This window comes from Pseudomonas sp. BF-R-01 (genome assembly GCF_019946615.1).
GTDB classification, from domain to species: domain Bacteria; phylum Pseudomonadota; class Gammaproteobacteria; order Pseudomonadales; family Pseudomonadaceae; genus Aquipseudomonas; species Aquipseudomonas migulae.
In genome coordinates this window covers 1-57,442 of record NZ_JAGYFX010000017.1, presented here as the reverse complement: position 1 = coordinate 57,442, position 57,442 = coordinate 1, and the positions used below count along the sequence as shown (strand labels likewise).

Here is a 57,442-nt window from a genome sequence, read left to right as displayed (position 1 = left end):
ATTACCTCTCGTGCCGATCTTGTGCAGAAGCTTTCCGCTACCTCGCCGCGCCTGCTCTGTGCGCTGTTGCACAAGTTTGAGCCAGATCTGAGCGTGCCGTCGCCGCCTATGCATGGGCGCTTCTATGTATTCGTGGATGAATGCCACCGCACCCAAGGCGGTGACATGAACAAGCAAATGAAGCAGTGGCTGGCCAATGCCCTGTTTATTGGCTTTACCGGTACACCGCTGCTGCGCAAGGACAAACAGACTACGCGCGATGTGTTCGGCACCTACATCCACACCTACAAATTCCACGAAGCCGTGGCGGATAAGGTGGTGCTGGACCTCAAGTACGAAGCGCGCGACGTACCGCAGCGGTTGACCTCGCAAAAGGCCATCGATGCCTGGTTCGAGCAGAAAACCAAAACATTGAACAACTACCAGAAGTCGATCTTGCGCAAGCGCTGGGCGACTATGGAAGCGCTTATGAGCGCCGGTGAGCGCAAGCAGCGCATCATCGCCAGTATCATTGAGGACTTCAGCCTGAAGCCACGGCTGAACAACGACCGGGGTACCGCCATTCTGGTGGCAGCCAGCATCTACGATGCCTGTCATTACTTCCGTTTGTTTGAGACCACCTCGTTCGGCCCTTACTGCGGCATCATCACGTCCTACGAGCCGAACCACAACTCGATCTCCCGCGAGCCGGCACAAAGCGATGAGCGTTACAAGTTCGATACCTACACGCAGTACGTGCTGAAGCCGGGCCAGACCACCACTGCTTATGAAGAAGAGACCAAACGTCGCTTCATTGAAGAACCGGCCAACCTGAAGCTACTCATCGTGGTCAGCAAACTGCTGACTGGCTTCGATGCGCCCAGTTGCTCCTACATCTACCTGGATAACGAGCTGCGGGACCATAACCTGTTCCAGGCTATTTGCCGCACCAACCGGCTCGACGGTGATGACAAGGACTTTGGCTATATCGTCGACTTCAAAGAGCTGTTCGGCGACGTGCAAGACGCCATTTCGGTGTACACCTCTGACGAGCTGGATGTCGACGCAGGCAGCGGGGGCAGCAACAACGTTGAGCTGAAGAATTGGCTGGTCGAGGGCAAGAAGCAGCTGGACGCTGCCCGTGAGGCATTGAGTTATTTGTGCGCCCCCGTGGTTCCGCCGCGTGAGGTTGAACAGTTTATCCACTACTTCTGTGGTGCCGCCGCTAACGCCAATGCGCTGGATGAGACCGAAGCACTGCGGGTGTCCTTCTATAAGATGGTGGCTTCATTTGTGCGGGCGTTTGCCGACTTGGCGCAGAACCTGACCGAAGCCGGTTACACGGCTACTGAAGCCGGCAGGCTGCAGACTGAAGTGCAGTTCTATGCTGACCTGCGTGAGGCGATAAAGAAACATTCCGGCGAAGAGTTGGATATCAAGCCATTCGAATCGGACATGCGGCATCTGCTCAATACCTATATTCAGGCAGACCCTGCCGACCCGATGAGCACGGTCGATAATTTCTCGCTGGTTGAGCTGATCGTTCAGACTGGCGTTCACGATGCCATCGCCAAAAAGCTCAACGCCAAGGGCACGCTTTCCAAGGGTGCGATTGCCGAAGGCATTATCAACAACGTGCGCAAGACCATTATTCGTGAGCAATTGACGGATCCGAAGTTCTACGAGGGTATGTCGCAGTTGCTTGAGGATCTGATCAAACAGAGTCGTGAAGATGCTGCCGCTTACGAGGAGTTTTTGCGCAAGGCTGAGGCGCTGGTCAAGCAGCTGGCACAGAAGGGACCAGGAAGCTCTCCAGCTGCACTTAACGGCCACCGGGAAGCCACTGTACTGTTCAACAACCTCGACAGCATTGCAACGACCACCTTCCAGTGCCCGAAAGACGAAGGGGCAAAAGTGAAACTGGCTCTGGATCTTGATTTAGCCATGCGCGGTTCGGCACCGGCATCCTGGCGAGGAGACCCTGCACGGGAAGCGCAGGTTCTTAATGCGCTGTTCCCTCTGATGGGACGTGACCGTGTAGCGACTTCGGCAATATTCGAAATTATCAAGAACCAACCGGGCTATTGATGAACGAGATTATTGAGCTGGGCGATATTTCAATTTCAGTGACCAGGAAAGACATCAAGAATGTCCACCTGAGCGTCCACCCGCCGGAGGGGCGGGTAACGTTAGTCGCCCCAACAAACACACGGCTTGAGGTTGCTCGGGCATATGCTATTTCCAGGCTGGGCTGGATTCGCGAGCAGCAGAGCAAACTGGAAACGCAGGCACGTGAGGCACCACGTCAGTTTGTGGAAAGAGAAAGCCACTATGTTTGGGGGCGACGTTACCTGATGGTGGTTAACCACCGGGACGCCAAGCCATCGGTGGTGCTCGACCACAAACGCATCACCTTAACTGTTCGCCCTGGCAGCGATGCGCATAAGCGCGCCGAAGTTATACATGAATGGCAGAAGCTGCAACTGCACGCCGTGGTGCCAGTGTTGATCAGGAAGTGGGAGCGCAAGCTGAAGGTTAAGGTGGCTGGTTATTACCTGCAGCGAATGAAAACAAAATGGGGTAGCTGTAACCATCAAGCAGGGAACATTCGACTGAACACCGAGTTGGTGAAGAAGCCGAAAGACCTGCTTGAGTACGTGATCGTCCACGAGATGGTTCACCTGCTTGAGCCCACCCACAATGAGCGCTTTATCTCCATCCTCGGGGAGCATTTCCCAACCTGGCGCGAGGCTCGCGCCGAGCTGAATGAGTTGCCGCTGGCTGCTGAGGTTTGGAAAGAGTGAGGCTGTACTAGCCCGATTGTAAGTGCGACTGGTGGGCTAGGCTTGGACTCGTCGAGTATCACATCAGCAGCTCTCGGGCTCTCCCTAATCGCTTCCAAAGCAATATCGCTGTGAGTCGGTAGTAATACCGGGTGGCGTCGGTATTGTGTTTCAGGTGCTGAGTGAGAAACCAGCGCAAATGCTTGAGCTGCCAGGTCCAAGGATTATCTCGCTGCCATCGCTGTTGAATGGCAGCTTGCATGATTCGGGCTTGCCGTAGGTGTCGTTGCTGGGTGGCCTTCGAGCCAGTCAGTACGCCGCTCAGGAACAGCGCCATATCGAAGGGCTTGGTCACGTTCGACCTCCAATGTAGGCCGAAACCACATCGATCCGGTTATGCCCAAGCTCAAGGCTGATCTGTTGGCGCGCCAGTCGATCAAGATCGCGGTCAATGCGATAGCAGTGGCCACGATTGACCGGGGCGGCATGGCCCGTGAGCTGCTCGTAACGCTCGCAAGCGTAGGCCGCTCGCAGTTCATGAAAACCCTTCAGTCCGTGTTCATGCAGCGTTTCGCGGGCAGGGAGCACGGTCTGTTGCAGGAATACGGCGTAGCTCTCGTCTCGGGCCAGCAAGTTGCGGCTGCCGGTCGGCGAGGCATGACGAGCAAACTGCAGCGCCGCTTTCACCTCTTCATTGGACACGATCCATCGCGGTGCGGAAGCGCCTGAGCGGCCGCCTTTGGTGCCGTCTTGGATATTGATGCGGCCTAAGTGTTCGGCTTCGCGGTACAAGCGTGGCAGGTCAGCCAAAATCGCTTCGCGCAGGCGCATGCCGGTTACTCGGGCCAATAGGATAATCGCGGCCACCCGCTCATGTTTCCGTTCGCCAAGCGCCTCGAGTACTCGCCGCACCTGTTGATGGTCTTGGCCATCCGGCGCGCGGGTGCGTACGCTCGAGCGCTGCTGGCCTAACGCTTGACTCGGACTGGCGATCCTCACGTCCTGATCACCGCGCAGCGCGGCGAGGGTGCGGTTGACACTGCTCAGACGGTTCTGCGCGGTGGCGATGCAGAGTTCGCCTTGCTGGATCTGCTGGCGCAGATACGCAGCGTAGTCTTGCAGCGTCCGGTGATCGATCCGGCGCGCATCGTTGTAACCGGGGCCGTCATCTGACCGACACCAACGCACAAACGCTTGCCAGCGATCGCTATGCGCTCTGACTGTTGCGAAGTGGCCACCGGCAAACAGATCCCTGAGCGCTTGTGGGCCGGCGTAGCTCATCTGGCGGCCATAGCCAAAGTTGCGACCATCACGCCGACCGACCAGTGCCATCGTCATCACCGTTTCCGTTTGTTTGCAGAAAGAGCAGCAGGGCTTTCCAGTGGGGGCTGAGCCTGTCCACCTGCTGCCAGTGTGTCGGGCGGATCAGGAGGGCGTTCTCCTGGCGTTCCAGCAGTGCCCCTTCCTCACGCAGTTGCTCGATCAGCAGGGCGATGTCGGCGGGGGCAATAGGTGGTGTGGCGACAGCGGCGACAGTGGCGACAACCCGCGTCATTCCTGGCCTGGCGCGTGGCGACAAGGTGGCGACAGAAGCGGCGACACTCCGTGTTTCTGATTGCGAGTGATGTTGCGCCTGGTAGCAGCGCACCGCGTCATTGAGGCGAAACATGGCGGACCTCGAAAGTTTTGGCATCGCGACTGTTCAGCCAGTTATGCGTGATCAGCTCGACGAGCAGTGTTGCGGTGTGATGGCTGCTCTTGCGTGCAAAACGAGGGCCGTTGCGATTGAGATCGCGGATAGTGAATTGGGTCCAACCTTTTTGCGTCAACCAGCGCAGCAGTCGATCCGCTTCCTCACGTAAAGTGTTGATTGGCTCTTGTTCGGTCAGGCGTTGGATCTCCGCCAGGTAGTAATCCATCAGCGTTGAGGCGCGTTGAATATGGGCCTCACTCACTACGCTCGCATCTTCAATTACCGCGAGTACACCGGCGATGCGCAGCACATTGGCCGCCGCTTTTCCTGCGACGGATTGGACGCCCGCCAGCTCACCGAATTCGCCGGACTGGCATTCGATGGTGTCGTGAATATCAATCCAGGCAGTGCGAGCGCTGGGCGTCAGTTCCAGCCTAGCGAGGTGAAGTGAACCGTCTTTGTGTAGCGACAATGGCTTATCCAGCAGGGCGGTGATGCGCATTTGGTAGCGCTGGACCTTGGCATCTCGTGTCAAGTCGACTGCCTTGTACAAACGCCGACCGACCAGGCGTTCGGGCCAGCTGATTAGGCAGCGGCCCAAGATGCCTTGGCCATTGATCGCCGGGTCTTTGAGTAGCTGGTTGGCCAAATAAGGCTGTAGCATCAAATGCAGGCTGAGGCGGCGATCATAGGCTCGCAGGCTTTCCCCGGCCATGGAGCGAGCCCGGTCGATCGGACTGCCATCCCACAGACTAGACAAGGTGGTAATCGCCTTGAGCAGATTCTCTTTGCTCATGGTGCTGCCACCCAAGAACTGGCCACCTTCATCATTGAACAAGCCCATGCTGGGCAAACCATGGCACAGGCTTTTGATCAGGGCCTCAATGGTGGGTTCGGCAATGATCAGCCTCGGCGGGACTGGCTCAGATAGTTCGCTGCCTTCCGGATCCGCATGTTTCTTTGAGGTTTTTGGTTTGGCCATGGTGCTGGTAGCGGCGCGATATGCTTTGAGCTTTTCCGCATACATGGTCCACTGCTGTCGTTCCCAGTCGCGTGCCGTCTTCAGTGCCAGATGATCCACCGCGCTTTTGCGATCACCCGAAGACGCCACCGTCAGCAGGTAAAGGGACAGCGGATAAGTTCGGCCGTCGAGTTGGATATTGGCATGACCCTGGCTTACCAGAGCAGCGCTTGCCAGCACCGATTGTGCAGCCATGGCGCGGGGCACGCCGATCACCTCGGCCAAGCGTTCGACCGCGGGGCCCAACAGATCCCCGAGTGCTTCGACCGGGTAGGGCAGTGGCGCTTGCTGGTATTCCAGCAAGGGTTGTGGGGGCTCGAACGCTTCGCACAGTTGCATCGCTATTCTCCTGAGATGATCAACTTTGTCCTCACTCATCCCGCCACGGTTGTTGAGTGTTATCAGGGATCAAGGCCCCTGCGACCTGTGAGGTTTGTCCACTAACGCGGGACTGACGGCTCCTTACGGCCGGGAGCTTGGGCATCTCATGATCTGGCCTCCTGAACACTTCCGTAGAAGTGGGCGGGTGGAGGCTGCACTGGCTGACGAGACCGGCACCGCGAGATCCTGAGTCAGGTGAAGGCAGTGATGCGATGACCGGGGCATGCCTGACTGTCAGCCAGGTGCAGTCCATTCCTTGGTCTGCGGCACCATCATCTGCAGCGCTGTTGCTGGTGATAGCGGCGTTTGTCACGCCGATTGTCACGAGGGGAATTGCCGCAAAGCCATGTGCGATGAGGGCTGCAGCAGTGGTAGGAGCGCCCGTCTCTTTTCTGGAAAAAGAGACGGGCGAACGGTTGGCGCAAAACGTTGGCCGAGCAGGTTCGTTGCTGCAGGGCTAAAGGGTTAGCGGGCAGCCGCACTAGGCGGATTGTTTAGAGGGCGTCCATCATTCTGGCGAATGACCGTGCGAGCCTCCGGGCGCGAATCGCACTTTGGGATGAACCACCGGGTTAGCGGCATGACCTTGAAGGCTCTGGTCATCTGGGTTGCTGCCTAAGGCAGCGCTTTGAACCTTCGTTCTACCGGTCACCGCGGCACGGGTCAATTGGTAAGGGGCACATGGAAATGCGCCAGATTCCTCCTCTGGCGTGCTTTGGAGGTCGGTGGCTGTCAGTGGCAAAGTGGCCGTTTGTCGCTTTTCTAGTGTTAGCCCGTGAGCATGGGGATGCGAAGCCTCCCCATGCTCACGGGCTTAGCCGGAGAAGCTATAATCGAGGCGAATTGGCGACTGTCGCCATCCGCTCATACGACAAGGATGTAGATGGCACGCGGTCTGTCGCCAGTGTCGCCGTTGTCGCCGTCCTATCGGATGGGTACTACGTTCCGATCCCTAGCCACATTCATCGCGCTGGCCGAGAGATTGCCGGTCGACGCCTTCAGAATGTAATCGCTCCACCAAGCCATCATCGGCCGCCGTCGCTCGATGTAGTCGGCTCGGTTGTAGGCACTGCGCACCTCATCCTTGTCGACGTGCGCCAACGCCACTTCGATGAGTTCCGGGTCCCACCCATGTTCATTCAATATGGTGCTGGCCATCGAGCGCATGCCGTGGCTGACCAAGCGGTCCTGGAAACCCATGCGTTTCAACGCCATGTTGGCGGTCTGGCTATTGGCATGAGTACGAGGGTTTCGGTCTGCCGGGAAGACGTATTCCCGATGACCACTGTGGGACTTCAGTATCTCCAGCAATGACATGGCTTGATCGCTCAACGGGATGCTGTGCGGGCGGCGCTTCTTCATCCGCTCCGGCGGGATGGTCCAGACACGCCTTTCAAAATCGATGTCTGCCCAACGAGTAGTCGCCGCCTCGGCTGGGCGAGTCATGGTGTGCAACTGCCATTCGATTAGACAGCGGGTAGTGCGCTTGATACTGGCGTTCGCTATTTCCAGCATTAGTTCAGGAAGCTCCTCGGGTGGTAGCGCCGCCATGTTTTCTTTCTTCGGTTTCTTGAATACCGCCCGAATCCCGCTTAGCGGGTTCGCGAAAATCATTCCCGAATTGACCCCGTAGGTCATGATCTCGTTGAGGCGCTGGCTAAGCCGCTTCACGGTTTCCAAGCTGCCTTTGGCTTCGATGGGCCGAAAAATCTTTATCACCATCGGTGCGCTGACTTCCGAGATCGGAGTCGATTTCATGCTCGGAAAAACGTGCAGCGTGAGTGAGCGCCAGATGTCCTCGGCATAGGCCGGCGTGACCGAGTCCTTTTTCAGCTCGAACCAGGCGCTAGCTACTTTCTCGAACGTATGTTCCGTCTCGGCTAGCTTGGCCTGCGCGAGATCATTGCGCTGAGCTTTGGGATCGATCCCCTGCGCAAGTACTTCCCTAGCCTCAACCGCTTTCCGCCGAGCTTGCGCCAGAGAGACCTCGGGATAGGAGCCGAGCGCCATGTTGATTCGATTCTTGGTGACCGGATGCCTGTAGTTGAAATTCCACTGCATCGAGCGGTTGACCCGGACTCGGAGCTGGAGGCCGTCGCCATCCGTGAGGACGTAGTCCTTGTCTTTGGGCTTGACCGCCTTGAGCTGGCGGTCGGAGAGGCGAGCTGTTTGAGCGCACATGGGAGGAGCTCCATGACACCTTTTGGTATTCCCAAGATTAGTCGCAGGTAGGCTGGAATACCACCGGGAATACCGGGATGGCTGGAACCCAAAAAACCATTGTGGCCCTCAAAAGAGCTACAAACCCTTGATTTCACTGGATTACAGGCACAAAAAAAGACGTCCGTGGACGTCTTTGTTTGATCATTTGGTGGAGCCGGGGGGATTTGAACCCCCGTCCGCCAGTACTCCGCTGTCGGTACTACATGCGTAGCCGTGTCTATTAAGTTAACCCTCAGCGACCCGACGGGCAGGGTGCTTTGGGCGAGTTGTGTAAGTTTTAGCCGCTTCGTCCACAACGTACTGCACGGCGATTCTGTTCTATATGACAATCACTTTGGGTTTACAGACATCCCCTGATGATTGCTGGACCCGAAGGTACCAGAAGGGAAGGGCTAAGGCTGCTTACGCAGCGAGAGCGTATTCCCCGTAGGTTTCGTCATTGGCAACTATAAGAAGTTGCAACAGTGGATTTACGAGTTCTGTTACCAACTCGGCATGCACCTAAAGTTTCGCGACCGGCGTCGAATCCTAAACGGCCCCGTGCCTGTTGCTCTGTGAATCAAAATGAGCAGCAAGCCTGCGCAGTGTACGCCAACGTGGCTCAGAAGGCCACCCGATGCTTGGCGCGAGTGATCATGGGTCGGGATCTTTGCTCAGTTTGCCAGCGACAATGCCTGGGTGGCCTCGGTGACGCATTTTTTGTCGTCCCCGGCAGCTTTTGAAGCTTCGGCGCTGGCCAGCAGTCTTTTGATCTCCATTGTGGTGTTGTCAGGGCTCGCCGGCAGTGCATTCACTTTGGCTTTGAGCTGTTGCAGCTTGCTCGTACACAGGTCGTTGTCCGCTGCAAATACGGGAGAAGCCAACAGTGCGGCAGACATGAGCAAACCAGCGATCGCGGTACGTTTCATGGGTATTTCCTTGTACGGGTAGTCTTGGTGCTGCCATAGGGGCGGGGGGCTCGGCCGAGGTCGAAAAACAAGCCACGATTGATCGGCCCTAACTAAAAGACTACGACGCTGCGCAAGAATTCGCTTTTCACCCAAAGGCTATGGAAAAAAGGTCCATGCATGCCCAAACCCCAGAAGCAACAAAACCCGCATTTGGCGGGTTTTGGTTTATTTCGCGTTGGGTGGAGCCATCCTGAGCGCTCCCTGGCCTGTTGCTCTGTGAATCTTGATGAGCAACAAGCCTGCGAGTTGAACGCCAGTAAAGCCCACCCGAAGGTTGGCATTGTGCCGGGTTACTTCCCGCCTTTGTTCGCGTCCTTGATTTGCTTGATCGTTTGTTCTGTCTCGGCGATGCAATCGTCAGTCCCTTCCTTGGTGCCTTTTGCCTGATCGGCTTTGGCTTGCTTGACGCTGTCCATTACCTGATCAGACATTTCTGGAGGAGTCTGTGCCCTGGCATTTTCGATGGTTTTAATGTTGACCGCACAGAGGTCTTCAGCGGCAAACGAGGGGGACGCCATCAGCGAGACAGTAACGAACAGACCTAACAGTACAGAACGTTTCATGAGTATCTCCTTGAACTGAGGGTCCAGGCATTTGCTGGCCATCAGAACGGGCTGCCGAGGTTGGGTAAGGCCCGGCAATGTCCGGGCTTAACCAGTGGACTACGACGTTTCGTCAGGGTTCTATTTTTCTTCAGATGCCCCTCGGCTGTGTGACCCGATCCACCAGATAGACCAGCCCGTGGTAGTCGATTCCGCCATGTTGCGTCAGACCGATCTCACAGGTGCGGCTGGTCGAAATCCCCTCGCTGCACTGTTGCACCGCGTCCTTGAGCGTACGCAGCGAATGGGCATTCAGCTCCGGCGTGGTGAAGCCCTTGTCGCCGGCAAATCCACAGCAGTGAATGCCTTCGGGAATGACCACGTTTTTGCTGCACTTGCGCGCCAGATCAATCAGCGCCTGGCTTTCCCCGAGGTGCTGAGTGCTGCACGTGACGTGCACGGCGATGGGCGCTTCCTGCGGGGTGAAGTCGAGACGATCCATCAAATGCGTACGGATGAAACGCACCGGGTCGTACAGGTCCAGTCGAACATCTCCCAGGTCCTGAACCAGTCGCAAGGTACAGGGGCTGGTGTCGCAGTAGATCGGATCGAGCCCGCCACGGCTGGCGTGCAGTAATGCGCCAATCAGTTCCTGGCGCTTGTGTTCGGCCTGTTCGGCGTAGCCCTTGGAGGCAAACGGCTGGCCGCAGCAGAGATTGTCCTGATTGTCCGGAAAGACTACCTGGTAACCGGCTTTTTCCAGCAGGCCACGGGTTTTGTCGTACAGCGACATTTGCTCTTTATCACCGGCCGCCGGGCCCATGACCCGTGAGACGCAAGCTGCCAGGTACACCACGCGAGGGCGCTCGTCCGACACGATCGGGCTGAAGCGAATGGCTTTTTCTGGCTGCGGCATGGCGTTGGTCCATTGTGGGACCTGGCCTTTGGACAACTTCGTCAGCGTTGCCGAAAGCTTCGCCAGACGTGGCGCCCCCAGCAGCATCCGCGCGCCATTGGCCACATGCAGGGTGAAACGGGCGCCTTGCAGCGCGGTGGCGAAATTGCCTTCCAGCCAATTGGCAGTTTTCGTATGCGTCGCCTTACGGCCGCGAAGCTTTTTCACCAGCTCGCCAGTGTTGATTCCTACAGGGCAACGCTGTGCGCACAACCCGGTGGCGGCGCAGGTGTCGATGCCTTGGTATTCGTAAGCGGCTTCGAGTTCCGTGGTGTCCACGCCGGCGCGTTTTTTTGCCTGAATGTCTCGCCAGATCACGATGCGCTGGCGCGGGCTCAGGGTCAGGCCTTTCGACGGGCAGACCGGCTCACAAAAACCGCACTCGATGCACTTATCCACAATCTCGTCGGCGGCCGGCAACGGCTTCAGGTGTTTGAGGTGAATCTGCGGATCGTCGCTGAGCACCACATCCGGATTGAGAATGCCGTTGGGGTCGAGCAGGCGCTTGAGCTGCCACATCAACTGGTAGGCATCGCTGCCCCATTCCAGTTCCACGAACGGCGCCATGTTGCGACCGGTGCCGTGCTCGGCTTTCAGCGAACCGCCGAATTCCACCGCGACCAACTGCGCCACGTCGTCCATGAACGCTTGGTAGCGTGCGACTTCTTCCGGGTTGTTGAAGCCTTGGGTGAAGACGAAGTGCAGATTACCTTCCAGCGCGTGCCCGAAAAGGATCGCTTCGTCGTAGTGATGCTTGTCGAACAACTCGATCAGACGATTCACGCCGATGGCCAGTTGTTCTACCGGGAAGGTCACGTCTTCGATGATCACCGTGGTGCCGGTTTTGCGCACCGCGCCGACGGCGGGGAAGGTGTCCTTGCGAATGGCCCAGAGGCGGGCGTTCTCGATTGGGTCTTCGGTGAAGTCGACCTGTTTTTCCACTGGGAACGAAGTCAGCGACGCCATGATTTGCGCCAGTTGCTCGTGCAGCAAAGTCGACGACGCGGCGCGAGATTCGATCAGCAGCGCGCAGGCATTGTTCGACAGGTGCTGTACGAAATCCGGCATGCCGGGTTTGTTCTGTACTGAACGCAGACTGCGACGGTCTAGCAGTTCCACGGCCGACACCGGTTGGCTTTTCAGTACGGTGACGGCGTTGCAGCAGGTCTCCACATCCGGGAACACGATCAGCGCCGACGCCTTGTTCGGGTGGTCGATCACCGTGTCGTAGGTCACGGCGCTGATGAACCCCAGCGTGCCTTCGGAACCCACCAGCAAGTGGCTCAAGATATCCACAGGCTCGTCGTAATCCACCAGGGCGTTGAGTGACAGGCCGGTGGTATTTTTCAGACGGTATTTGTGGCGGATTTTTGCAGCCAATTCGGAATTGGCGCGGGTCTCGCGGCCCAGTGTCGCTAAACGTTCAAGCAGCGCTGCGTGGCTCTCACGAAACGCCGCGACACTCGCCGCATCTTCGGTGTCGAGACGGCTGCCGTCGGCGAGCACCAGGCGAATGCCGGCCAGCGTGTGATAGGTATTTTGCGCCGTGCCGCAGCACATGCCGCTGGCGTTATTGGCGACGATACCGCCGATTTTGCAGGCGTTGATCGAGGCCGGGTCGGGACCGATCTTGCGTCCGAACGGCGCCAGCCACGCGTTGGCCTGCGCGCCGATGACGCCCGGCTGCAGACGGATTTGCGTGCCGTGGCCGCGGATCTCGCGTCCGTTCCAGTTATCCCCAAGCACGATCAGCACCGAATCGCTGATGGCCTGGCCGGACAGGCTGGTGCCGGCGGCGCGGAAGGTCACCGGAACCTGATCCCGTTGCGCCAGTTTCAGCAGCGCCACCACTTCATCTTCAGACTCGACGCGGATCACCAGTTGCGGAATCAACCGGTAGAAACTGGCATCGGTGCCGAACGCCAATGTCGACAGCGGGTCGTCGAACCGTCGTTCTTGAGGTATCAGTTGCTGCGCATCTCGCAGGAAAGTCGCCGGTAGAGTCATTGGTCCTCCAGGATCAAAACCACCAGGTCTTTCGGGCCGTGGGCACCGTAAGCCAGGACTTGTTCGATGTCGGCCGTTTTCGACGGGCCGGACACCAGCAGCGCGTTGGTCGGCATGCCGTGAGCCCAGTTGAACTCCTGCTGCACCTGATAGAAGTTGTCACGGATTTCACTGGCCTTGAGCAGGGCGAAATGTACGGGGGGCACCAGGCTCATCAAGCGCGGTTCTTCCCGCGTCGGCCAGAGAATCAGACTACCTGTGGCGGCGATTGCGCCGAGGGTGGTGGTCAGGCTGGCCGGTGTGTCGTTGAACAGCTCGGCTTTCCATTCTTCCACCGGGCGGTCGTAGGCTTGTAGCGTCGGCAAGCCAGGATTTTTCGCCCAGTGCTGAGTGACACGTTGACCGTGCGGCGTCGTCGGCGCGATCAACAGGCTCGGCAACTGACGATCCCGCAGCAACTGAGCAAGCAACGAAGGCCAGGCTTCGCCGGACGTCAGATGGATTTCCGTGTGCACCGCTTCCATCAGTTTGCGCAGCTGCGGAATGCGTTGTTCGGGTGCGTAGGTGTACGGCGCTGTCACCAGTTCGACGTCGAACTCGTCAGGCACGGGCGTGGTGCCGGTCAGACTTTTCCGTAACTTGGCGAGGATGTTTTGCTTGGCGCTCATCAGCGGTCTCCCTGTTTGGCCAGATGCTCGCGGGCCATATCGTGCAGTGAGCGGGCAGCCGGTTTTGGGGCGCTGTGGTTTTGCGTCCAGGGGCCGACGTTGCTCGGTGCGAGGGCACGCAGACGCGTGGCGACAAAGCCGAACAGTCGATACAGCGTCGGCGAGCTGTTGAGTTTCGCCCAGGCATTCCAGATAAAACGCTCCTTGCGCGAATACTTGCTGCCCTGGCCGCGCATCACTTGATGCGGGCTGTCCGGGGCTTTGACGTTCTCTTCCCGCAGGCGTCGCAGTAGGGAAGGGATAGGAATTTTTACCGGACAGACTTCGCCGCAAGCACCACACAGCGACGACGCACTCGGATGATCCGGGACATTCGCCAGGCCGACCATGTGCGGCGTGATGATTTTTCCGATAGGCCCAGGGTAAACCTCCCCATAGGCGTGGCCGCCGATTCGAGTGTAGACCGGGCAATGATTCATACAGGCGCCGCAGCGAATGCAGTTCAGGGTCTGGCGCAATTCACTGTCGGCAAAGGCCTGGCTGCGACCGTTGTCCAGCAGCACAAGGTGCACTTCCTGCGGGCCATCGAGTTCATCGGCCTTGCGTGGGCCGGAGATCATATTGACGTAGGTAGTGATCGGCTGGCCGAGGGCCGAGCGGGTCAACAGTGACACCAGCGGCACCACGTCACGCAGGTTTTCCACGACTTTTTCGATGCCGGTAACGGCGATGTGTACCGGTGGCACCGTGGTGGTCATGCGGCCGTTGCCTTCGTTCTCCACCAGCAGCAAGGTGCCGGTTTCGGCCACGGCGAAGTTGACGCCGGAGACGCCGATGTCCGCTTCGAAGAATTTCTGCCGCAAGACTTTGCGACCGATCTGAATGAGTTGGTCAACGTCCTTGGTGTATTCCACGCCAAGTTTGTCATGGAACAAGGACGCGACCTGACCGGCATTCTTGTGGATCGCCGGCATAATAATGTGTGAAGGCTTCTCGTGGTCGAGCTGGACGATGTACTCGCCCATGTCCGATTCCAGGCATTCAATGCCCCGTTCAGCGAGGAAATGGTTCATCTCCATTTCTTCGCTGACCATCGATTTGCCCTTGATCACTTGCCGCCCCTCGTGAGCGCGGATGATCGAGAGGACGATGCCATTGGCTTCGTCCACCGTTTCCGCCCAGTGCACTGTCACACCGTTGCGGGTCAGGTTCTGTTCAAGTTGCTCAAGCAGGTCGGGCAACTTCGATAACGCACGGGCGCGGACAGCATTGCCCAGTGCTCGCAAATGTTCTCTTTCATGGGCATCGCTGAAGGACGCTGCCCGTTTTGTCATCAGAGAATCCATCGCAGTGCGAAAGTTGTTTCGCAGTTGCTTGTCACCCAATGCAGTGTGAGCACGGGTGCGGAAATCTTCTTCTACGGCAACCGTAGGAATAATCGCGGAAGCGTTCATTGAACACCTCCGGTGCGCTGCCAAAGGAAACTGGCCAGGTGTTGGCCGCGCAACGCTTCCTTCTGTTTCTCCAGCGAGCCGTTGATGTTCATCAGGCAACCGCAATCGGCACTGAGTACCTTGTGCGCACCGGATTCCTTCAACGCCCGGGTCTTGTCAGCCACCATCGCGCCGGAAATGTCTGGCATACGGACGCTGAAAGTCCCACCGAAGCCACAGCATTCACTTTCATGGCTATGGTCGACTCGCTCCACATTCCCCAACTGCGCCAACAACTCGCGGCCGTGCAAGTGGGTGTTCATCTCACGACGTGCCGAACACGATGTGTGCAATGCCACTTTGACCGGTTCGCCGCTGTCCTTGAGCTGCACTTTGCAGACAAACAACAGAAACTCGGCCAGCTCATACGTCCGGGCCGCCAGGGCCTGAACCTGTTTCAACGTTTGCGGCTCGTCCTTGAACAAGTCGGCATAGTGCTCGCGCAGCATGCCGGCGCACGATCCCGACGGCACCACCACCGGATACTCTCCAGCGAACAGCGCCAGTTGCGCGCGCGCCACGGTCCGGGCCTGGTCGGTGTAACCGGAGGTGTAGGCCGGTTGCCCGCAGCAGCTTTGCCCTTGCGGGTACTCGACACGAATGCCTTCGCGTTCCAGCAGGTGAATCGCATCCATCCCGGCTTCCGGGTAGAACAGATCAACCACGCAGGTCCCGAACAGGTAGACCCGTGCCGGTTTTTCGCTGGGATATTGCCGAGGCTTGGGCAGTGGCGGGGCGACGCGGGTCGCGTTCGGCACGGCGTTGTAAAAAAGCTCGCTCATCAGGCGTGTCTCCGGGTGGTCCCGGTTATCCGTCCGCTGAGGCTGCTGAATATAGAGAGAGATTCTTTCAGCAGCCTTACAGACCGGGTTGTGAATAGCTGACGCCGGAATCGTGGTCCGGCGTCGGTTTTTGCGTTTTTTCGTGTAGTACTTAGTGCACCAGCATGCCGGTGAACCAGTAGGCCTGAGCCAAGGTGATCAGGCCGACGATGGTTGCGAAGAACAGGCTGTGCTTGAGGGTGAAACGGAACAGGTCCGATTCCTTGCCGACCAGACCGGTCGCGGCGCAGGCCACGGCGATCGATTGTGGCGAGATCATCTTGCCGGTCACGCCGCCGCTGGTGTTTGCCGCCACCAACAAGGTGTCGTTGACGCCGATCTGGTGCGCGGTGGTCGCTTGCAACGAGCTGAACAGCGCGTTGGACGAGGTGTCGGAACCGGTCAGGAACACACCCAGCCAGCCGAGGAACGGCGAGAAGAACGGGAATGCCGCGCCGGTGCCTGCCAATACCAGTGCCATGGTCGACGACATGCCCGAGTAGTTGGTGACGAAGGCGAACGCCAGCACCATGCCGATGGACAGAATCGGCCAACGCAGCTCGTAGAATGTCTCTCTAAAAGTGGTCAGACCAGTTTTAATGTTGATCTTCAATACCAGCATCGAGATCAGTGCGGAGAAGAAAATCGCCGTGCCGGTCGCGGAAATCGGATCGAGTTTGAACACAGCCGGGATGGCGGTCGGAGCGGTCACGATTGGTGCGACCTTGATCACCATTTGGTCCAGGTGCGGAATGGCGAAGTTGAACACCCAGCCGTACATCGAGCCGCCAGCGGCGAACATCGCCTTGAACGGCTTCAGGGTCCAGATGGTGACCAGCACGGTGAGGATGAGGAACGGCGACCAGGCTTTGAAAATTTCACCGAGGCTGTAAGGCGAGGCCACGGTTGTGCGCGGCTGACCGAAGCCGCCGGCGCTGGCGGTCACAACGGAGGCCGAAACGGCACCGACGATGTGTTGGCCTGCGGCGCGTTTCGGCTGCCAGACTTTCAGGAACAGCGTCAGGGAGATCAGGCTGGCCAGGGCCGAGGTGATGTCCGGCAGTTCCGGGCCGATGAAGTTCGACGTGAAGTATTGGGTGATGGCGAAGCTCAAACCGGCCACCAGTGCTGCTGGCCAGGTTTCCCGCACGCCGCGCAGGCCGTCCATCATGAACACCAGCCAGAACGGCACGAACAGCGACAGCAGCGGCAGTTGGCGACCGGTCATGGCGCCGATCTTGAACGCGTCGATACCGGTCACTTGCCCGGCCACGATGATCGGGATCCCCAAGGCGCCGAAGGCCACTGGCGCGGTGTTGGCGATCAGGCACAGGCCTGCGGCGTACAGCGGGTTGAAGCCGAGTCCTACAAGGAGGGCGGCGGTAATCGCTACCGGTGCGCCGAAACCGGCTGCGCCTTCAAGGAATGCACCGAAGCAGAAGCCGATCAGCAGCACCTGCAAACGCTGGTCGTCGGTGATCGACAGGACGGAGCTGCGAATCACCTCGAACTGACCACTCTTGACCGTCAATTTGTAGAGGAACACGGCGGCGACGATGATCCACGCAATCGGCCATAGGCCGTAGGCGAAGCCATACCCGGCGGCGGCGAATGCCATATCGACCGGCATCTGGAACGCGAAGATGGCCACCGCAATGGACAAGGCCAGCGTGATGCTGCCGGCCACGTGCCCTTTGAGTCGGAACACGGCCAACGCCAGGAAGAAAAACACGATGGGGATAACGGCTGCGAGCGCGGAAAAGCCGAGGCTGCCGAGCGGGGTATAGAGCTGTTGCCAGGTTTGCATATGGGGTGGCCCCTAATTGTTGTTGGTCAGGCACTGATCAGCGTTCTTGGATAATTGGTAATACCAATTTACAATCGCTGTTCGCTAGGGTAAAAGCCTTGTAGGCGGCGTGTCAATTTGCCGCCCTAAAACTTTTGTCGAACACGTGCTGTGGCGTCTGCTTGATCCGCTCGTACAAATGCCGTCTGGTAGGTGCTGGCAAAGCGCCGATAGGCCAGAATAGAGAGCCCGGCGAGCCGTCGGGATCGTGGAGAATTGAGTTATGGGGTTTGATCAAATTCGTCAGCGCCGTTTGTCTGACGATATTGTCGAGCAGCTCGAGGGGATGATTCTCGAGGGCACGCTCAAGGCTGGTGAGCGCTTGCCGGCCGAGCGCGCATTGGCCGAGCAGTTCGGCGTGTCACGCCCTTCGTTGCGCGAAGCGATTCAGAAGCTGGCGGCCAAGGGCTTGCTGGTCAGTCGCCAGGGGGGCGGCAACTATGTGGTGGAGTCACTGGGCACGACCTTCAGTGACCCGCTGCTTCATCTGCTTGAAAGCAACCCCGAGGCCCAGCGCGATCTGCTGGAGTTTCGCCATACCCTGGAAGCGTCCTGCGCCTATTACGCAGCAATGCGGGCGACAGATGTCGATCGCGAGCGGCTGACCGCGGCCTTCAATGAATTGCAGGACTGCTACACCCGCCACGATGAAGTGAGTCGGGCGGAAGAGGGGGCGGCGGACGCGAAGTTTCACCTGGCAATCGCCGAAGCCAGTCACAACGCGGTGTTGCTGCACACCATTCGCGGGCTGTTCGATCTGCTCAAACGCAACGTGGTGACCAACATTGGCGGCATGTACAAACAGCGCACGGAAACCCGCGACATGCTGATCACGCAGCATCGGGAGTTGTACATGGCGATTATTGAGGGACGGGCGGAGCAGGCGCGGGAAGTTTCCAGTCGACACATTCTGTATGTACAGGAAGTGCTGGAAGAGGTGCGTCAGGAAGTGCAGCGCATGGCCCGGGCGGAGCGGCGCAAGGGGATGTAGTCAGTTGGTTTTGTATCGTTCGTGCGATTGCATTCGCGGGCAAGCCTCGCTCCTACAGGGTGACGTGTAGGAGCGAGGCTTGCCCGCGAAGAGGGCCTCAAGGCGAAAAATTACTCTTCCTTGCCCTTGTTGCGCACCGCTCGCTGCAACTCGCGACCGGCGTCGCGTTCGCGTTCGGTATCACGCTTGTCGTATTCCTTCTTGCCCTTGCCCAGAGCGATCTCGCACTTGACCATGTGCTTGCTCCAGTACCAGGACAGGCACACGCAGGCGTAACCCTTTTGCTGCACGGCGGCGGCCAGCTTTTCCAGCTCGCGGCGGTTGAGCAGCAATTTGCGGGTGCGCGTCGGATCGGCGATGACGTGCGTGCTGGCGGTCGTCAGGGGCGTAATGTGGCTGCCGAGCAGCCAGGCTTCGCCATCCTTGAGCAGCACGTAACTGTCGACCAGTTGCAGCTTGCTTGCCCGCAGACTTTTTACTTCCCAGCCGGCCAGGACCAGACCAGCCTCGAACCGATGTTCGATGAAGTAATCGTGTCGCGCCTTTTTATTCTGCGCGATGGTCCCTGTTGGGTGTTTCTTCTGTTTAGCCATAGGGGCGGCATTATAGGGAGTTGCACGCGAGTCGGCTACGGTGATGCTGCGTGCTTGAGCAGGTTGATTGAATCCCGGACAATGCGCCCTCTTTTTTCAATGCTTGGACGTGGTAACGATGTCGACAGACAAGGTTTCTGTCCACGGCAGTTGGGCTAGCCGCTGGGTCTTCATACTCGCCGCGACCGGTTCGGCCGTGGGCCTGGGTAGCATCTGGAAGTTCCCGTACATGGTCGGGGTCTACGGCGGCGGTGCCTTTGTATTGATGTTCCTGGCCTGTATCGCACTGATCGGCGTACCGGTCATGCTGGCTGAAACCCTGATCGGTCGCCGCGCCCGGCAAAGTCCGGCCAATGCCTTGAAGGTGCTGGCGCTGGAGGCCGGGCATTCGGGCAAGTGGTCCTGGGGCGCATTCGCCGGGATGATCACGGCGTTGCTGATCCTGTCTTTCTATAGTGTCGTCGGTGGTTGGTCGCTGGATTACATCATCGACATGGGGCGCGGCGACTTTCAGGGGGTAACGCCGGATCAGGTCGGTGCGTACTTTGGCAAGGTGATCGCCGATCCATGGCGCCTGACACTTTGGCATACGATTTTTATGCTGTTGTCCGCCGTCGTCATCGCCAGGGGCGTAGTCGCCGGCCTTGAGCGCAGCCTGCGCATCATGATGCCGCTGCTCTTTGTGATGGTTCTGGTGCTGCTGGGTTACAGCATGACCACCGGCCATTTCATGGAGGGCGTGCATTTCATGTTCGACTTCCATCCGGAAAAAGTCCTCGACGGCTTGCTGCCGGCCATGGGGCACGCGTTCTTTTCCCTGAGCGTGGGCGTTGGTTCGATCATGATTTATGGCGCCTACATGCCGAAACACTCGTCGATCTCCGGCACCGTGGTCGGTGTCGCGCTGCTCGATACCTTTGTTTCGCTGGTTGCGGGTCTGGCATTGTTTCCGATTGTGTTCGCCGCCGGCCTGAACCCGAGCGAAGGCCCTGGCCTGATGTTCGTCAGCCTGCCATTTGCCTTTGGCAACGTAGCGTTTGGCCAGTTGATGGGGGTAGTGTTCTTCGTCCTGGTCGCGATTGCAGCCTGGAGTTCGGCGATTTCACTGCTTGAACCGATGGTGGCTTACCTGGTTGAACGCACTAAAGTCAGCCGCGCGTGGGTGACTTTCTGGCTGGCGTTCACCTGCTGGTTCGTCGGTCTGGGCACGGTGTTTTCCTTCAATATCTGGAAGGAAGCCAAGTTTTTCGTGAACGAAGGCGGGATGTTTCATCTCTATCAATGGGGTGCGGCCGGCGGTCTGGATTTCTTTGGCGTGATCGATTTCTTTACCTCGCGGATCATGTTGCCACTCGGTGGTTTGTGTTTCGTGGTGTTTGCAGGATGGGTGATGGGGCGTGAAGCGGTGCGCGACGAGTTGTCGATCCGCAACCCCATGCTGTTCAATCTGTCCCTGTTTTTGATGCGCTATGTGGCGCCCATCGGCATTCTTGTAGTGTTTGCCGCCCAGCTGTGGAAGTGACGCTGACATGACGACACACATTCAACGTTCGGCTCTGCTGCCGTACCCGGCACAAGCGCTGTATGACCTGGTCAATGACGTGGCACGTTACCCGGAGTTTTTGCCGTGGTGCTCGTCGGCCGAAGTACTGGAAAACTCTCCCGAGTACATGCGCGCGAGCGTTGGCGTGGCCAAGGGTGGCCTCAGTCAGCATTTCGTGACGCGTAACACTCTGGTCCCCGGGCAATCGATCGAGATGAATCTCGAGGAAGGCCCATTCACCCAGTTGCATGGCATTTGGGTGTTCAAGGCGTTGACCGACAAGGCCTGCAAGATCAGCTTGGACCTGTCGTTCGATTACGCCGGGCCGATTGTTCGCGCGACCCTGGGGCCATTGTTCAATCAGGCGGCCAATACGCTGGTCGATGCGTTCTGCCAGCGCGCCAAACAGATACATGGTTAAGCCCGTGATCGAAATCGAGGTGGTGTATGCCGCCGTTGATCGACAGGTGCTCCGCTGTGTGACGGTGCCCGCAGGCACAACAGTGCGCGCAGCGCTGCTTGATTCGGGAATAGGCGAAGCGTTTCCAGAGCTGGATCTGGGCGAATGCCCTGTCGGGATTTTCGGCAAGGTGATCGCCGATCCGGACACACACCAGGTTCGGGCGGGGGATCGTATTGAGATCTATCGGCCTTTGCTGGCCGATCCGAAAGAGGTTCGCCGGTTGCGCGCGGCCAAGGCCGCCGAGGCAAAAGCCCGAAATCAGTGACCTGATTAAATGCCAGACAATAAAAAACCCGGACATTCCGGGTTTTTTATTGCGTCGCAAATTATTGCGGCGAAGTTTCCAGCGGTTCTGGCGTCGGGACTGGAACGGTTTCTACGCCGTCCACGTCCTTCTGGATCTGATCCAGCAACGAACCTGGCTTGACTGGTTTTTCCGGTTTCGGCTTCTCGGCGTTTTCAACAGGCGCGGTCACATTAGTGCCACTGTCCTTGCCGAGAATGGCTTCGTCCCGGCTCACGCCTGGCATGAAATCACCAGAGAGGCTGACAAGTTGGTCATTTGGGTTGAAGATAACGCTAATGCGTTCCTGTTGGCGTTCACCGCCACCGGGTTGCAGGCTGTACAGATAATCCCAGCGATCGGCATGGAACGTGTCGGTCAACAGGGGGTTGCCCATGATAAACCGTACTTGCTTACGGGTCATTCCCGGGCGTAACTGGTTTATCATGTCCTGCGTGACGACATTGCCCTGCTGGATGTCGATTTTGTAAACCCCGGGGAATGAACAACCGGCGAGTGCGAGCAGTCCCACAAAGGTGAAACTGGTTAGCAAGAGCTTGGTGTTTTGCATCGGTGGGCGACTTCCACTATCTTGGCTGGGACAACGTAAACGCCGATCATACCCGCATTAAGAGAAGCTGCGAAGCAGCATCGCGAGAAAGCTGACCATGGTTGAAAATAGCGAACTACGCAAAGCCGGTCTCAAAGTGACCCTTCCACGGGTCAAAATTCTGCAAATGCTCGATTCCGCCGAGCAACGCCACATGAGTGCCGAGGATGTTTACAAGGCGCTGATGGAGGCTGGTGAGGACGTCGGTCTGGCCACGGTTTACCGTGTACTGACTCAGTTCGAGGCAGCTGGCCTTGTGGTGCGGCACAACTTCGACGGAGGCCATGCGGTCTTCGAGCTGGATGACGGCAAGCATCACGACCATATGGTCAACGTCGAAACCAGCGAAGTGATCGAATTCTTCGACGAAGAAATCGAGCGCCTGCAGAAAGCCATCGTCGACAAGTACGGTTTCGAGATGGTCGATCACAATCTGGTGCTGTACGTGCGCAAGAAAAAGTAAGCATGTCGCGCGAATTTCACATTCGCGAAACGAACGAAGGCGACCCCAGGGTCGCCTTCGTGCTGTCTGCCGTTCTTAAATCTTTGCGGTAACGACCATTTTTTTCGCGTGCGCCAGGGATTCCTTGGTGAGGTCGATGCCGCCGAGCATCCGCGCGACTTCTTCAACGCGATCATTCTTGCTCAGTTTGGAGACGGCCGTGTGGGTCGCCTCTTCGCCACGCACCTTGTGCACAAACAGATGCTGATGCCCTTGCGCCGCTACTTGCGGCAAGTGAGTCACTGTCAGTACCTGTCCGCGCTCACCGAGGCGACGCAGTAGCTGGCCGACAATCTCGGCCGTCGGGCCGCCAATGCCGACGTCCACTTCGTCGAATACCAGGGTGGGTACCCGTGAGGTCTGTGCGGTGATCACCTGAATCGCCAGGCTGATCCGCGACAGTTCACCGCCCGAGGCTACTTTGGCCAACGCTTTCAAGGGCTGGCCGGGGTTGGCGCTGACCAGCAGTTCTACCTGTTCGAGCCCGTTAGGCAGCAGCTCATCGCTGCTGTTGGGGCGCAACTCGATGGTGAAGCGGCCGCCGGGCATGCCCAGTCGCTGGATTTCCTGCTCTACGGCGCTGGCCAGGCTGCTGGAGGCCTGGTGGCGCAGATCGCTCAGTTCGCGAGCCTTTTCTTGATAATGGCGGGCATAAGAGGCCAGTTCATCGCTCAGGCGCTCGATGGATTCATCATTGGCATTGAGGGTTTCAATTTCATCCAGCAAGCGCTGCTGCATCTCGGCGACCTCGGTCGGCTGGATGCGGTGCTTGCGCGCCATGGTGTAGATCGCATCGAGGCGTTCTTCCAGGTACTGCAGGCGCGCCGGGTCGGCATCGAAGTTATCGAGGAAGCGATTCAGTTCGCCCACGGCCTCTTCAACCTGGATCTGCGCACTGGTCAGCAAGCTGCTGGCTTCACCCAGTGCGCCGATCGAGTTGTTCACGCTCGACAGGCGGTTGAGGCTGGCGGTCAGGGCGTTCAGGACATTGCCTGAATCACTTTCGCTGCATTGTTCGACCACTTGCCGGCAGATGCCCAGCAGGGTTTCGGCGTTGGTCAGGTTCTTGTGTTCCTGCTCCAACTGCTCCAGCTCGTTGTCACCGAGGCCGAGATTTTCCAGCTCTTCGAGTTGATAGCTGAGCAGTTGATGGCGGGCGCGTTGTTCATCGCCGGAGTTGGAGAGGCGCTCCAGTTCCTGGCGAGTCTGGCGCCAGCGTTGGGCGGCCAATTGCACCTGGCGGGCAAGGTCGGTGGCGCCGGCGTATTCGTCGAGCAGGCGGCGGTGAGTATCGGTCTTGAGCAGGGATTGGTGCTCGTGCTGGCTGTGGATATCGATCAGCAACTCACCCAGGGCCTTGAGATCACCAAGCGGGCAGGGCGTGCCATTGATATAGCCGCGGGAGCGCCCTTCGGCGGTGATCACCCGGCGCAGAATGCACGGGCCGTCGCTTTCAAGGTCGCGCTCGGCCAGCCAGGCACTGGCTTCGGGAATATCGACCAGGTCGAAGGTGGCCAGGATGTCGGCCTTGTCGGCGCCTGGGCGGACCACGCCACTGTCGGCGCGATCGCCCAGGGTCAGGCCGAGGGCGTCGAGCATGATCGACTTGCCGGCGCCGGTTTCCCCTGTGATCACACTCATCCCGCGATCGAGTTCGAGATCGAGATGTTCAACGATGGCGTAATTGTGTACGGACAGGTGCACCAGCATAAAGGCCGCTCCCAGGCTTTAGGTCTGGTTATTTATACAGTGTTTTATTTGCGGCTGACAATGCCCTCTCTTAGCTCGATTTGATTGATCCGACGAAATCGTTAGCGCATCGGGAAATGACAATGCAGCTGTTTTTTGTAGGGTTAATCACAACAAACCCCTTGAAGCTGATTTTTGCGGCCCCATATAGCTGGGCAGAAGCGCGAGTTGAGCTCGCGGACGATATTGAAAGGAGAAATCTATGGCTGACGAACAGACAGTGGATACGCAAAATCAAGAAGCCAACCAAGGCTCCGCGGCTTCGGGTGAAGACCTCGCGGCTCGTGTACAAGTGCTCGAAGAGCAACTGGCAGGCGCGCAGGATCAGGCTTTGCGTGTTGCCGCCGATCTGCAGAACGTCCGCCGTCGCGCCGAGCAGGATGTTGAAAAGGCTCACAAATTCGCTCTGGAAAAATTTGCCGGTGATCTGCTGCCGATCATCGACAGCCTTGAGCGTGGTCTGGAGTTGTCCAACCCGGACGATGAAAGCATCCGCCCAATGCGCGAAGGCATCGAGCTGACCCTGAAAATGTTCCAGGACACCCTGAAGCGTTATCAGCTGGAAGCGATCGATCCGCATGGCGAACCGTTCAACGCCGTTCTTCATCAGGCAATGGCCATGCAGGAAAGCGCTGACGTCGAGCCGAACAGCGTGCTCAAGGTGTTCCAGAAGGGCTATCAGCTCAATGGTCGTCTGCTGCGCCCGGCCATGGTCGTGGTCAGCAAGGCACCGGCACCGGTTTCGCCTTCGATTGACGAGCAGGCTTGAAATTAGCCGCAAGGCCCCCATTTAGAAGTCAAGCGTTTAAGTGCTACCGCAGTTAGCCACCACTGCTGCGGCAACCAAATCCAAAGTTTCGGGAGAGTGAACATGGGCAAAATTATCGGTATCGACCTGGGGACTACCAACTCCTGCGTCTCCGTGCTTGAAAACGGCGTAGCCAAAGTTATTGAAAACGCTGAAGGCGCGCGTACCACGCCGTCGATCATCGCTTACGCCAACGACGGCGAAATCCTCGTTGGCCAGTCGGCCAAGCGTCAGGCTGTGACCAATCCGCACAACACCCTGTATGCGGTGAAGCGTCTGATCGGTCGTAAGTTCGACGAAGAAGTCGTACAGAAAGACATCAAGATGGTCCCTTACAAAATCGCCAAGGCTGACAACGGCGACGCTTGGGTTGAAGTGAACGGCCAAAAAATGTCGCCGCCACAGATCTCGGCTGAAATTCTGAAGAAAATGAAGAAGACCGCCGAAGACTACCTCGGCGAGCCAGTGACCGAAGCGGTGATCACCGTTCCGGCCTACTTCAACGACAGCCAGCGCCAGGCGACCAAAGACGCCGGCCGCATCGCGGGCCTGGACGTTAAACGTATCATCAACGAACCAACCGCAGCCGCTCTGGCTTACGGTATGGACAAGGCGAAAGGCGATCACACCGTGATCGTTTACGACTTGGGCGGCGGTACTTTCGACGTTTCCGTGATCGAAATCGCTGAAGTCGATGGCGAGCACCAGTTCGAAGTATTGGCCACCAACGGTGACACGTTCCTGGGCGGTGAAGACTTTGACATTCGTCTGATCGACTACCTCGTCGACGAATTCAAGAAAGAAAGCGGCATGAACCTCAAAGGTGACCCGCTGGCCATGCAGCGCCTGAAAGAAGCCGCTGAGAAAGCCAAGATCGAACTGTCTTCGAGCATGTCGACCGACGTGAACCTGCCGTACATCACTGCAGACGCCACCGGTCCTAAGCACTTGAACGTGAAAATTTCCCGCGCCAAGCTGGAAGCGCTGGTTGAAGACCTGGTTCAACGCACCATCGAACCTTGCCGCATCGCTCTGAAAGACTCCGGCATCGAAGTTGGCTCGATCAACGACGTGATCCTGGTAGGCGGTCAGACCCGTATGCCACTGGTTCAGAAGCTGGTGACCGAGTTCTTCGGTAAAGAAGCACGTAAAGACGTGAACCCGGACGAAGCCGTTGCCATGGGTGCTGCTATCCAGGGCGCCGTATTGGCCGGTGACGTGAAAGACGTTCTGCTGCTGGACGTCAGCCCGCTGACCCTGGGTATCGAAACCATGGGTGGCGTGATGACCGCGCTGATCGAGAAAAACACCACGATTCCTACCAAGAAATCGCAAGTGTTCTCGACTGCCGACGACAACCAGGGCGCCGTGACCATCCACGTGCTGCAAGGCGAGCGTAAGCAAGCCGCCCAGAACAAGTCCCTGGGCAAGTTCGACCTGGCCGAGATTCCACCAGCACCACGTGGCGTGCCACAAATCGAAGTGACCTTCGACATCGACGCCAACGGCATCCTGCACGTAGGCGCCAAAGACAAGGCCACCGGCAAGGCTCAATCGATCGTGATCAAGGCAAACTCCGGTTTGTCCGATGAAGAGATCGAGAAAATGATTCGCGATGCTGAAGCGAACTCCGAGGAAGACCGCAAGTTCGAAGAGCTGGCCACTGCCCGCAACCAGGGCGATGCACTGGTTCACTCGACTCGCAAAATGGTCACTGAGGCAGGCGATAAAGTGACTGCTGAAGAGAAGACTGCAATCGAAGCTGCTGTTGTTGCTCTGGAAGCCGCTGTTAAAGGCGACGACAAAGCTGCAATCGAAGCCAAGGTTGAAGAGCTGTCGAAAGTCTCCGCTCCAGTGGCGCAGAAGATGTATGCCGAACAGGCTCAGCCTGCTGAAGGCGCAGCACCGCACGACGAAAAAGCTGAAAAAGCCGACGACGTTGTCGATGCCGAGTTCGAAGAAGTCAAAGACCACAAGTAAGTTGTTGGTCGCCCGGTTGACTGCCTTTAGGCGGTGACTGGTAGGATGTCGCCGCGCGGGAGCCTGCTCCCGCGTTGGCGTGTCTGGAGTACACGAATTTTTACAGCATGCGACAAGTTCGTGTGCTGGTGGTATGGCCGGGAATGCTCCTGCTTTTCGAGCCGAAAGTACCGCAGTGAATCAAAGACCAGGATCGTTGAATTGACGTGAGTTGGGTCCGGGCCTGTATTGGGGCTCAACGAGTTCGGCAGGGCTCAGGAGAGGTTTGCCGAACGTCCTTAAGAGTGCAAAGACTTATGGCAAAGCGTGACTATTACGAAGTATTGGGTGTTGAGCGTGGCACAAGCGAAGCGGACCTGAAAAAGGCCTACCGTCGCTTGGCGATGAAGCACCACCCGGACCGTAATCCCGATGACAAAGCGTCGGAAGAGATGTTCAAGGAGGCCAACGAGGCCTACGAAGTGCTGTCCGATTCCAGCAAGCGCGCGGCGTACGACCAATACGGTCATGCCGGTGTCGACCCAAGCATGGGCGGCGGCGGTGCCGGGTTTGGCGGTCAGAATTTCTCCGACATCTTTGGCGATGTCTTCAGTGACTTCTTCGGTGGCGGTCGCGGCGGTGCTCGTGGCGGCGCTCAGCGCGGCAGCGACCTGCGTTACACCCTGGAACTGAATCTGGAAGAAGCGGTACGCGGTACCACCGTGAATATCCGCGTTCCGACACTGGTCAACTGCAAGCCGTGCGATGGCTCGGGTGCCAAGAAAGGCTCTTCGCCAGTCACTTGCCCGACGTGCGGCGGTATCGGTCAGGTCCGCATGCAGCAAGGTTTCTTCTCGGTGCAGCAGACCTGCCCGCGCTGCCATGGCCAGGGCAAGATCATTTCCGACCCGTGCAACTCCTGCAACGGCGACGGTCGCGTTGAAGAGTACAAAACCCTTTCCGTGAAAGTGCCGGCCGGTGTCGACACCGGTGACCGCATTCGTCTGTCCGGCGAAGGCGAGGCGGGCGCTCAGGGTGGTCCGACGGGCGATCTGTACGTGGTGATCAACGTGCGCGAGCACGCGATCTTCCAGCGTGACGGCAAGCATCTGTTCTGCGAAGTGCCGATCAGTTTCGTCGATGCGGCGCTGGGTGGCGAGCTGGAGATTCCGACCCTTGATGGTCGGGTCAAACTGAAAATCCCTGAGGGGACTCAGACCGGCAAGCAGTTCCGTGTTCGCGGCAAAGGCGTTGCGCCTGTGCGTGGCGGCGGTGCCGGTGACTTGATGTGCCGTGTTGCGGTGGAAACCCCAGTCAATCTGGGTCGTCGTCAGCGCGAATTGCTGGAAGAGTTCCGTAGCTCCCTGGCGGACGACAATAGCCATTCGCCGAAAACCACCGGTTGGTTCGAAGGCGTGAAGCGCTTCTTCGGCGATCTGTAAGGAGTGAGCATGCGACGTATAGCTGTGATGGGCGCCGCTGGCCGCATGGGCAAGATCCTGGTTGAAGCGGTGCAGCAACGTGCACCGCTGACCGGTCTGACAGCCGCCATCGTGCGCCCCGGCAGCACGCTGATTGGCGTGGATGCTGGCGAGCTGGCTTCGCTGGGGCGTATCGGTGTGCCGTTGTCCGGTAACCTGGATGCGGTCGCGGATGAATTCGATGTGTTGATCGATTTCACGCTGCCGGAAGTCATGCTGAAAAACCTGGCGTTCTGCCGCAAGGCGGGCAAAGCCATGGTCATCGGTACGACGGGGCTCGACGCTGCGCAGAAGCAGTTGCTGGCCGAGGCGGGCAAGGACATTCCAATCGTGTTCGCGGCGAATTTCAGTGTCGGTGTGAACCTGTCGCTGAAGCTGCTCGACATGGCTGCCCGCGTGCTGGGCGATGACGCCGATATCGAGATCATCGAGGCGCATCATCGGCACAAGATCGATGCGCCTTCCGGCACCGCCCTGCGTATGGGTGAGGTAATTGCCAGTGCGCTGGATCGTGACCTGCAGAAGGTCGCGGTCTACGGGCGTGAAGGTCACACCGGTGTGCGCGAGCGTGAAACGATCGGTTTTGCCACTGTGCGCGGCGGTGATGTGGTCGGTGATCACACCGTGCTGTTCGCCTGTGAGGGCGAGCGCCTGGAAATCACACATAAGGCGTCCAGTCGCATGACCTTCGCCAAGGGCGCTGTACGTGCGGCGTTGTGGCTGGACAGTCGTGAGCCTGGCCTCTACGACATGCAAGACGTGCTCGACCTGCGTTAAGATGCAGCCGAAACCGGGTTCCAACATTGCGTTTGGGCCCGGTTTTATTACGCCAAGCGACGTCCTGTCGCATTCTCCGGCCTTTAGGGCTCATTGGCGGTAGACCAAAAAAGCCTTTTTCTGTAAGCTACAGCTTTAGTGTGTCCACTAAAAGCGCGCAGAATAATTCAGTGAAGAAGCGGGGTGACGTGTCCATACGTCACTCCGCTTTTTTACAACCTGCGATCGCCCTTTCAGGCTTTATTTACGGGAGGTCTTCTTGACTAAGCCAGCCATACTCGCCCTTGCTGATGGCAGCATTTTTCGCGGCGAAGCCATTGGAGCCGACGGTCAAACCGTTGGTGAGGTGGTGTTTAACACCGCAATGACCGGCTATCAGGAAATCCTTACCGATCCTTCCTACGCCCAACAGATCGTTACCCTGACTTACCCGCACATCGGCAACACCGGCACCACGCCGGAAGACGCCGAGTCCGACCGCGTCTGGTCCGCTGGCCTGGTCATCCGTGACCTGCCGCTGGTTGCGAGCAACTGGCGAAACACGATGTCCCTGTCCGACTACCTGAAAGCCAACAACGTTGTGGCAATCGCCGGTATCGACACCCGCCGCCTGACGCGCATCCTGCGTGAGAAAGGCGCGCAGAACGGCTGCATCATGGCCGGTGACAACATTTCCGAAGAAGCGGCCATCGCCGCGGCTCAAGGCTTCCCGGGCCTCAAAGGCATGGACCTGGCGAAAGTCGTCAGCACCAAGGAAACCTACGAGTGGCGCTCGACTGTCTGGGAGTTGAAAACCGACAGCCACGCGACCATCGACGCTTCCGAGCTGCCGTACCACGTGGTTGCCTACGACTATGGCGTCAAGCTCAACATCCTGCGCATGCTGGTCGAGCGCGGTTGCCGTGTGACCGTGGTGCCGGCGCAAACGCCTGCCGCTGACGTGCTGGCGATGAAGCCGGACGGCGTGTTCCTGTCCAACGGCCCTGGCGACCCGGAGCCTTGCGACTACGCGATCCAGGCGATCAAGGACGTGCTGGAAACCGAGATTCCGGTATTCGGCATCTGCCTCGGTCACCAACTGCTGGCCCTGGCCTCCGGCGCCAAGACCCTGAAAATGGGCCACGGCCACCACGGTGCCAACCACCCGGTCCAGGATCTGGACAGCGGCGTGGTGATGATCACCAGCCAGAACCACGGTTTTGCCGTAGACGAAGCGACCCTGCCAGCCAACGTTCGTGCGATTCACAAATCGCTGTTCGACGGCACCCTGCAAGGCATCGAGCGTACCGACAAGAGCGCCTTCAGCTTCCAGGGTCACCCGGAAGCCAGCCCTGGCCCGAACGACGTAGCGCCATTGTTCGATCGCTTCATCAACGAAATGGCCAAGCGACGCTGATCGCTCGCCTTGATGCAGCAAAGCTTGAGGGCGGTCCCGACATCGGCGGCCCCCTCAAGGCTTCAAAGATTGAACAAGACGGCTTGCCGACTGACCTGCGGATTTGAGTGACAAACCCATGCCAAAACGTACAGACATTAAAAGCATCCTGATTCTCGGCGCTGGCCCGATCGTTATCGGCCAGGCCTGCGAATTCGACTACTCCGGCGCCCAGGCCTGCAAAGCCCTGCGCGAAGAGGGTTACCGCGTCATCCTGGTGAACTCCAACCCAGCGACCATCATGACCGACCCGGACATGGCCGACGCCACCTACATCGAACCGATCAAATGGCAGACCGTTGCCAAGATCATCGAGAAAGAGCGTCCGGACGCGCTGCTGCCAACCATGGGCGGCCAGACCGCTCTGAACTGCGCACTGGACCTGGAGCGCGAAGGCGTTCTGGAGAAGTTCGGCGTAGAGATGATCGGCGCCAACGCTGACACCATCGACAAGGCTGAAGATCGTTCGCGTTTCGACAAGGCAATGAAGTCCATCGGTCTGGACTGCCCGCGCTCGGGTATCGCCCACAGCATGGAAGAGGCCAACGCCGTTCTTGAGCGCCTGGGCTTCCCGTGCATCATCCGTCCGTCCTTCACCATGGGCGGCACCGGCGGCGGTATCGCTTACAACCGTGAAGAGTTCGAAGAAATCTGCGCCCGTGGTCTGGACCTGTCTCCGACCAAAGAGCTGCTGATCGACGAATCCCTGATCGGCTGGAAAGAATACGAGATGGAGGTTGTCCGCGATAAGAAGGACAACTGCATCATCGTCTGCTCCATTGAAAACTTTGACCCGATGGGCGTGCACACCGGTGACTCGATCACTGTTGCGCCGGCACAGACCCTGACGGACAAGGAATACCAGATCATGCGTAACGCCTCCCTGGCGGTACTGCGCGAGATCGGCGTGGAAACCGGCGGCTCCAACGTTCAGTTCGGCATCTGCCCGGACACTGGCCGCATGGTCGTCATCGAGATGAACCCGCGGGTATCCCGTTCCTCGGCCCTGGCCTCGAAAGCCACCGGTTTCCCGATTGCGCGTATCGCTGCCAAGTTGGCGATCGGCTATACCCTGGACGAGCTGCAGAACGAAATCACCGGGGGCGCTACTCCGGCGTCGTTCGAGCCGTCGATCGACTACGTCGTCACCAAGCTGCCACGTTTCGCTTTCGAGAAATTCCCGAAAGCCGACGCACGCCTGACCACTCAAATGAAATCGGTCGGTGAAGTCATGGCCATCGGCCGGACCTTCCAGGAATCCCTGCAGAAAGCCCTGCGCGGCCTGGAAGTGGGTGTTTGCGGCCTGGACGAGAAGCTCGACCTGGGCAACCCGGAAAGCATGAGCATCCTCAAGCGCGAACTGACCGTGCCGGGCGCCGAGCGCATCTGGTACGTGGCTGACGCCTTCCGCGCCGGCCTGTCGGTCGAAGACATCTTCGGCATGAACATGATCGACCCGTGGTTCCTGGTGCAGATCGAAGATCTGATCAAGGAAGAAGAGAAGGTCAAGACCCTGGGTCTGGCCAGCATCGACCGCGACCTGATGTTCAAGCTCAAGCGCAAAGGCTTCTCGGACATGCGTCTCGCCAAGCTGCTGGGCGTGACCGAAAAAGCTTTGCGTCGCCACCGTCACAAGCTGGAGATCTTCCCGGTCTACAAGCGCGTTGACACCTGCGCTGCCGAGTTCGCCACCGACACCGCCTACATGTACTCGACTTACGAGGAAGAGTGCGAAGCCGCGCCGTCGGGCCGCGACAAGATCATGATCCTCGGCGGCGGTCCAAACCGTATCGGCCAGGGCATCGAGTTCGACTACTGCTGCGTACACGCGGCACTGGCTCTGCGCGAAGACGGTTACGAGACCATCATGGTCAACTGCAACCCGGAAACCGTTTCCACCGACTACGACACCTCCGATCGCCTGTACTTCGAACCAGTAACCCTGGAAGACGTGCTGGAAATCTGCCGGGTCGAGAAGCCGAAAGGCGTAATCGTCCAGTACGGCGGCCAGACTCCACTGAAACTGGCTCGCGCCCTGGAAGAAGCCGGCGTGCCGATCATCGGCACCAGCCCTGACGCCATCGACCGTGCCGAAGACCGTGAGCGCTTCCAGCAAATGGTTGAGCGTCTGAACCTGCGTCAGCCGCCAAACGCCACCGTGCGCAGCGAAGACGAAGCGATTCGTGCCGCGGCCAAGATCGGCTACCCGCTGGTAGTGCGTCCGTCCTACGTACTGGGCGGCCGTGCGATGGAAATCGTCTACGAAGAAGAAGAACTCAAGCGCTACCTGCGTGACGCAGTGAAAGTGTCCAACGACAGCCCGGTGCTGCTCGACCACTTCCTCAACTGCGCTATCGAAATGGACGTGGATGCAGTTTGCGACGGCACCGACGTGGTGATCGGTGCGATCATGCAGCACATCGAGCAGGCCGGTGTTCACTCCGGTGACTCCGCATGCTCCCTGCCGCCGTACTCGCTGCCTGCGCACATCCAGGACGAGATGCGCGAACAGGTCAAGAAAATGGCCCTGGAACTGGGTGTTGTCGGCCTGATGAACGTGCAGTTGGCGCTGCAAGGCGAAGACATCTACGTCATCGAGGTCAACCCGCGCGCTTCCCGTACCGTACCGTTCGTGTCGAAGTGCATCGGTGTTTCCCTGGCAATGATCGCGGCACGCGTCATGGCCGGTAAAACCCTGAAAGAAATCGGCTTCACCAAAGAAATCATCCCGAACTTCTACAGTGTGAAAGAGGCGGTCTTCCCGTTCGCCAAATTCCCTGGCGTGGACCCGATCCTGGGCCCAGAGATGAAGTCCACCGGTGAAGTGATGGGCGTGGGCGACACCTTCGGCGAAGCGTTCGCCAAGGCTCAGATGGGCGCCAGCGAAGTGCTGCCGACCGGCGGTACCGCGTTCATCAGCGTGCGTGACGACGACAAGCCACTGGTTGCAGGCGTGGCCCGTGATCTGATCAACTTGGGCTTCGAAGTGGTTGCCACTGCCGGTACTGCCAAGCTGATCGAAGCCGCAGGCCTGAAAGTGCGCCGTGTGAACAAGGTGACTGAAGGTCGTCCGCACGTGGTCGACATGATCAAGAATGACGAAGTCACCCTGATCATCAACACCACCGAAGGTCGCCAGTCGATTGCTGACTCGTACTCCATTCGTCGTAATGCCTTGCAGCACAAAATCTACTGCACCACCACCATTGCTGCTGGCGAAGCCATCTGCGAAGCGCTGAAGTTCGGTCCCGAGAAGACCGTACGCCGCTTGCAGGATCTACACGCAGGATTGAAGGCATGATCAAGTACCCAATGACCGTCCAGGGCGCGAAAGCCCTGGAAGAAGAACACGCTCACCTGACCAAGGTCGTCCGCCCGAAGCTCAGCCAGGACATCGGTACGGCCCGGGAATTGGGTGACTTGAAGGAAAACGCCGAATACCACGCTGCTCGCGAGCAGCAAGGTATGGTCGAAGCGCGGATTCGTGACATCGAAGGCCGGATTCAGAATCAGGTCATCATCGACGTCACGAGCATTCCTCACACCGGTAAAGTGATTTTCGGCACCACCGTTGAAATCGCCAACGTCGAGACCGATGAGCGCGTCACTTACCACATCGTGGGTGAGGACGAGGCTGACTTCAAACTCGGCAAGATTTCGGTAGGTTCGCCATTGGCCCGCGCCTTGATTGCCAAGGAAGAGGGTGATGTGGTTGCCGTGAAAACGCCGGGTGGCGTTATCGAGTACGAGATTGTCGAAGTCCGTCACATCTAAAAGAAGGCGCCCGCTGCGTGCGGGCGCCATGCTTTGGCAGCTGACTCAGATGTTGTGGGTCGGCGGCTTGTGGCTGTTACACATCGGTCTGCTGCCGGTGCTGGGCCAAATTGGCCTGGCGCCGCTGCTGATCGAAGAAATTGCAGGCATGCTGAATGCGCTGATGGTGGGGTTCGCCTCGGCGTGTGTAATTTTTCAGGCTTTGGTGCTGGTTCAGGCCGAGGGCCTTGCCAGTCTATGGCGCGATATTCGCGGGCAACTGCTAATGATGGCGCTGTATGCGTGCGCGATGTTTTTCGCGGTGCGTGTCGGCTGGCCGGATGCAGTGCGTTGGCAAGTGTTCAGCTATCTTGTTCTGGGCTTTTCCGGGCTGGTGCTGGTCTTGCAGCCGGTACCGGGATGGAGCGGCAGGGTGCGCGAAGCACACCCTTGACCCTTGCCATCACTTGAAGCGATGGACGTTCGACAGCTGCTTGTTGACGCTGAAGTTCTTGCGGTAAATCAGTGCCATCTTGCCGATGACTTGAACCAGATCCGCTTTGCCGACCTTGCAGAGTTCTGCAATGGACGCCAGGCGCGATTCGCGATCGAGGATGTTGAGCTTGATCTTGATCAGCTCGTGATCCGCCAAAGCGCGTTCAAGTTCGGCTAACACACCTTCAGTCAAACCGTTGTCAGCCACAATCAAAACTGGTTTCAGATGGTGGCCAATGGATTTGTACTGTTTCTTCTGCTCTTGAGTGAGCGGCATAATCTGACCCTTTCGTCTGGATTCTGTAAAATGGCGGCCATTTTACCCGAGGGCTCGTGGATCCGCCCAACTAATCACGACCCTTATCATCGAGGTGCCCAATGGCGCGTTCCAAGACAAGCCTTGGTTGGCTGAAAAGACATGTCAATGATCCCTATGTGAAGCAGGCGCAGAAGGATGGTTATCGCTCGCGTGCGAGTTACAAGCTTCTGGAGGTCCAGGAGAAATACAAGCTGATCCGTCCGGGTATGAGCGTTGTCGACCTGGGAGCGGCGCCCGGCGGCTGGTCGCAGGTCACCAGTCGGCTGATCGGTGGTCAGGGGCGCCTGATCGCCTCGGACATCCTGGAAATGGACGGCATTCCGGACGTGACTTTCATCCAGGGTGACTTCACCGAGGACAAAGTGCTCGCTCAGATCCTTGAAGCCGTCGGTAATTCACAGGTGGACCTTGTGATTTCCGATATGGCCCCCAATATGAGTGGTACGCCTGAAGTGGACATGCCAAAAGCCATGTTTCTATGTGAGCTGGCTCTTGATCTGGCTGCCCGGATACTCAAGCCGGGTGGTAATTTCGTGATCAAGGTGTTTCAGGGCGAAGGGTTTGATGCTTACGTGAAGGACGCTCGTCAGAAATTCGACAAGGTCCAGATGATCAAGCCGGACTCTTCCCGTGGCAGTTCCCGCGAGCAATACATGCTGGCTTGGGGCTACCGCGGCCGTAGTGAGTAAATCGAGGTTTTTTTGCGGGGCGATAGGTTTTTCGTATTTCGCCTTGTGGGAATTAGCGAATATTGTGTAGGAAGTGTTTCACAAAGGGTTACAGACGGCGCCTGCCAGTGTTGTAGGTAATGTAGTAAGTTAGGCCGGTGAATATCATGCGAAGCGCGCGCCATTAGCGGCGCTTGCTTCAGAGGGTAGTTAATTGAACGATATGGCAAAGAATCTGATCCTGTGGTTGATCATCGCGGCTGTCCTGGTGACAGTGATGAACAACTTCTCCAGCCCTAACGAGCCGCAGACCCTCAACTATTCCGACTTCATCCAGCAGGTCAAGGATGGCAAGGTCGAGCGCGTAGCCGTTGATGGCTATGTGATTACCGGTAAGCGCAACGATGGCGACAGCTTCAAGACCATTCGTCCTGCGATCCAGGACAACGGTCTGATCGGCGATCTCGTGGACAACCACGTGGTAGTCGAAGGCAAGCAGCCTGAGCAGCAAAGCATCTGGACTCAACTGCTGGTCGCGAGCTTCCCGATCCTGGTGATCATCGCCGTGTTCATGTTCTTCATGCGGCAGATGCAGGGCGGTGCCGGAGGCAAGGGCGGGCCGATGAGCTTCGGCAAGAGCAAGGCGCGCCTGCTCTCCGAAGACCAGGTGAAAACTACCCTGGCTGACGTTGCCGGTTGCGACGAAGCCAAGGAAGAAGTCGGCGAGCTGGTCGAATTCCTCCGCGATCCGGGCAAGTTCCAGCGTCTGGGCGGCCGCATTCCTCGCGGCGTGCTGATGGTCGGTCCTCCAGGTACCGGTAAAACCTTGCTGGCCAAGGCAATTGCCGGTGAAGCCAAGGTGCCGTTCTTCACCATTTCCGGTTCCGACTTTGTCGAAATGTTCGTCGGTGTCGGTGCCAGCCGTGTTCGCGACATGTTCGAACAAGCCAAAAAACACGCGCCATGCATCATCTTCATCGATGAAATCGACGCCGTCGGTCGCCACCGTGGTGCCGGCATGGGCGGTGGTCACGATGAGCGTGAGCAGACTCTCAACCAGTTGCTGGTAGAGATGGACGGCTTCGAAATGAATGACGGCATCATCGTCATCGCTGCAACCAACCGTCCGGACGTACTGGACCCTGCGTTGCTGCGTCCGGGCCGTTTCGACCGTCAGGTTGTGGTCGGGCTGCCGGATATCCGCGGTCGCGAGCAAATTCTCAAGGTCCACATGCGCAAAGTGCCAATGGGTGACGACGTCGCTCCGGCCGTGATCGCTCGTGGTACGCCTGGTTTCTCCGGTGCCGACCTTGCCAACCTGGTGAACGAGGCGTCGCTGTTCGCCGCCCGCACCGGCAAGCGCATTGTCGAGATGAAAGAATTCGAACTGGCGAAAGACAAGATCATGATGGGCGCCGAGCGCAAATCCATGGTCATGTCCGAGAAAGAGAAGCAGAACACCGCTTATCACGAAGCAGGCCATGCCATTGTTGGTCGCGTCGTGCCTGAGCATGATCCGGTCTACAAAGTGTCGATCATCCCGCGCGGTCGTGCGCTGGGTGTGACCATGTTCTTGCCGGAAGAAGATCGCTACAGCCTGTCCAAGCGTGCGTTGATCAGCCAGATCTGCTCGCTGTACGGCGGCCGTATCGCTGAAGAGATGACTTTGGGCTTTGACGGTGTCACCACTGGTGCATCCAACGACATCATGCGTGCCAGTCAGATTGCACGGAACATGGTGACCAAGTGGGGTCTGTCGGAGAAACTCGGTCCATTGATGTACGCCGAAGAAGAGGGCGAAGTGTTCCTCGGTCGCGGCGGCGGTGGTCAGAGTGCAAGCTTCTCCGGTGAGACAGCCAAGCTGATCGACTCCGAAGTGCGCAGCATCATTGACCAGTGCTACGGCACGGCCAAACAGATCCTCACGGATAACCGTGACAAGCTCGACGCCATGGCTGATGCCCTGATGAAGTACGAAACGATCGATGCCGATCAGATCGACGACATCATGGCGGGTCGTACGCCTCGCGAACCTCGCGACTGGTCGGGCGGCACCGGTACCTCCGGAACGCCTCCGGTGGTACAGGATGAGCGCCCGGAAACACCGATCGGCGGTCCGGCTGCTGACGTTTAAGGTTTGAAATGACTTCTGTTCAGTCCTCGACCCGGTTGCCTTGCGGCAACCGGGTTCTTGATTTGGCCCAGACGCATGTCATGGGCATTCTCAATGTCACCCCTGATTCCTTTTCCGATGGCGGCCAATACAGCCAGCTCGATGCGGCCTTGCGCCACGCCGAGGCCATGGTGCTGGCCGGCGCGACGCTGATTGATGTCGGTGGCGAATCGACCCGGCCCGGTGCCAGGGCGGTTTCGCCGCTCGAAGAACTGGAGCGCGTGGCGCCGATCGTCGAGCGCATCAACCGCGAGCTGGATGTGATTATCTCGGTCGATACCTCCACGCCAGCTGTCATGCGTGAGGCGGCGCGGCTGGGTGCGGGTTTGATCAATGACGTCCGCTCGTTGCGACGAGAGGGTGCTCTGGATGCGGCGGCCGCCACTGGTCTGCCGGTCTGTCTGATGCATATGCTCGGTGAGCCGGGCGACATGCAGGACAATCCGCATTATCAGGATGTCACCCGAGAGGTTGGCGAGTTTCTTGTCGAGCGCATGGCGCAGTGTGCGTCAGTCGGAATTCCGGCTGAGCGGATCATCCTGGATCCGGGTTTCGGCTTCGCCAAAACCTTGCAGCACAACCTGAGCTTGTTCAAACATATGGAAGTCCTGCATGCCTTGGGGCGGCCCCTGTTGGTCGGGGTTTCGCGAAAGAGCATGATAGGTCAGGCCTTGAATCGCCCGGTCGGTGAGCGACTGCATGGCGGTTTGGCACTCGCGGCGCTGGCTTCATTCAAGGGGGCGCGTATATTGCGCGTCCATGATGTGGCCGAAACCGTCGATGTGGTGCGGATGATCGCCGCAGTGGAATCAGCCGAATAAGAATGATGGAGCACTTATGACTAAGAAATATTTTGGCACCGACGGTATTCGTGGTCGGGTCGGCGTGTACCCGATTACCCCTGAATTCATGCTCAAGCTCGGCTGGGCTGCGGGCATGGCGTTCCGCAAAATGGGCGCCTGCAAAGTGTTGGTAGGCAAGGACACCCGGATCTCGGGATACATGTTCGAATCGGCGCTCGAGGCCGGGCTGACTTCGGCGGGTGCCGACGTGATGCTCCTGGGCCCGATGCCGACGCCGGCCATCGCCTACCTGACGCGTACGTTCCATGCCGAAGCAGGCATCGTGATCAGTGCCTCGCACAATCCTCACGATGACAACGGCATCAAGTTTTTCTCCGGCAAGGGCACCAAGCTGCCGGATGAAGTCGAGCATATGATCGAAGAGTTGCTCGACACCCCGATGACCGTGGTTGAGTCGAGCAAGATCGGCAAAGTGTCGCGAATCAACGATGCTTCGGGCCGTTATATTGAATTCTGCAAGAGCAGCGTGCCGACCGGCACCAGCTTTACGGGCCTGAAGATCGTGATCGATTGCGCTCACGGTGCGACCTACAAAGTGGCACCGAGTGTGTTCCGCGAGTTGGGCGCCGAGGTTGTTGTGCTTTCAGCGCAGCCAAACGGCCTGAACATCAATGACAACTGCGGTTCGACCCATATGGGTCAGTTGCAGGCTGCCGTCCTTGCCGAACATGCTGATCTCGGTATTGCGTTCGATGGTGATGGCGACCGGGTCCTGATGGTCGATCACACGGGTGCTGTTGTCGATGGTGACGAGCTGCTGTTCATCATCGCCCGCGACTTGCATGAGCGTGATCTGCTGAAAGGCGGTGTGGTCGGAACATTGATGAGTAACCTGGGGCTGGAGCTGGCCCTGGCAGATCTGTCGATTCCGTTTGTGCGTGCCAACGTCGGCGACCGTTATGTGATCGCGGATCTGCTGGAGCGCAACTGGCTGGTCGGTGGTGAGAACTCGGGTCATATCGTCTGCTTCAATCACACCACCACCGGTGATGCGATCATTGCCGCGTTGCAGGTGCTGATGGCATTGCAGACTCGCTCCGAAGGACTGGCTCAAGCCCGTCAGTCGCTGCGCAAGTGTCCTCAGGTGCTGATCAACGTGCGTTTCGGTGGTGGTGCGAGCCCGCTGGATCATCCGTCGGTCAAAGAGGCCAGCGAGCGCGTTACCAAGGCCATGGCCGGGCGTGGGCGCGTGCTGTTGCGCAAGTCCGGCACCGAGCCGTTGGTGCGTGTCATGGTCGAAGGCGAGGACGAAACACAGGTTCGCGGCTACGCCGAAGAGCTGGCAAAACTGGTTACTGAAGTTTCTGCCTGAATTCGGCTTGCCAGCCATGATTGTGTTGGGTAACATCTGCGCCCACTTTGACCGACGAGGTACAGCATGCGTCGCCCTATGGTAGCTGGTAACTGGAAGATGCACGGTACCCGCGCCAGCGTCGCTGAGCTGATCAACGGCCTGAGTCATTTGGCCTTGCCGAGCGGTGTTGATGTCGCGGTATTCCCGCCTTTCCTGCATATCAATCAAGTGATTGAAGGTTTGAAAGGCAAGTCGATTTCGGTCGGCGCGCAGAACTCTGCAGTGGAATCCATGCAAGGTGCTTTGACCGGCGAAGTTGCACCGAGTCAGTTGGTGGATGCAGGTTGTACCTTTGTACTTGTCGGGCATTCCGAGCGCCGCCAAATGGGCGAGCAGGACGGAATGCTGATTCGCAAGTTCGCAGCGGCACAGGCATGTGGCTTGATTCCAGTGTTGTGTATAGGGGAGACCCTGGAGCAACGCGAAGCTGGAAAAACTCTTGAGGTTGTCGGGCGTCAGCTTGGCAGTATCATTGAGGAGCTGGGTGTTGGTGCTTTTGCAAATGCAGTCATTGCTTACGAGCCGGTCTGGGCCATTGGCACCGGGCTGACTGCTTCGCCGCAACAGGCGCAGGATGTGCACGCAGCCATTCGCGCTCAGTTGGCGGCAGAGAATTCTGAGGTCGCACAAGGTGTGCGGCTTCTATACGGCGGCAGCGTGAAGGCGGCCAATGCGGTCGAACTGTTCGGCATGCCGGATATCGATGGGGGGCTCATTGGTGGAGCTTCCCTGAATGCAGATGAGTTCGGTGCGATTATTCGCGCCGCGGGAAACTGAAAAAATGCTGGAAACAGTCGTAGTCGTTTTTCATCTGCTGGGTGCATTGGGCGTAGTTGCTCTGGTATTGCTGCAGCAGGGTAAGGGTGCGGATGCTGGCGCGTCTTTCGGAGCAGGTGCTTCAAATACTGTGTTCGGAAGCCAAGGTTCCTCTACCTTTCTTAGTAAGTTTACTGCTATACTTGCCGCCGGTTTCTTCATAACCAGCTTAGGGTTAGGTTACTTTGCTAAAGAGAAGGCTCACCAGCTGACTCAAGTAGGTTTGCCAAATCCAGCAGTGTTGGAAGTTCCAAAGCAACAACCGGCTTCTGATGATGTACCGGTGCTTCAAGAGCAAAAGTCGGCTACTCCAGCGACTGACGTACCTCCAGCTCAAGAGCAGAAGTAAGAAGGGTTTCAAACGTAGTATTGCCGAGGTGGTGGAATTGGTAGACACGCAACCTTGAGGTGGTTGTGCCCATAGGGTGTAGGGGTTCGAGTCCCCTTCTCGGTACCAATTATCAGGAGAGCCCGCTGTTGCGGGCTTTCTTGTAGGTGGAAGGTTACATTGACCCTGTCAGGGATCGGTCGTATACTTCCGCCCCAGCTTTGTCGCGGGGTGGAGCAGTCTGGTAGCTCGTCGGGCTCATAACCCGAAGGTCGTCGGTTCAAATCCGGCCCCCGCAACCAGTTTAAGGAGCCCCTTTTAAGGGGCTTTTTGTTAGCTGGACACTTTCTACGCCGCTGTTCGACGGCGTTTCAAGGATGGGCGTTTCGCCCATTTTTTTATTTTGCATAGCATGCACATACATGCACGAGGGGGTTCAGGTGTCGAGCAAGCTAGAAGAGTTGCAGGCCTTGTTGGCCCCGGTGGTCGTGGCCCTAGGCTATGAATGCTGGGGTATTGAGTTTTCGGCTCAAGGTCGCCACTCAATGTTGCGCGTTTATATTGATAAAGAAGGCGGCGTGCTGGTGGACGATTGCGCCATCGTCAGCCGTCAGATCAGCGGTGTCCTGGATGTTGAAGATCCAATCGCCGTTGAGTACACCCTTGAAGTTTCCTCGCCTGGCATGGAACGCCCGCTGTTCACTATTGAGCAGTTTGCAAAATTTGCCGGTGAACAAGTGAAGATCAGGCTGCGCTCGCCTTTTGAAGGGCGACGCAACTTTCAGGGCCTTCTGCGCGGTGTAGAAGAGCAGGATGTCGTGGTGCAGGTAGAAGACCACGAGTTCCTGTTGCCGATCGATATGATCGACAAGGCCAACATTATTCCCAGTTTTGACTGAGACGCGGATCCCGCGGATCCAATGGCTTGCGAAAGGCGAGGCGTACGATGAGCAAAGAAGTACTGCTGGTTGTTGAGTCGGTATCCAATGAAAAGGGCGTACCGGCAAACGTAATTTTTGAAGCGCTGGAGCTGGCTCTGGCCACTGCTACCAAAAAGCGTTTCGAGGACGAAGTCGATCTGCGTGTGGAAATCAATCGCCACACCGGTGCTTACGAGACCTTCCGTCGCTGGACGGTTGTCGAAGAAGCAGACCTGGACGATCCGGCCATCGAAACCTGGCCGAGCAAGGTTGCCGAAACGCATCCTGGTGCCCAGGTTGGTGATGTAGTCGAAGAAAAAATCGAATCCATCGAGTTCGGCCGCATTGCTGCACAGACTGCCAAGCAAGTCATCGTGCAGAAAGTTCGCGAAGCCGAGCGCGCTCAAGTCGTTGACGCCTATCGCGAGCGCCTGGGGGAAATCATCTCCGGCACCGTGAAGAAAGTGACCCGCGACAATGTGATCGTCGACCTGGGCAACAACGCTGAAGCGTTGCTGGCTCGTGAAGACATCATCTCTCGCGAAACCTTCCGGGTTGGCGTGCGTCTGCGTGCGCTGCTCAAGGAAATCCGCACCGAGAACCGCGGCCCGCAGCTGATCCTGTCGCGTACCGCGCCGGAAATGCTGATCGAGTTGTTCCGCATCGAAGTGCCGGAAATCGCTGAAGGCCTGATCGAAGTAATGGCTGCCTCCCGTGACCCGGGTTCGCGCGCCAAGATCGCGGTCCGCTCCAAGGACAAACGCATCGACCCGCAGGGCGCTTGCATCGGTATGCGCGGTTCGCGCGTCCAGGCAGTGTCGGGTGAGTTGGGCGGTGAGCGTGTTGATATCGTCCTGTGGGACGACAACCCGGCTCAGTTCGTAATCAACGCCATGTCCCCGGCTGAGGTTGCGGCAATTATCGTTGACGAAGATGCTCATGCAATGGACATCGCCGTTGGCGCAGACAATCTGGCTCAGGCCATCGGTCGCGGTGGTCAGAACGTGCGTCTGGCTAGCCAGTTGACTGGCTGGACCCTGAACGTGATGACCGAATCGGACATCCAGGCTAAGCAGCAAGCAGAAACCGGCGACATCCTGCGCAACTTCATCGACGAGCTGGAAGTCGACGAAGACCTGGCACAGGTGCTGGTAGATGAAGGCTTCACCAGCCTGGAAGAGATTGCCTACGTACCGTTGGAAGAAATGCTCAACATCGACGGCTTTGACGAAGAAACCGTCAACGAGCTTCGCGCTCGTGCCAAGGATCGTTTGTTGACCAAAGCCATCGCTACTGAGGAAAAGCTGGCAGACGCCCATCCGGCCGAAGACCTGCTCTCGCTTGAGGGTATGGACAAGGATTTGGCGATGGAACTGGCGGTGCGCGGCGTAATTACCCGCGAAGACCTGGCCGAGCAGTCTATTGACGACCTGCTCGACATCGACGGCATTGACGATGATCGTGCCGGCAAGTTGATCATGGCCGCCCGAGCCCACTGGTTCGAGTAATTAGGCGCGGCCTGAGGAGAGAAGTGCATGACGCAAGTCACGGTGAAACAACTGGCCGATGAGGTCAAAACACCGGTAGAGCGCCTGTTGCAGCAGATGCGTGAGGCAGGTCTGCCGCACACCGCCGCCGAAGAACATGTGACTGACAGTGAGAAGCAATCTTTGCTGACTCACTTGAAAAGCAGCCACAAGGCGAAAGTGGAAGAACCACGCAAGATCACACTGCAGCGTAAAACCACCAGCACCCTGCGTGTTGCTGGCAGCAAAAGCATCAGTGTTGAAGTCCGTAAAAAGAAAGTTTTCGTACAGCGCAGCCCGGAAGAAATCGAAGCCGAGCGCAAACGCGAACTGGATGAACGTCGCGCAGTAGAAAATGCTGCTCGTCAGAAGGCTGAAGAAGAAGCCAAGCGTCGCGCCGAAGAAGAAGCGCGTCGCCAGCCTGCTGCTGCGCAAACCGCTACCAACGACGCTGTTGCAGCGCCGGTTGCCGTTGCCGAGCCTGTGCGTGAAAGCGCTCCGGTGGTTGCAGCTGCTCCAGCTCCGTCTGCTGACGTTCGCAACAAGCAGAACGAACAGCGCCGTCCGGACAAACCACGTGCCGACGATAACAATCGTCGTGGCAGTGGCGATGGCGAGCGCAAAAACGCTCCGCATCGTGCTTCGGTTAAAGAGAAAGCGCCTGCTCCACGTGTTGCGCCACGTACTACCGACGAAGAAAGCGATGGCTTCCGTCGTGGTGGTCGCGGCAAGGCCAAGCTGAAGAAACGCAACGCTCACGGTTTCCAGAGCCCAACCGGCCCTGTAGTGCGCGAAGTGAAGATCGGCGAGACCATCACTGTTGGCGATCTTGCCCAGCAGATGTCGGTCAAGGCAGCTGAAATCATCAAGTTCATGTTCAAACTGGGTACCCCAGCGACCATCAACCAGGTACTGGATCAGGAAACTGCCCAACTGGTTGCCGAAGAGCTGGGCCACAAAGTGACCCTGGTCAGCGACACCGCCCTGGAAGATTCCCTGGCCGAGTCCCTGAAGTTTGAAGGTGAAGCGTTCTCCCGTGCTCCGGTCGTGACCGTAATGGGCCACGTTGACCACGGTAAGACCTCGCTGCTCGACTACATCCGTCGTGCCAAGGTTGCTGCTGGCGAAGCCGGCGGTATCACCCAGCACATCGGCGCGTACCACGTTGAAACCGAACGCGGCATGGTCACCTTCCTCGACACCCCTGGTCACGCCGCGTTTACCGCCATGCGTGCTCGTGGTGCCAAGGCGACCGACATCGTGATCCTGGTGGTTGCAGCGGACGACGGCGTGATGCCGCAAACCGTTGAAGCCGTTCAGCACGCCAAGGCTGCCGGTGTTCCGCTGGTTGTAGCTGTGAACAAAATCGACAAGCCGGGCGCCGATCTCGATCGCATCCGTAGCGAACTGTCGGTTCACGGCGTGACTTCGGAAGAGTGGGGCGGCGACACCCCGTTCGTATCGGTTTCGGCGAAAGTCGGTACTGGCGTGGACGAGTTGCTCGAAGCTGTTCTGCTGCAAGCTGAAGTTCTCGAACTGAAAGCAACTCCGTCGGCTCCGGGTCGTGGCGTTGTGGTTGAATCGCGTCTCGACAAAGGTCGTGGCCCGGTTGCTACCGTTCTGGTTCAAGACGGTACCCTGCGCCAAGGCGACATGGTCCTGGTCGGTTCGAACTATGGCCGTGTACGTGCCATGCTCGACGAGAACGGCAAGCCAATCAAAGAAGCCGGTCCTTCCATCCCTGTCGAGATCCTCGGCCTGGACGGTACGCCGGATGCTGGCGACGAGATGAGCGTGGTTGCCGACGAGAAGAAAGCCCGTGAAGTGGCTCTGTTCCGTCAAGGCAAGTTCCGCGAAGTCAAGCTGGCCCGTGCTCACGCCGGCAAGCTTGAAAACATCTTCGAGAACATGGGTCAGGAAGAGAAGAAGACGCTCAACATCGTCCTCAAATCCGACGTCCGTGGTTCGCTGGAAGCGTTGAACGGTGCCTTGAATGGCCTGGGTAACGACGAAGTGCAAGTGCGTGTTGTCGGTGGCGGTGTCGGTGGTATCACCGAGTCCGACGCCAACCTGGCACTGGCCTCCAACGCTGTACTGTTCGGCTTCAACGTGCGTGCCGATGCCGGCGCTCGCAAGATCGTCGAGCAGGAAGGTCTGGATATGCGTTACTACAACGTGATCTACGACATCATCGAAGACGTCAAGAAAGCCCTGACCGGTATGCTCGGCAGTGATGTTCGCGAGAACATCCTGGGTGTGGCCGAAGTGCGTGACGTGTTCCGTTCGCCGAAGTTTGGCGCGATCGCCGGTTGCATGGTTATCGAAGGTGTTGTTCACCGTAACCGTCCAATCCGTGTACTGCGTGAAGACATCGTTATCTTCGAAGGCGAGCTGGAATCCCTGCGCCGCTTCAAGGATGACGCTTCCGAAGTACGTGCCGGCATGGAATGCGGTATCGGCGTGAAGAGCTACAACGACGTCAAAGTCGGTGACAAGATCGAAGTCTTCGAGAAGGTTCAGGTTGCTCGCAGCCTCTAACTCGCGCACTTCAAGGGCCACGATGGGCCGCTGCATGCAAATGCGCGGCACAGCGTCAGGACTCTAAACGCAACGCCCGGTCTGGCTTTTGTCAGGCCGGGCGTTTGCCGCTTTCAGACCCCACGGGTTTCACCGTGAGGCAGTAACAGGTAACAAGACATGGCAAAAGAATATAGCCGTACCCAGCGTATCGGCGATCAGATGCAGCGTGAGCTGGCACAGCTGATCCGTCGTGAAGTCAAAGACCCGCGCGTAGGCCTGGTCACCATTACCGCTGTTGAAGTCAGTCGTGACGTCGGTCACGCCAAGATTTTCATCACCGTGATGGGCCAGGACAGCGCCGAAGATATCGCGCAAAGCATCAAGGTGCTCAACTCCGCCGCCGGTTTCCTGCGTATGCAGTTGGCCCGCGAAATGAAGTTGCGCAGCGTTCCGCAGTTGCACTTCCACTACGACGAAAGCGTCGTGCGTGGTGCGCACCTGTCGGCCCTGATCGAGCGTGCGGTGGCTGAAGACAATCAGCACCCGGTTGCGGCAGAAGTCGAAGACACCAAGGAGTAATCGGTGGCTCAGGTCAAACGTATCCGTCGTAACGTCAGCGGCATTATCCTGCTCGACAAACCGCTGGGGTTCACCTCCAACGCGGCGTTGCAGAAGGTTCGCTGGTTGCTGAACGCCGAGAAGGCCGGGCACACCGGCAGTCTTGATCCGCTGGCCACCGGCGTGTTGCCGTTGTGCTTCGGTGAGGCGACCAAGTTCTCGCAATACCTGCTCGATTCCGACAAGGGTTATGAAACCCTGGCACAACTGGGCAAAACCACCACCACGGCGGATGCCGAAGGTGAAGTTTTGCAGGAGCGCCCGGTGACCGTTGGTCGATCCGATGTCGAAGCGGTACTGCCGAAATTTCGTGGGCAAATCAGTCAGATACCGCCGATGTACTCAGCGCTCAAGCGTGATGGCCAGCCGCTGTACAAGCTGGCACGTGCAGGCGAAGTAGTGGAGCGCGAACCGCGTTCTGTTACTATTGCGCGCTTGGAATTGCTGGCCTTTGAAGGTGATACTGCGCGGCTTGCGGTGGATTGCAGCAAAGGCACCTATATCCGCACCCTGGTGGAGGATATCGGTGAGCAACTCGGTTGTGGCGCTTACGTTGCTGAATTGCGACGTACCCAGGCCGGGCCTTTCACGCTGGCGCAGACTGTCACGCTTGAAGAGCTGGAAGCGGTACATGCCGAAGGCGGCAACGAAGCGGTCGACCGCTTCCTGATGCCATCGGACAGCGGGCTGCTGGATTGGCCGCTGCTGCAGTTCTCGGAAGCGAGCGCGTTCTACTGGCTCAACGGCCAGCCGGTTCGCGCCCCGGATGCTCCGAAGTTCGGCATGGTACGGGTACAGGATCACAATGGTCGCTTCATCGGTATCGGTGAAGTGAGCGAAGACGGGCGCATCGCGCCGCGTCGACTGATTCGGTCAGAATGACCGGACGAGGGTGGCTGTTAACAGGCACGGTCACTACTCATTTTTAGATACAGGGATTTGTCCCTGGCCTGTTGAAACTGTTTCTTTGAAACAGTTTCCTGATAAAAGGATTGCCTCATGGCTCTCGACGTTCAAGAAAAAGCTCAAATCGTAGCTGACTACCAGCAAGCTGTTGGTGACACTGGTTCGCCAGAAGTGCAAGTTGCACTGCTGACCCACAACATCAACAAGCTGCAAGGTCACTTCAAGGCCAACGGTAAAGATCACCACTCCCGTCGTGGTCTGATCCGCATGGTAAACCAGCGTCGTAAGCTGCTGGACTACCTGAAAGGCAAGGATCTGGGTCGTTATCAGACTCTGATCGGTCGCCTGGGTCTGCGTCGCTAATAAGCGATTGCGCTAGAGGTTGGTTGTCTGCCGTGCATCAGTGGGTTTCCCGCTGGTGCATGGCAGGCTCCCAGCCTCAAGTTTTATCTAGATACACCGTTTTACCCTGGACAGGCGTTGGGCCGATTCCCGACATTGCCCAAGAATTTCGCAAGAAGACAAGTTCCCCAAGAGCCACAAAAGAAGGTAGGACACCGTGAACCCGGTAATCAAAAAATTCCAGTTCGGTCAGTCGACCGTTACCCTCGAGACTGGCCGTATCGCCCGTCAGGCCTCCGGCGCAGTATTGGTCACCGTTGACGACGACGTCAGCGTATTGGTGACCGTAGTCGGTGCCAAGCAAGCCGATCCAGGCAAGGGCTTCTTCCCTCTGTCCGTTCACTACCAGGAAAAGACTTACGCTGCCGGTAAGATCCCTGGCGGTTTCTTCAAGCGCGAAGGCCGTCCTTCCGAGAAAGAAACCCTGACTTCCCGACTGATCGACCGTCCGATCCGTCCGCTGTTCCCGGAAGGCTTCATGAACGAAGTGCAGGTAGTCTGCACCGTCGTTTCCACCAGCAAGAAGACCGATCCGGACATCGCTGCGATGATCGGTACCTCGGCTGCGCTGGCCATCTCCGGCATTCCTTTCGATGGCCCGATCGGCGCTGCCCGCGTTGCGTTCCACGAAAGCACCGGTTACCTGCTGAACCCGACTTACGAACAACTGAAAGCATCGAGCCTGGACATGGTCGTTGCCGGTACTTCGGAAGCCGTTCTGATGGTTGAATCGGAAGCCAAAGAGCTGACCGAAGACCAGATGCTGGGCGCGGTACTGTTTGCTCACGACGAGTTCCAGGTGGTGATCAACGCCGTCAAGGAACTGGCCGCCGAAGCTGCCAAGCCGACCTGGACCTGGGCTCCACAACCAGAAGCCACTGCTCTGCTGGGCGCTATCCGTGCCGAGTTCGGCGACGCGATCTCCCAGGCTTACACCATCACCATCAAGGCCGACCGTTACGCTCGCCTGGGTGAGCTGAAGGATCAGGTTGTTGCCAAGCTGTCCGGTGAAGAAGGCCAGCCTTCTTCCAGTGAAGTCAAAGCTGCTTTCGGCGAAATCGAATACCGCACCGTTCGCGAAAATATCGTTAACGGCAAGCCACGTATCGACGGTCGCGACACCAAGACCGTACGTCCTTTGAACATCGAAGTCGGTGTTCTGCCAAAGACCCACGGTTCGGCTCTGTTCACCCGTGGCGAAACCCAGGCTCTGGTCGTTGCAACACTGGGCACCGCCCGTGACGCACAACTGCTGGACACCCTGGAAGGCGAGAAAAAAGACCCGTTCATGCTGCACTACAACTTCCCTCCGTTCTCGGTAGGTGAGTGTGGTCGCATGGGTGGCGCTGGTCGTCGCGAAATCGGTCACGGCCGTCTGGCCCGCCGTTCGGTTCAGGCCATGCTGCCTGCTGCCGACGTGTTCCCGTACACCATCCGTGTTGTATCGGAAATCACCGAATCCAACGGTTCGAGCTCCATGGCTTCGGTCTGCGGCGCTTCCTTGGCCCTGATGGACGCTGGCGTTCCGATGAAGGCACCGGTTGCCGGTATCGCGATGGGTCTGGTTAAAGAAGGCGAGAAATTCGCTGTCCTGACCGACATCCTGGGTGACGAAGACCACCTCGGCGACATGGACTTCAAAGTAGCTGGTACCGCCAAAGGTGTTACCGCGCTGCAGATGGACATCAAGATCAAAGGCATCACCGAAGAAATCATGGAGATCGCTCTGGGCCAAGCCCTGGAAGCGCGCCTGAACATCCTCGGTCAGATGAACCAGATCATTGGCCAGTCGCGTACCGAGCTGTCGGAAAACGCTCCGACCATGATCGCGATGAAAATCGACACCGACAAAATCCGTGATGTCATCGGTAAAGGCGGCGCGACCATTCGTGCGATCTGTGAAGAGACCAAGGCTTCGATCGACATCGAAGACGACGGCTCGATCAAGATCTTCGGCGAAACCAAGGAAGCGGCTGAAGCAGCACGTCAGCGCGTTCTGGGCATCACCGCAGAAGCTGAAATCGGCAAGATCTACGTCGGTAAAGTTGAGCGCATCGTCGACTTCGGCGCATTCGTCAACATCCTGCCGGGCAAGGACGGTCTGGTTCACATCTCGATGCTGAGCGATGCTCGCGTTGAGAAAGTGACCGACATCCTGAAAGAAGGCCAGGAAGTGGAAGTGCTGGTACTGGACGTGGACAACCGCGGCCGTATCAAGCTCTCCATCAAAGACGTAGCAGCAGCCAAGGCTTCGGGCGTTTAATCACTCCCCACGCCTGACCGCTTCAACGTTATAAAAAATGCCCCGCAGTGAAAACTGCGGGGCATTTTTTTGTCTGCGAAAACTGGAAACGATTTGTGGATTTGCCCGCTTCCAATCTCGATGCTAGGTTTAGCTCACCGCCCGTGTAGCTCAGCCGGTAGAGCAGCGCACTCGTAACGCGAAGGTCGCAGGTTCGATTCCTGTCTCGGGCACCATCCCCTGTTATTTCACCTTGCTTCTCAGATCATCCACGGCGCGTTTCAGCTGATCCAGTTGGCTGTCCTGATTGCTGACGTCCCGCTTGAGGCTGGACAGGTCGCTGGAGCTCGCGCTGGAACTCGACCCGGCGCTACGTTTCAAGTCTTCCACCTGACTGGCGAGCCTTTTCAAGTCGTTGTCCTGTGCGCTGACGGTGCGCTTGAGGTCGCTCACTTCGCTGGAGCTGGAGCTTGAACTGGAGTTCGAGCCGCTGCTGCGCTTGAGATCGTCCATTTGGCTGGCGAGCTTTTTCAGGCCGTTGTCCTGTTCACTGACCGTGCGCTTGAGGTCGCTCACTTCGCTGGAACTGGCGCTTGAACCGGAATTCGAGCTGCTGCTGCGCTTGAGATCGTCCACCGCTTTGGCGAGGTTTTTCAGGCTGTTGTCCTGTTCACTGACCGTGCGCTTGAGGTCGCTCACTTCGCTGGTACTGGCGCTTGAACCGGAGTTCGAGCTGCTGTTGCGCTTGAGTTCGTCCACTGCTTTGGCGAGGTTTCTCAGGCCGGTTTCCTGTTCAGTGAGCGTGCGCTTGAGGTTGGCCACTTCGCTGGAACTGGAGCTGGAACTCGAACCACTGTTGCGTTTGAACTCTTCCAATTGCTTGGTGAGTTCTTTCAGGTCCTTGTCCTGTTCGGTGGCAGTGCGTTTGAGGTTGGTTATCTCACTGGCACTCGAACTGGAGCTTGTTCCGTTGTTGCGCTTGAGTTCCTCGATGAGACGAGCCTGCGCTTCGAGGAGATTCTTGAGTTCCTTGATGTCATCCGTGTTGGTTTTAGCGGTGCGTTGCAGTGTTTCCACACCCTCGACACTGAGATTGCTCCTGACCATGACGTCTTTACCATACAGTCTGTGAAAGACGAGGAAGCTGTCGGTGGAGGAAGGGTTGTCTGAGGCGAACTCCAGACCGGCTTGGGCCGTATTGGCCATTGCCATGTTGCCAAGAAAAAGGGCGGCCATGCCTGTTGCCAACAGGGTAGACGGAAGCTTCTTGAAAATACGCATCACCTGAGTTCCTTGTGAAGTGCCTAGATGGCACATCGCTATGACTTTGCTTTTTGAAGGTTGTTCCTGCGTGGCGAGGGAATATTTTCAGAAAAACCGCTCAGCATTTTTTTTGTAGATTTGATGTAAAAGTCCATATAAATCGTCTTCCAAACGTCCTATATTCGGATATTGCACGAGCATCACCCTGCAGTTTTCAAATGATCCACGAATGGTTCTGAAGGCCAGACAAACCGGGCTTCACACGGTTTTTTGCGTCAGAGAGATCCTTGATGATCCAGATCCATCTTCCATTCCCCCGATCAGCGAGAACGACATGACCGTTAAAGAATTGACCCAGGAAGCCAGGCACGAAGAAGCGCTGAAGAAATACGTGCTGGACGCGCCCCAACTGCTGGAAGAGATCAAGGACTTGCCCGCCGACGATCAGAAAGACCAGATTCAATGGGCGTTCGAGGATGAAGCAGAAGCCCAGGGCCTGCAGCCATGGGAGCTGACGCTCAAGTACACCTCGAGCCCGGAAGAGTTTGAAGCGGCGCGACTGGTGCTGCACAAAGAGGCGGCCGAGGTATTGGGCGTCGAGTGGGAAGAGTACTGCGAGATGAATAATCTGGTGGTCTGACCCTTGTAGGAGCCGGCTTGCTGGCGATGGCGGCGTAACGGGTAAACCGCGTCGCCTGGATCGCCAGCAAGCCGGCTCCTACAGTTTCATGTCGTTCAGGAAATTTCAGAGGCTGAGTCGCATCGACAGATCGACAGCCTTCACGTCCTTGGTCATCGCACCAATCGAAATGTAATCCACCCCGGTTTCTGCGATCGGCAGCAGCGTGCTTTCGTTGATGCCGCCGCTGGCTTCCAGTTTTGCCTTGCCGCCATTCAGGCGCACGGCCTCGCGCATGTCATCAAGGCTCAACTCGTCGAGCATGATGATGTCGGCACCCGCCGCAAGCGCTTCTTTCAACTCATCTAGGCTTTCCACTTCGATCTCCACCGGTTTGCCCGGGGCGATCTTGTGCGCGGCGTTGATCGCTTCAGGGATGCCGCCGCTGGCAGCAATGTGGTTTTCCTTGATCAGGAAGGCGTCGTACAGGCCGATGCGGTGGTTGTGGCAGCCGCCGCAGGTCACGGCGTACTTTTGCGCCAGGCGCAGCCCCGGCAAGGTTTTGCGGGTGTCGAGCAGCTTCACCTGCGTCTCGGCGACGAAATCCGCCAGGTATTGCGCACGAGTGGCCACACCGGAAAGCAATTGCAGGAAATTCAGCGCACTGCGCTCGCCTGTGAGCAGCGAGCGGGCAGGGCCTTCGAGGTGGAACAGCACTTGATTGGGCTTCACCCGTTCGCCATCGGCCACCTGCCAATGCACGGCAACCCGCGGGTCCAGTTGCCGGAAAACCGCGTCAACCCAGGCGGTGCCGGCGATGACCGCGGCGTCGCGCGTGATGATGGTGGCTTTGGCCAGGCGTTCGGCCGGGATCAGCTGCGCGGTGATGTCGCCGCTGCCGATGTCTTCGCGCAACGCACGGCGTACGTTGGCTTCGATTTCGGCGGTCAGATCGGCGAGACGTAGATTCGGCATAACGGACTCCACAAACAAAGTGGCTCGATTATAGGGCCATGGCGCGGGGCAACCCAAGGCGCGCGAGACCTTCCGGTCGTTCTGAAACCTGCATTTGGTCGAATCTCTTGAGCCTGCGAGGTTCAGCAGCGGTCCTTTGCTGGCGTCTATTTCAAAGAGAAACACAGAGTCTGCTGGCATACGGGACATCTTTTGCAAGATAATGCGCCTTGCATTTGACGTCATGACTTTGACGTGTCTTTGGTTCACCGATTATTGAATGACAGCGGGCGGGCATTGTCTTCTGTTGCGCGCGGCTGTGAGGCTGGCGCACTCGATCTTTCCAACCGAACCGAAGCATCACCGTTTCAGGAGGCCAGGATGCACAACGACGGGAATGTAGTGCCTTTGCACAAGGCAACTACCGATCAGGCGAGTCACTCGCCGCTCGCCCGCCTGCCTGTGATTCTGCTTCAGGTTCGCGACAAGGCCGCTCAACAGCTGCGGCATGCTCTGCAGGAGCTGTTCGATAACGCCGACGACACGCTGTTCGAAATGGCTGACCGGGCCCGCAATGACGTCGAGCAGAACATCTTTTTTGAAGCCATGCGCGACTTGCGCCTCAAGCGCAAAAATATCGAGCGGGCGTTTCTCGAACAGTTCTTCGAAGCGTTTGTCGGTCTCGCAGGCAGTATTCAGACGGTCTTGCCGCAGACATTGACCCTCGATATTCAGGCGCAACAGTCCGGTGATGAGCTGGAACGTCGCGTGGCGGTGGAGGCCATGGTCAATAAAGTGCTGAGCCGCGACGGTTTTGCGCTTGATCAATTGACCGCCCGGCTCAGCACGTTGCTGGGCAAGCAGCTGGTAACTACGCGCAATCCCCTGGGCCCGGCGATGCTCTGTGAGTATTTCATGCAGGCCGGGCGTAACCTGGGGGTCGAGATCAAGGTCAAGTTGATCATCCTCAAGCTTTTCGAGCGTTATGTACTCAGTGATGCCGATCAGCTCTACACCGAAGCCAATCAGATATTGATCGCCACCGGCATATTGCCCGACCTGAAGCCGGCCCCGAATCGGCGTGCCATTGATCGTGCGCAGGCCAGTGTTCGTGCCGAGCCCGACGAGGCTGGCAACCGTTGGGACAGCACGCCAATCGACGACAGCGTGCAGGAAGTGTTCGCGGCATTGCAGGAATTGCTGCTCCACGTGCGTGGCAGTGTCGCGCCAACACTGGAAACCAGTGCTCAGACGCAACCGATATCCACCCGCGACCTGCTGCGGCTGCTCTCGCACTTGCAGCAGTACGTGCCGGCTCCGGCGGTCCAGGACGAATTCGACCTGCGAAACCAGCTTGAGCAACTGCTGACCCGGGTCAGCGTCAAAAGTGGCAAGTCGCGTGTGGTCGGCGTCGCTGACGAAGATGTGATCAACCTGATTGCCATGCTCTTCGAATGCATCCTCGATGACCGCAATCTGCCGGATTCTCTCAAGGCGCTGATCGGGCGCTTGCAGATCCCGATGCTGAAAGTGGCTGTGATCGACAAGAGTTTCTTCAGCCGCAGCAGTCACCCGGCCCGCCGTCTGCTCAACGAAATCGCCGCCGCGGCCCTGGGCTGGGGCGAGTGTGATGACCACGAGCGCGACAGCCTGTACCTGCGCATCGAGCAAGTGGTGCAGCGTTTGTTGAACGACTTTGTCGACGATCCGGCGATCTTCTCCGAATTGCTGGCGGATTTTCTGGCGTTCACCAGCGACGAGCGTCGTCGCAGCGATTTGTTGGAGCAGCGTACCCGCGACGCCGAAGAGGGCCGCGCCAAAACCGAACTGGCCCGGCAACGCGTCGAGCTGGCGTTGAATCAGGCGTTGTTGGGCAAAGTGCTGCCGCAACGGGTGGTGGCGTTTGTTCAGGACGCCTGGAGCCAGGTGCTGCTGCTGACCTGCCTCAAGCACGGCGATCAGTCCGCCGAGTGGCATGCGGATGTGCAAACCATGGAGCAATTGATCTGGAGCGTGCAGCGCCATGACGACGCTGACGCAAGCCTGCGCCTGTTGGCGCTGGTGCCGGGGTTGCTCAAGTCCTTGCGCGACGGGTTGAGCAGTTCGGCGTTCGATCCGTTCGCCACCGGAGAGTTTTTCAGCGAGCTGGAAGGCTTGCACGTTCAACTGTTCGAGCGAGCGGACCAGGCACCGGCTGCCACCCGTCCTGCCGATGCGCCGCTGATGGTTGAAGTGCGCGAAGAAATCGTGCTGCTCACCGCCGACGAAGGGCCAGTCGAAACGGCCTCGGTGCGCTTGCCCGCGGATGATCCGGGCCTGCTTCAAGTCGATCAGTTGCACGCGGGTTGCTGGGTCGAGTTTCAGGAAGACGAGGAAAACACCCTGCGCTGCAAGCTCGCCGCGATCATCGAAGCCACGGGCAAGTACATTTTCGTCAACCGCACCGGCATGAAAGTGCTGGAGCGCAGCCGTACCGGGCTGGCACTGGATTTCCGTCGTGGCGCGGTGCGCACCCTCGACGACACCTTGCTGTTCGATCGGGCCCTGGAGTCGGTGGTCGGCAACCTGCGGCGGCTCAATCGCGGCAAGTGATCGCGCGCCGAGGGTCTATCGCGGCATACTGGGCACCAACACAGTCGTCGTTGAAGGAACCTGTATGCAGTTGGACCCCGCGAGCGGTTGGTGTCAGGGCGTGAACGTTTGCCCTTCACCCAACTTCAATGCGCGCCCCACGGGCGAAATTTCCCTGCTGGTGATCCACAACATCAGTCTGCCGCCGGCGCAGTTTGCCACCGGCAAGGTGCAGGAATTTTTCCAGAACCGGCTGGATGTCACAGAGCATCCCTACTTTGAAGGGATCGCTGACCTACGGGTGTCTGCGCATTTTCTGATTGAGCGTGACGGCACCGTCACTCAGTTTGTCTCTTGTCTTGAACGCGCCTGGCATGCCGGTGTGTCGTGTTTCGACGGCCGGGAAACCTGTAACGATTTTTCCGTGGGCATCGAGCTTGAAGGCACGGATGATCTGCCGTTCACCGATGCTCAATATGACGCGTTGACGGCCCTGACCTTGCAACTGCAAAGCGCTTTTACGGGCATCACCGCGCAGCGCATCTGCGGGCATAGCGACATCGCGCCGGGGCGCAAGACGGATCCCGGACCTGCGTTCGACTGGGCGCGTTATCGCGCGGCCCTGGCTAAAGAGGAACCACAATGAGTTTTCTGGTGTTGCTGTTGGCGGTCTGGATCGAGAAGTTCTCGGCCCTGCGCCATCGGGTTCAACGTGATGGCGGTTGGGTGGCCGAGTTGCACAAGCTTGAAGCCAACCCGCGTATGGTCAATCGCCCGTGGTTGATTTTGCTGATTCTGGTGCTGCTGCCGGTGGCACTGCTGGGGTTGCTGCTGGTGGTGCTGGAGCCGGTCGCTTATGGTCTGTTGGCGCTGCCGGTGCATTTGCTGGTGGTGATTTATAGCCTGGGGCGCGGTGATCTGCTGGCCGATCTCGGACCGTTTCGCGATGCCTGGCGCCGGGAAGACCTGCAAGCTGCCGCTCATGTAGCGAAACGTGACCTGGACATTTGTGCCGAAAACGGCGAGCAACTACTGGAACGGGTTGAGGGGCATCTGCTCTGGGAGGCGTACCAGAGTTTTTTTGCGGTGATTTTCTGGTATTTCCTGCTGGGCCCGGTGGCAGCGCTGAGCTATCGACTGCTGGCCCTCGCCGAAGAACACGGGCAGAACCCGGCCGTCGTCGAGCGCGCCGCACAACTGCGTCACGCCTTCGATTGGGTGCCGGTGCGTCTGTTGGCGGCGAGTTTTGCGCTGGTCGGCAACTTTGTTGCCGTCAGTCGGGTGATGTTGAGCGAACTGTTGAACTGGAACATCAGTGCCGCCCAACTGATCGAGAAGGTCGGGCTGGTGGCCGGTGAAATTCCTGCGCCGGTGGTCGGGCCCGATGGCATCAACAGCCTCGACCGGATCTGGGAGCTGCTGCTGCGTGCGGCAGTGCTCTGGTACGCCGGTTTCGCGCTGTGGACAGTCTTCCCCTAAACACAATCCTCTCTGTAGGAGCGAAGCTTGCTCGCGAAAGCGGTGTGTCATTCACATTGAATACGCCTGACCCACCGCTTTCGCGAGCAAGCTTCGC

The 57,442-nt window shown here is 58.2% G+C and carries 50 protein-coding genes, 3 tRNA genes and 1 other RNA gene (1 of these 54 cut by a window edge); 35 read left to right on the top strand and 19 right to left on the bottom strand.

From position 1 onward, the window contains the following. A protein-coding gene (locus KGB27_RS09505; protein WP_223554132.1) for a type I restriction endonuclease subunit R crosses the window boundary here: on the top strand, positions 1–2,067 show its 3' portion. It extends 1,086 nt beyond the left edge of the window; 2,067 of the gene's 3,153 nt are visible here — the last part of the coding sequence; the start codon falls outside the window, past its left edge; the stop codon is at positions 2,065–2,067. Beyond that, entirely contained in the window at positions 2,067–2,783 is a 717-nt protein-coding gene (locus tag KGB27_RS09500) for a M48 family metallopeptidase (RefSeq protein ID WP_223554130.1), read from the top strand. The genes KGB27_RS09505 and KGB27_RS09500 overlap by 1 nt, the downstream gene beginning before the upstream one ends. 58 nt (positions 2,784–2,841) lie before the next feature. On the opposite strand, the gene KGB27_RS09495 is transcribed toward KGB27_RS09500, so the two are convergent. The 13 genes from KGB27_RS09495 to KGB27_RS09435 all read right to left on the bottom strand — a co-directional run bounded on the left by KGB27_RS09495 (position 2,842) and on the right by KGB27_RS09435 (position 17,323). Continuing rightward, entirely contained in the window at positions 2,842–3,117 is a 276-nt protein-coding gene (locus KGB27_RS09495) for a hypothetical protein (protein ID WP_223554128.1), read from the bottom strand. Further along, complete coding sequence (locus tag KGB27_RS09490; protein ID WP_223554151.1) at positions 3,114–4,094, bottom strand: integrase domain-containing protein; 981 nt, start codon at positions 4,092–4,094, stop codon at positions 3,114–3,116. The genes KGB27_RS09495 and KGB27_RS09490 overlap by 4 nt, the downstream gene beginning before the upstream one ends. Further along, complete coding sequence (locus tag KGB27_RS09485) at positions 4,072–4,431, bottom strand: hypothetical protein (protein ID WP_223554126.1); 360 nt, start codon at positions 4,429–4,431, stop codon at positions 4,072–4,074. The genes KGB27_RS09490 and KGB27_RS09485 overlap by 23 nt, the downstream gene beginning before the upstream one ends. Further along, positions 4,415–5,815 carry a YfjI family protein gene (locus KGB27_RS09480; RefSeq protein WP_223554123.1) on the bottom strand — a complete coding sequence of 467 codons (1,401 nt, stop codon included), beginning with the start codon at positions 5,813–5,815 and terminating at the stop codon, positions 4,415–4,417. The genes KGB27_RS09485 and KGB27_RS09480 overlap by 17 nt, the downstream gene beginning before the upstream one ends. A 966-nt stretch (positions 5,816–6,781) precedes the next feature. Continuing rightward, positions 6,782–8,038, bottom strand: coding sequence for an integrase domain-containing protein (locus tag KGB27_RS09475; protein WP_223554121.1), 1,257 nt, complete (start codon positions 8,036–8,038; stop codon positions 6,782–6,784). Between the two features lie 188 nt (positions 8,039–8,226). Then, positions 8,227–8,620: a transfer-messenger RNA gene (ssrA, locus tag KGB27_RS09470) on the bottom strand. Positions 8,621–8,733: 113 nt separating this feature from the next. Beyond that, positions 8,734–8,988 (bottom strand): hypothetical protein, encoded by a 255-nt coding sequence (locus KGB27_RS09465; RefSeq protein WP_008036550.1) that lies wholly within the window; start codon positions 8,986–8,988, stop codon positions 8,734–8,736. A gap of 332 nt (positions 8,989–9,320) precedes the next feature. Continuing rightward, positions 9,321–9,593: a hypothetical protein gene (locus KGB27_RS09460; protein WP_008036547.1), complete on the bottom strand. Its 273-nt coding sequence runs from the start codon at positions 9,591–9,593 to the stop codon at positions 9,321–9,323. Positions 9,594–9,723: 130 nt separating this feature from the next. Continuing rightward, complete coding sequence (locus KGB27_RS09455; protein WP_223480925.1) at positions 9,724–12,534, bottom strand: FAD-binding and (Fe-S)-binding domain-containing protein; 2,811 nt, start codon at positions 12,532–12,534, stop codon at positions 9,724–9,726. Beyond that, a complete protein-coding gene (locus tag KGB27_RS09450; RefSeq protein ID WP_207285303.1) occupies positions 12,531–13,202 on the bottom strand; it encodes a lactate utilization protein C in 672 nt (223 codons plus the stop codon). Before KGB27_RS09450 ends, KGB27_RS09455 begins: the two co-directional genes overlap by 4 nt. Continuing rightward, entirely contained in the window at positions 13,202–14,656 is a 1,455-nt protein-coding gene (locus tag KGB27_RS09445; RefSeq protein ID WP_192227686.1) for a LutB/LldF family L-lactate oxidation iron-sulfur protein, read from the bottom strand. The genes KGB27_RS09450 and KGB27_RS09445 overlap by 1 nt, the downstream gene beginning before the upstream one ends. Beyond that, positions 14,653–15,477: a (Fe-S)-binding protein gene (locus tag KGB27_RS09440; protein ID WP_223554119.1), complete on the bottom strand. Its 825-nt coding sequence runs from the start codon at positions 15,475–15,477 to the stop codon at positions 14,653–14,655. Before KGB27_RS09440 ends, KGB27_RS09445 begins: the two co-directional genes overlap by 4 nt. Before the next feature lie 151 nt (positions 15,478–15,628). Then, positions 15,629–17,323 (bottom strand): lactate permease LctP family transporter, encoded by a 1,695-nt coding sequence (locus KGB27_RS09435; protein WP_223435482.1) that lies wholly within the window; start codon positions 17,321–17,323, stop codon positions 15,629–15,631. A gap of 262 nt (positions 17,324–17,585) precedes the next feature. On the opposite strand from KGB27_RS09435, the gene KGB27_RS09430 reads away from it, so the two are divergent. After that, positions 17,586–18,353: a GntR family transcriptional regulator gene (locus KGB27_RS09430; protein WP_008029801.1), complete on the top strand. Its 768-nt coding sequence runs from the start codon at positions 17,586–17,588 to the stop codon at positions 18,351–18,353. Between the two features lie 110 nt (positions 18,354–18,463). Here KGB27_RS09430 and smpB read toward each other — a convergent pair whose 3' ends face one another. Beyond that, positions 18,464–18,946 (bottom strand): SsrA-binding protein SmpB, encoded by a 483-nt coding sequence (smpB, locus tag KGB27_RS09425; protein WP_008029800.1) that lies wholly within the window; start codon positions 18,944–18,946, stop codon positions 18,464–18,466. Between the two features lie 118 nt (positions 18,947–19,064). Here smpB and KGB27_RS09420 point away from each other — a divergent pair, with 118 nt between their 5' ends. Genes KGB27_RS09420 through KGB27_RS09410 form a run of 3 tightly spaced genes read left to right on the top strand, consistent with a single transcriptional unit; the run spans position 19,065 to position 21,217 of the window. Further along, entirely contained in the window at positions 19,065–20,468 is a 1,404-nt protein-coding gene (locus KGB27_RS09420; RefSeq protein WP_008029797.1) for a sodium-dependent transporter, read from the top strand. A 7-nt stretch (positions 20,469–20,475) separates the two neighbouring features. Next, complete coding sequence (locus KGB27_RS09415) at positions 20,476–20,910, top strand: type II toxin-antitoxin system RatA family toxin (RefSeq protein ID WP_008029796.1); 435 nt, start codon at positions 20,476–20,478, stop codon at positions 20,908–20,910. Continuing rightward, entirely contained in the window at positions 20,903–21,217 is a 315-nt protein-coding gene (locus tag KGB27_RS09410) for an RnfH family protein (protein ID WP_223414121.1), read from the top strand. The genes KGB27_RS09415 and KGB27_RS09410 overlap by 8 nt, the downstream gene beginning before the upstream one ends. 61 nt (positions 21,218–21,278) lie before the next feature. On the opposite strand, the gene KGB27_RS09405 is transcribed toward KGB27_RS09410, so the two are convergent. Beyond that, positions 21,279–21,806, bottom strand: coding sequence for an outer membrane protein assembly factor BamE (locus KGB27_RS09405; protein ID WP_008029791.1), 528 nt, complete (start codon positions 21,804–21,806; stop codon positions 21,279–21,281). A gap of 97 nt (positions 21,807–21,903) precedes the next feature. On the opposite strand from KGB27_RS09405, the gene fur reads away from it, so the two are divergent. Further along, a complete protein-coding gene (gene fur / locus KGB27_RS09400; RefSeq protein ID WP_003197684.1) occupies positions 21,904–22,308 on the top strand; it encodes a ferric iron uptake transcriptional regulator in 405 nt (134 codons plus the stop codon). A 75-nt stretch (positions 22,309–22,383) separates the two neighbouring features. On the opposite strand, the gene recN is transcribed toward fur, so the two are convergent. Beyond that, positions 22,384–24,057 carry a DNA repair protein RecN gene (gene recN / locus KGB27_RS09395; RefSeq protein ID WP_007942901.1) on the bottom strand — a complete coding sequence of 558 codons (1,674 nt, stop codon included), beginning with the start codon at positions 24,055–24,057 and terminating at the stop codon, positions 22,384–22,386. Between the two features lie 241 nt (positions 24,058–24,298). Between recN and grpE the strand changes: the two genes are divergently transcribed. The 8 genes from grpE to KGB27_RS09355 all read left to right on the top strand — a co-directional run bounded on the left by grpE (position 24,299) and on the right by KGB27_RS09355 (position 34,763). After that, complete coding sequence (grpE, locus tag KGB27_RS09390; RefSeq protein ID WP_008029789.1) at positions 24,299–24,865, top strand: nucleotide exchange factor GrpE; 567 nt, start codon at positions 24,299–24,301, stop codon at positions 24,863–24,865. A 102-nt stretch (positions 24,866–24,967) separates the two neighbouring features. Beyond that, entirely contained in the window at positions 24,968–26,884 is a 1,917-nt protein-coding gene (gene dnaK, locus KGB27_RS09385; RefSeq protein ID WP_008029786.1) for a molecular chaperone DnaK, read from the top strand. A 296-nt stretch (positions 26,885–27,180) separates the two neighbouring features. Next, entirely contained in the window at positions 27,181–28,305 is a 1,125-nt protein-coding gene (gene dnaJ / locus KGB27_RS09380; protein WP_008029785.1) for a molecular chaperone DnaJ, read from the top strand. Between the two features lie 9 nt (positions 28,306–28,314). After that, complete coding sequence (dapB, locus tag KGB27_RS09375; protein WP_008036522.1) at positions 28,315–29,121, top strand: 4-hydroxy-tetrahydrodipicolinate reductase; 807 nt, start codon at positions 28,315–28,317, stop codon at positions 29,119–29,121. 259 nt (positions 29,122–29,380) lie between these two features. Then, positions 29,381–30,517: a glutamine-hydrolyzing carbamoyl-phosphate synthase small subunit gene (gene carA, locus KGB27_RS09370; RefSeq protein ID WP_008029779.1), complete on the top strand. Its 1,137-nt coding sequence runs from the start codon at positions 29,381–29,383 to the stop codon at positions 30,515–30,517. Positions 30,518–30,635: 118 nt separating this feature from the next. Further along, positions 30,636–33,857 (top strand): carbamoyl-phosphate synthase large subunit, encoded by a 3,222-nt coding sequence (gene carB / locus KGB27_RS09365; RefSeq protein WP_008029777.1) that lies wholly within the window; start codon positions 30,636–30,638, stop codon positions 33,855–33,857. Continuing rightward, positions 33,854–34,330: a transcription elongation factor GreA gene (gene greA / locus KGB27_RS09360; protein ID WP_008029775.1), complete on the top strand. Its 477-nt coding sequence runs from the start codon at positions 33,854–33,856 to the stop codon at positions 34,328–34,330. The genes carB and greA overlap by 4 nt, the downstream gene beginning before the upstream one ends. Positions 34,331–34,358: 28 nt before the next feature. Then, complete coding sequence (locus KGB27_RS09355) at positions 34,359–34,763, top strand: MFS transporter (RefSeq protein ID WP_192227690.1); 405 nt, start codon at positions 34,359–34,361, stop codon at positions 34,761–34,763. Positions 34,764–34,772: 9 nt separating this feature from the next. On the opposite strand, the gene KGB27_RS09350 is transcribed toward KGB27_RS09355, so the two are convergent. Continuing rightward, positions 34,773–35,081, bottom strand: coding sequence for a YhbY family RNA-binding protein (locus KGB27_RS09350; protein ID WP_007942889.1), 309 nt, complete (start codon positions 35,079–35,081; stop codon positions 34,773–34,775). Positions 35,082–35,182: 101 nt separating this feature from the next. Between KGB27_RS09350 and rlmE the strand changes: the two genes are divergently transcribed. From rlmE to KGB27_RS09270, 16 genes are all read left to right on the top strand, one after another. After that, on the top strand, positions 35,183–35,812 hold the full coding sequence (rlmE, locus tag KGB27_RS09345) for a 23S rRNA (uridine(2552)-2'-O)-methyltransferase RlmE (RefSeq protein ID WP_008029769.1): 630 nt from the start codon (positions 35,183–35,185) through the stop codon (positions 35,810–35,812). A 202-nt stretch (positions 35,813–36,014) separates the two neighbouring features. Next, the gene (gene ftsH, locus KGB27_RS09340) at positions 36,015–37,925 is read left to right on the top strand and encodes an ATP-dependent zinc metalloprotease FtsH (RefSeq protein WP_032828773.1); all 1,911 of its coding nucleotides are present in this window, start codon (positions 36,015–36,017) and stop codon (positions 37,923–37,925) included. 8 nt (positions 37,926–37,933) lie between these two features. Then, positions 37,934–38,785, top strand: coding sequence for a dihydropteroate synthase (folP, locus tag KGB27_RS09335; RefSeq protein ID WP_192227692.1), 852 nt, complete (start codon positions 37,934–37,936; stop codon positions 38,783–38,785). A 16-nt stretch (positions 38,786–38,801) separates the two neighbouring features. Continuing rightward, entirely contained in the window at positions 38,802–40,139 is a 1,338-nt protein-coding gene (gene glmM / locus KGB27_RS09330; protein ID WP_192417425.1) for a phosphoglucosamine mutase, read from the top strand. Between the two features lie 66 nt (positions 40,140–40,205). Further along, positions 40,206–40,958 carry a triose-phosphate isomerase gene (tpiA, locus tag KGB27_RS09325; protein WP_008024463.1) on the top strand — a complete coding sequence of 251 codons (753 nt, stop codon included), beginning with the start codon at positions 40,206–40,208 and terminating at the stop codon, positions 40,956–40,958. A gap of 4 nt (positions 40,959–40,962) precedes the next feature. Beyond that, entirely contained in the window at positions 40,963–41,346 is a 384-nt protein-coding gene (gene secG, locus KGB27_RS09320; RefSeq protein WP_017336473.1) for a preprotein translocase subunit SecG, read from the top strand. Between the two features lie 22 nt (positions 41,347–41,368). Then, positions 41,369–41,454, top strand: a tRNA-Leu gene (locus tag KGB27_RS09315). Positions 41,455–41,550: 96 nt separating this feature from the next. Continuing rightward, positions 41,551–41,627 (top strand) — tRNA-Met (locus KGB27_RS09310). Between the two features lie 138 nt (positions 41,628–41,765). Further along, a complete protein-coding gene (rimP, locus tag KGB27_RS09305; protein ID WP_032828556.1) occupies positions 41,766–42,224 on the top strand; it encodes a ribosome maturation factor RimP in 459 nt (152 codons plus the stop codon). A 47-nt stretch (positions 42,225–42,271) separates the two neighbouring features. Further along, positions 42,272–43,753: a transcription termination factor NusA gene (gene nusA, locus KGB27_RS09300; RefSeq protein ID WP_008024459.1), complete on the top strand. Its 1,482-nt coding sequence runs from the start codon at positions 42,272–42,274 to the stop codon at positions 43,751–43,753. 27 nt (positions 43,754–43,780) lie between these two features. Continuing rightward, entirely contained in the window at positions 43,781–46,309 is a 2,529-nt protein-coding gene (gene infB / locus KGB27_RS09295) for a translation initiation factor IF-2 (protein ID WP_008024457.1), read from the top strand. Between the two features lie 159 nt (positions 46,310–46,468). Then, positions 46,469–46,870 (top strand): 30S ribosome-binding factor RbfA, encoded by a 402-nt coding sequence (gene rbfA / locus KGB27_RS09290; protein ID WP_008024456.1) that lies wholly within the window; start codon positions 46,469–46,471, stop codon positions 46,868–46,870. Positions 46,871–46,873: 3 nt separating this feature from the next. Continuing rightward, positions 46,874–47,791: a tRNA pseudouridine(55) synthase TruB gene (gene truB, locus KGB27_RS09285; protein ID WP_008024455.1), complete on the top strand. Its 918-nt coding sequence runs from the start codon at positions 46,874–46,876 to the stop codon at positions 47,789–47,791. Between the two features lie 117 nt (positions 47,792–47,908). Continuing rightward, positions 47,909–48,178: a 30S ribosomal protein S15 gene (gene rpsO / locus KGB27_RS09280; protein WP_003177875.1), complete on the top strand. Its 270-nt coding sequence runs from the start codon at positions 47,909–47,911 to the stop codon at positions 48,176–48,178. Positions 48,179–48,374: 196 nt separating this feature from the next. Next, positions 48,375–50,480, top strand: a complete 2,106-nt coding sequence (pnp, locus tag KGB27_RS09275; RefSeq protein ID WP_008024453.1) for a polyribonucleotide nucleotidyltransferase — start codon at positions 48,375–48,377, stop codon at positions 50,478–50,480. 139 nt (positions 50,481–50,619) lie between these two features. Next, positions 50,620–50,695: transfer RNA gene (locus KGB27_RS09270), tRNA-Thr, on the top strand. A 7-nt stretch (positions 50,696–50,702) separates the two neighbouring features. Here KGB27_RS09270 and KGB27_RS09265 read toward each other — a convergent pair. Then, complete coding sequence (locus tag KGB27_RS09265) at positions 50,703–51,740, bottom strand: hypothetical protein (protein ID WP_223554117.1); 1,038 nt, start codon at positions 51,738–51,740, stop codon at positions 50,703–50,705. Positions 51,741–52,056: 316 nt separating this feature from the next. On the opposite strand from KGB27_RS09265, the gene KGB27_RS09260 reads away from it, so the two are divergent. Then, complete coding sequence (locus KGB27_RS09260; RefSeq protein WP_008024451.1) at positions 52,057–52,362, top strand: DUF6388 family protein; 306 nt, start codon at positions 52,057–52,059, stop codon at positions 52,360–52,362. A gap of 105 nt (positions 52,363–52,467) precedes the next feature. On the opposite strand, the gene nadC is transcribed toward KGB27_RS09260, so the two are convergent. Next, on the bottom strand, positions 52,468–53,316 hold the full coding sequence (gene nadC / locus KGB27_RS09255) for a carboxylating nicotinate-nucleotide diphosphorylase (RefSeq protein ID WP_192230114.1): 849 nt from the start codon (positions 53,314–53,316) through the stop codon (positions 52,468–52,470). 360 nt (positions 53,317–53,676) lie between these two features. Here nadC and KGB27_RS09250 point away from each other — a divergent pair, with 360 nt between their 5' ends. The 3 genes from KGB27_RS09250 to ampE all read left to right on the top strand — a co-directional run bounded on the left by KGB27_RS09250 (position 53,677) and on the right by ampE (position 57,345). Continuing rightward, positions 53,677–55,887: a DUF1631 domain-containing protein gene (locus tag KGB27_RS09250; protein WP_223554115.1), complete on the top strand. Its 2,211-nt coding sequence runs from the start codon at positions 53,677–53,679 to the stop codon at positions 55,885–55,887. 64 nt (positions 55,888–55,951) lie between these two features. Further along, positions 55,952–56,512 carry a 1,6-anhydro-N-acetylmuramyl-L-alanine amidase AmpD gene (ampD, locus tag KGB27_RS09245; protein ID WP_008024447.1) on the top strand — a complete coding sequence of 187 codons (561 nt, stop codon included), beginning with the start codon at positions 55,952–55,954 and terminating at the stop codon, positions 56,510–56,512. Next, complete coding sequence (ampE, locus tag KGB27_RS09240) at positions 56,509–57,345, top strand: regulatory signaling modulator protein AmpE (RefSeq protein ID WP_008036227.1); 837 nt, start codon at positions 56,509–56,511, stop codon at positions 57,343–57,345. The genes ampD and ampE overlap by 4 nt, the downstream gene beginning before the upstream one ends. Positions 57,346–57,442: the final 97 nt, after the last annotated feature.

Coding starts and splice junctions, on each gene's coding strand:
- KGB27_RS09500 (WP_223554130.1), top strand. CDS start 2,067: ATGAACGAGATTATTGAGCTGGGCGATATTTCAATTTCAGTGACCAGG.
- KGB27_RS09490 (WP_223554151.1), bottom strand. CDS start 4,094: ATGGCACTGGTCGGTCGGCGTGATGGTCGCAACTTTGGCTATGGCCGC.
- KGB27_RS09485 (WP_223554126.1), bottom strand. CDS start 4,431: ATGTTTCGCCTCAATGACGCGGTGCGCTGCTACCAGGCGCAACATCAC.
- KGB27_RS09480 (WP_223554123.1), bottom strand. CDS start 5,815: ATGCAACTGTGCGAAGCGTTCGAGCCCCCACAACCCTTGCTGGAATAC.
- KGB27_RS09475 (WP_223554121.1), bottom strand. CDS start 8,038: ATGTGCGCTCAAACAGCTCGCCTCTCCGACCGCCAGCTCAAGGCGGTC.
- KGB27_RS09465 (WP_008036550.1), bottom strand. CDS start 8,988: ATGAAACGTACCGCGATCGCTGGTTTGCTCATGTCTGCCGCACTGTTG.
- KGB27_RS09460 (WP_008036547.1), bottom strand. CDS start 9,593: ATGAAACGTTCTGTACTGTTAGGTCTGTTCGTTACTGTCTCGCTGATG.
- KGB27_RS09455 (WP_223480925.1), bottom strand. CDS start 12,534: ATGACTCTACCGGCGACTTTCCTGCGAGATGCGCAGCAACTGATACCT.
- KGB27_RS09450 (WP_207285303.1), bottom strand. CDS start 13,202: ATGAGCGCCAAGCAAAACATCCTCGCCAAGTTACGGAAAAGTCTGACC.
- KGB27_RS09445 (WP_192227686.1), bottom strand. CDS start 14,656: ATGAACGCTTCCGCGATTATTCCTACGGTTGCCGTAGAAGAAGATTTC.
- KGB27_RS09440 (WP_223554119.1), bottom strand. CDS start 15,477: ATGAGCGAGCTTTTTTACAACGCCGTGCCGAACGCGACCCGCGTCGCC.
- KGB27_RS09435 (WP_223435482.1), bottom strand. CDS start 17,323: ATGCAAACCTGGCAACAGCTCTATACCCCGCTCGGCAGCCTCGGCTTT.
- KGB27_RS09430 (WP_008029801.1), top strand. CDS start 17,586: ATGGGGTTTGATCAAATTCGTCAGCGCCGTTTGTCTGACGATATTGTC.
- smpB (WP_008029800.1), bottom strand. CDS start 18,946: ATGGCTAAACAGAAGAAACACCCAACAGGGACCATCGCGCAGAATAAA.
- KGB27_RS09420 (WP_008029797.1), top strand. CDS start 19,065: ATGTCGACAGACAAGGTTTCTGTCCACGGCAGTTGGGCTAGCCGCTGG.
- KGB27_RS09415 (WP_008029796.1), top strand. CDS start 20,476: ATGACGACACACATTCAACGTTCGGCTCTGCTGCCGTACCCGGCACAA.
- KGB27_RS09410 (WP_223414121.1), top strand. CDS start 20,903: ATGGTTAAGCCCGTGATCGAAATCGAGGTGGTGTATGCCGCCGTTGAT.
- KGB27_RS09405 (WP_008029791.1), bottom strand. CDS start 21,806: ATGCAAAACACCAAGCTCTTGCTAACCAGTTTCACCTTTGTGGGACTG.
- fur (WP_003197684.1), top strand. CDS start 21,904: ATGGTTGAAAATAGCGAACTACGCAAAGCCGGTCTCAAAGTGACCCTT.
- recN (WP_007942901.1), bottom strand. CDS start 24,057: ATGCTGGTGCACCTGTCCGTACACAATTACGCCATCGTTGAACATCTC.
- grpE (WP_008029789.1), top strand. CDS start 24,299: ATGGCTGACGAACAGACAGTGGATACGCAAAATCAAGAAGCCAACCAA.
- dnaK (WP_008029786.1), top strand. CDS start 24,968: ATGGGCAAAATTATCGGTATCGACCTGGGGACTACCAACTCCTGCGTC.
- dnaJ (WP_008029785.1), top strand. CDS start 27,181: ATGGCAAAGCGTGACTATTACGAAGTATTGGGTGTTGAGCGTGGCACA.
- dapB (WP_008036522.1), top strand. CDS start 28,315: ATGCGACGTATAGCTGTGATGGGCGCCGCTGGCCGCATGGGCAAGATC.
- carB (WP_008029777.1), top strand. CDS start 30,636: ATGCCAAAACGTACAGACATTAAAAGCATCCTGATTCTCGGCGCTGGC.
- greA (WP_008029775.1), top strand. CDS start 33,854: ATGATCAAGTACCCAATGACCGTCCAGGGCGCGAAAGCCCTGGAAGAA.
- KGB27_RS09355 (WP_192227690.1), top strand. CDS start 34,359: ATGCTTTGGCAGCTGACTCAGATGTTGTGGGTCGGCGGCTTGTGGCTG.
- KGB27_RS09350 (WP_007942889.1), bottom strand. CDS start 35,081: ATGCCGCTCACTCAAGAGCAGAAGAAACAGTACAAATCCATTGGCCAC.
- rlmE (WP_008029769.1), top strand. CDS start 35,183: ATGGCGCGTTCCAAGACAAGCCTTGGTTGGCTGAAAAGACATGTCAAT.
- ftsH (WP_032828773.1), top strand. CDS start 36,015: ATGGCAAAGAATCTGATCCTGTGGTTGATCATCGCGGCTGTCCTGGTG.
- folP (WP_192227692.1), top strand. CDS start 37,934: ATGACTTCTGTTCAGTCCTCGACCCGGTTGCCTTGCGGCAACCGGGTT.
- glmM (WP_192417425.1), top strand. CDS start 38,802: ATGACTAAGAAATATTTTGGCACCGACGGTATTCGTGGTCGGGTCGGC.
- tpiA (WP_008024463.1), top strand. CDS start 40,206: ATGCGTCGCCCTATGGTAGCTGGTAACTGGAAGATGCACGGTACCCGC.
- secG (WP_017336473.1), top strand. CDS start 40,963: ATGCTGGAAACAGTCGTAGTCGTTTTTCATCTGCTGGGTGCATTGGGC.
- nusA (WP_008024459.1), top strand. CDS start 42,272: ATGAGCAAAGAAGTACTGCTGGTTGTTGAGTCGGTATCCAATGAAAAG.
- infB (WP_008024457.1), top strand. CDS start 43,781: ATGACGCAAGTCACGGTGAAACAACTGGCCGATGAGGTCAAAACACCG.
- rbfA (WP_008024456.1), top strand. CDS start 46,469: ATGGCAAAAGAATATAGCCGTACCCAGCGTATCGGCGATCAGATGCAG.
- rpsO (WP_003177875.1), top strand. CDS start 47,909: ATGGCTCTCGACGTTCAAGAAAAAGCTCAAATCGTAGCTGACTACCAG.
- KGB27_RS09265 (WP_223554117.1), bottom strand. CDS start 51,740: ATGCGTATTTTCAAGAAGCTTCCGTCTACCCTGTTGGCAACAGGCATG.
- KGB27_RS09260 (WP_008024451.1), top strand. CDS start 52,057: ATGACCGTTAAAGAATTGACCCAGGAAGCCAGGCACGAAGAAGCGCTG.
- nadC (WP_192230114.1), bottom strand. CDS start 53,316: ATGCCGAATCTACGTCTCGCCGATCTGACCGCCGAAATCGAAGCCAAC.
- KGB27_RS09250 (WP_223554115.1), top strand. CDS start 53,677: ATGCACAACGACGGGAATGTAGTGCCTTTGCACAAGGCAACTACCGAT.
- ampD (WP_008024447.1), top strand. CDS start 55,952: ATGCAGTTGGACCCCGCGAGCGGTTGGTGTCAGGGCGTGAACGTTTGC.
- ampE (WP_008036227.1), top strand. CDS start 56,509: ATGAGTTTTCTGGTGTTGCTGTTGGCGGTCTGGATCGAGAAGTTCTCG.